The sequence below is a fragment of the Shewanella sp. 10N.286.48.B5 genome, from assembly GCF_002874355.2.
GTDB lineage: Bacteria > Pseudomonadota > Gammaproteobacteria > Enterobacterales > Shewanellaceae > Shewanella.
Window position 1 is genome coordinate 2,883,573 of record NZ_MCVG02000001.1, and the last position, 57,671, is coordinate 2,941,243.

The 57,671-nt window shown below is 39.0% G+C and carries 45 protein-coding genes (2 of these 45 cut by a window edge); 14 read left to right on the forward strand and 31 right to left on the reverse strand.

Annotation, left to right across the window (positions count from 1 at the left end; all coding sequences use genetic code 11):
* Both BCU57_RS12445 and yghU read left to right on the forward strand, forming a co-directional pair.
* Nucleotides 1-1,683, forward strand: the 3' portion of a protein-coding gene (locus BCU57_RS12445) for a M13 family metallopeptidase (RefSeq protein ID WP_102439045.1). The gene continues 390 nt to the left of window position 1, outside the view; the window shows 1,683 of its 2,073 coding nt (coding positions 391-2,073); the start codon falls outside the window, past its left edge; it ends in the stop codon at nt 1,681-1,683.
* A 278-nt stretch (nt 1,684-1,961) separates the two neighbouring features.
* The gene (yghU, locus tag BCU57_RS12450) at nt 1,962-2,819 is read left to right on the forward strand and encodes a glutathione-dependent disulfide-bond oxidoreductase (RefSeq protein ID WP_102439049.1); all 858 of its coding nucleotides are present in this window, start codon (nt 1,962-1,964) and stop codon (nt 2,817-2,819) included.
* Between the two features lie 191 nt (nt 2,820-3,010).
* On the opposite strand, the gene pdxY is transcribed toward yghU, so the two are convergent.
* The 22 genes from pdxY to BCU57_RS12560 all read right to left on the reverse strand — a co-directional run bounded on the left by pdxY (nt 3,011) and on the right by BCU57_RS12560 (nt 30,258).
* Nucleotides 3,011-3,865, reverse strand: a complete 855-nt coding sequence (gene pdxY / locus BCU57_RS12455) for a pyridoxal kinase PdxY (protein WP_102439051.1) — start codon at nt 3,863-3,865, stop codon at nt 3,011-3,013.
* Nucleotides 3,866-3,982: 117 nt separating this feature from the next.
* Nucleotides 3,983-5,128: a BamA/TamA family outer membrane protein gene (locus tag BCU57_RS12460; protein ID WP_102439053.1), complete on the reverse strand. Its 1,146-nt coding sequence runs from the start codon at nt 5,126-5,128 to the stop codon at nt 3,983-3,985.
* A gap of 219 nt (nt 5,129-5,347) precedes the next feature.
* Nucleotides 5,348-6,958, reverse strand: coding sequence for a bifunctional aspartate transaminase/aspartate 4-decarboxylase (locus BCU57_RS12465; RefSeq protein WP_102439055.1), 1,611 nt, complete (start codon nt 6,956-6,958; stop codon nt 5,348-5,350).
* A 90-nt stretch (nt 6,959-7,048) separates the two neighbouring features.
* Nucleotides 7,049-8,752, reverse strand: coding sequence for an aspartate-alanine antiporter (gene aspT, locus BCU57_RS12470; RefSeq protein ID WP_102439057.1), 1,704 nt, complete (start codon nt 8,750-8,752; stop codon nt 7,049-7,051).
* A gap of 735 nt (nt 8,753-9,487) precedes the next feature.
* Complete coding sequence (galU, locus tag BCU57_RS12475) at nt 9,488-10,378, reverse strand: UTP--glucose-1-phosphate uridylyltransferase GalU (protein ID WP_102439059.1); 891 nt, start codon at nt 10,376-10,378, stop codon at nt 9,488-9,490.
* 47 nt (nt 10,379-10,425) lie between these two features.
* Nucleotides 10,426-11,793 carry an O-antigen ligase family protein gene (locus BCU57_RS12480; RefSeq protein ID WP_102439061.1) on the reverse strand — a complete coding sequence of 456 codons (1,368 nt, stop codon included), beginning with the start codon at nt 11,791-11,793 and terminating at the stop codon, nt 10,426-10,428.
* Complete coding sequence (locus BCU57_RS12485; protein ID WP_102439063.1) at nt 11,793-12,512, reverse strand: hypothetical protein; 720 nt, start codon at nt 12,510-12,512, stop codon at nt 11,793-11,795. Before BCU57_RS12485 ends, BCU57_RS12480 begins: the two co-directional genes overlap by 1 nt.
* Nucleotides 12,513-12,532: 20 nt before the next feature.
* Nucleotides 12,533-13,258 (reverse strand): tyrosine-protein phosphatase, encoded by a 726-nt coding sequence (locus BCU57_RS12490; RefSeq protein WP_102439065.1) that lies wholly within the window; start codon nt 13,256-13,258, stop codon nt 12,533-12,535.
* Nucleotides 13,255-15,570 (reverse strand): GumC family protein, encoded by a 2,316-nt coding sequence (locus BCU57_RS12495; RefSeq protein ID WP_102439067.1) that lies wholly within the window; start codon nt 15,568-15,570, stop codon nt 13,255-13,257. The genes BCU57_RS12490 and BCU57_RS12495 overlap by 4 nt, the downstream gene beginning before the upstream one ends.
* Nucleotides 15,571-16,101 carry a polysaccharide biosynthesis/export family protein gene (locus BCU57_RS12500; protein ID WP_102439069.1) on the reverse strand — a complete coding sequence of 177 codons (531 nt, stop codon included), beginning with the start codon at nt 16,099-16,101 and terminating at the stop codon, nt 15,571-15,573. It lies immediately after the preceding gene.
* A 14-nt stretch (nt 16,102-16,115) separates the two neighbouring features.
* Nucleotides 16,116-17,333: an outer membrane beta-barrel protein gene (locus BCU57_RS12505; protein ID WP_102439072.1), complete on the reverse strand. Its 1,218-nt coding sequence runs from the start codon at nt 17,331-17,333 to the stop codon at nt 16,116-16,118.
* A gap of 27 nt (nt 17,334-17,360) precedes the next feature.
* Nucleotides 17,361-18,761, reverse strand: a complete 1,401-nt coding sequence (locus BCU57_RS12510; RefSeq protein WP_102439074.1) for an undecaprenyl-phosphate glucose phosphotransferase — start codon at nt 18,759-18,761, stop codon at nt 17,361-17,363.
* A gap of 9 nt (nt 18,762-18,770) precedes the next feature.
* Nucleotides 18,771-20,225 (reverse strand): phosphomannomutase, encoded by a 1,455-nt coding sequence (locus tag BCU57_RS12515; RefSeq protein ID WP_102439076.1) that lies wholly within the window; start codon nt 20,223-20,225, stop codon nt 18,771-18,773.
* Nucleotides 20,218-21,651 carry a mannose-1-phosphate guanylyltransferase/mannose-6-phosphate isomerase gene (locus BCU57_RS12520; protein ID WP_102439078.1) on the reverse strand — a complete coding sequence of 478 codons (1,434 nt, stop codon included), beginning with the start codon at nt 21,649-21,651 and terminating at the stop codon, nt 20,218-20,220. Before BCU57_RS12520 ends, BCU57_RS12515 begins: the two co-directional genes overlap by 8 nt.
* A 98-nt stretch (nt 21,652-21,749) precedes the next feature.
* A complete protein-coding gene (locus tag BCU57_RS12525; RefSeq protein ID WP_102439080.1) occupies nt 21,750-22,487 on the reverse strand; it encodes a WecB/TagA/CpsF family glycosyltransferase in 738 nt (245 codons plus the stop codon).
* Nucleotides 22,488-22,492: 5 nt separating this feature from the next.
* The gene (locus tag BCU57_RS12530; protein WP_102439082.1) at nt 22,493-23,281 is read right to left on the reverse strand and encodes a glycosyltransferase family A protein; all 789 of its coding nucleotides are present in this window, start codon (nt 23,279-23,281) and stop codon (nt 22,493-22,495) included.
* Entirely contained in the window at nt 23,278-24,498 is a 1,221-nt protein-coding gene (locus BCU57_RS12535) for an EpsG family protein (RefSeq protein WP_102439084.1), read from the reverse strand. The genes BCU57_RS12530 and BCU57_RS12535 overlap by 4 nt, the downstream gene beginning before the upstream one ends.
* Before the next feature lie 12 nt (nt 24,499-24,510).
* A complete protein-coding gene (locus BCU57_RS12540) occupies nt 24,511-25,500 on the reverse strand; it encodes a glycosyltransferase family 2 protein (RefSeq protein ID WP_102439086.1) in 990 nt (329 codons plus the stop codon).
* Nucleotide 25,501: 1 nt separating this feature from the next.
* Nucleotides 25,502-26,443 carry an acyltransferase family protein gene (locus BCU57_RS12545; protein ID WP_102439088.1) on the reverse strand — a complete coding sequence of 314 codons (942 nt, stop codon included), beginning with the start codon at nt 26,441-26,443 and terminating at the stop codon, nt 25,502-25,504.
* 89 nt (nt 26,444-26,532) lie between these two features.
* Nucleotides 26,533-27,540, reverse strand: coding sequence for a glycosyltransferase family 2 protein (locus BCU57_RS12550; RefSeq protein ID WP_102439090.1), 1,008 nt, complete (start codon nt 27,538-27,540; stop codon nt 26,533-26,535).
* Between the two features lie 137 nt (nt 27,541-27,677).
* Nucleotides 27,678-29,012: a lipopolysaccharide biosynthesis protein gene (locus tag BCU57_RS12555; RefSeq protein WP_102439092.1), complete on the reverse strand. Its 1,335-nt coding sequence runs from the start codon at nt 29,010-29,012 to the stop codon at nt 27,678-27,680.
* 76 nt (nt 29,013-29,088) lie between these two features.
* Nucleotides 29,089-30,258 (reverse strand): nucleotide sugar dehydrogenase, encoded by a 1,170-nt coding sequence (locus tag BCU57_RS12560; RefSeq protein ID WP_102439094.1) that lies wholly within the window; start codon nt 30,256-30,258, stop codon nt 29,089-29,091.
* Nucleotides 30,259-31,218: 960 nt separating this feature from the next.
* Between BCU57_RS12560 and BCU57_RS12565 the strand changes: the two genes are divergently transcribed.
* Genes BCU57_RS12565 through BCU57_RS12575 form a run of 3 tightly spaced genes read left to right on the forward strand, consistent with a single transcriptional unit; the run spans nt 31,219 to nt 34,483 of the window.
* Entirely contained in the window at nt 31,219-31,911 is a 693-nt protein-coding gene (locus tag BCU57_RS12565; RefSeq protein ID WP_102439096.1) for a transglutaminase-like cysteine peptidase, read from the forward strand.
* A gap of 28 nt (nt 31,912-31,939) precedes the next feature.
* Nucleotides 31,940-34,033 carry a LapD/MoxY N-terminal periplasmic domain-containing protein gene (locus tag BCU57_RS12570; RefSeq protein ID WP_102439098.1) on the forward strand — a complete coding sequence of 698 codons (2,094 nt, stop codon included), beginning with the start codon at nt 31,940-31,942 and terminating at the stop codon, nt 34,031-34,033.
* A complete protein-coding gene (locus BCU57_RS12575; protein WP_102439100.1) occupies nt 34,034-34,483 on the forward strand; it encodes a hypothetical protein in 450 nt (149 codons plus the stop codon). It abuts the gene before it with no gap.
* Between the two features lie 388 nt (nt 34,484-34,871).
* Here the strand turns inward: BCU57_RS12575 and BCU57_RS12580 are convergent, their stop codons facing one another.
* Together BCU57_RS12580 and BCU57_RS12585 are read right to left on the reverse strand one after the other, a co-directional pair.
* The gene (locus tag BCU57_RS12580; RefSeq protein WP_198589942.1) at nt 34,872-36,341 is read right to left on the reverse strand and encodes a phospholipase D family protein; all 1,470 of its coding nucleotides are present in this window, start codon (nt 36,339-36,341) and stop codon (nt 34,872-34,874) included.
* 86 nt (nt 36,342-36,427) lie between these two features.
* Nucleotides 36,428-38,521 carry a carboxylesterase family protein gene (locus BCU57_RS12585; RefSeq protein WP_102439102.1) on the reverse strand — a complete coding sequence of 698 codons (2,094 nt, stop codon included), beginning with the start codon at nt 38,519-38,521 and terminating at the stop codon, nt 36,428-36,430.
* 482 nt (nt 38,522-39,003) lie between these two features.
* Between BCU57_RS12585 and BCU57_RS12590 the strand changes: the two genes are divergently transcribed.
* On the forward strand, nt 39,004-40,182 hold the full coding sequence (locus BCU57_RS12590; RefSeq protein ID WP_102439104.1) for a patatin-like phospholipase family protein: 1,179 nt from the start codon (nt 39,004-39,006) through the stop codon (nt 40,180-40,182).
* Nucleotides 40,183-40,895: 713 nt separating this feature from the next.
* Here the strand turns inward: BCU57_RS12590 and BCU57_RS12595 are convergent.
* Nucleotides 40,896-41,555: a nitroreductase family protein gene (locus BCU57_RS12595; protein ID WP_102439106.1), complete on the reverse strand. Its 660-nt coding sequence runs from the start codon at nt 41,553-41,555 to the stop codon at nt 40,896-40,898.
* Between the two features lie 401 nt (nt 41,556-41,956).
* On the opposite strand from BCU57_RS12595, the gene BCU57_RS12600 reads away from it, so the two are divergent.
* Both BCU57_RS12600 and BCU57_RS12605 read left to right on the forward strand, forming a co-directional pair.
* Nucleotides 41,957-42,613: a LiaF domain-containing protein gene (locus BCU57_RS12600; RefSeq protein WP_102439108.1), complete on the forward strand. Its 657-nt coding sequence runs from the start codon at nt 41,957-41,959 to the stop codon at nt 42,611-42,613.
* A gap of 411 nt (nt 42,614-43,024) precedes the next feature.
* Nucleotides 43,025-45,616, forward strand: coding sequence for a M1 family metallopeptidase (locus BCU57_RS12605; RefSeq protein ID WP_102439110.1), 2,592 nt, complete (start codon nt 43,025-43,027; stop codon nt 45,614-45,616).
* Between the two features lie 61 nt (nt 45,617-45,677).
* Here the strand turns inward: BCU57_RS12605 and BCU57_RS12610 are convergent, their stop codons facing one another.
* The 3 genes from BCU57_RS12610 to gloA form a co-directional block, all read right to left on the reverse strand.
* A complete protein-coding gene (locus BCU57_RS12610; protein WP_102439112.1) occupies nt 45,678-46,538 on the reverse strand; it encodes a DMT family transporter in 861 nt (286 codons plus the stop codon).
* 260 nt (nt 46,539-46,798) lie between these two features.
* Nucleotides 46,799-47,899: an alkene reductase gene (locus tag BCU57_RS12615; RefSeq protein ID WP_102439114.1), complete on the reverse strand. Its 1,101-nt coding sequence runs from the start codon at nt 47,897-47,899 to the stop codon at nt 46,799-46,801.
* A gap of 87 nt (nt 47,900-47,986) precedes the next feature.
* Nucleotides 47,987-48,370 carry a lactoylglutathione lyase gene (gene gloA, locus BCU57_RS12620; protein ID WP_102439116.1) on the reverse strand — a complete coding sequence of 128 codons (384 nt, stop codon included), beginning with the start codon at nt 48,368-48,370 and terminating at the stop codon, nt 47,987-47,989.
* Between the two features lie 370 nt (nt 48,371-48,740).
* Here gloA and BCU57_RS12625 point away from each other — a divergent pair, with 370 nt between their 5' ends.
* The 4 genes from BCU57_RS12625 to BCU57_RS12640 all read left to right on the forward strand — a co-directional run bounded on the left by BCU57_RS12625 (nt 48,741) and on the right by BCU57_RS12640 (nt 54,094).
* Entirely contained in the window at nt 48,741-50,291 is a 1,551-nt protein-coding gene (locus BCU57_RS12625; RefSeq protein ID WP_102439118.1) for a helicase HerA-like domain-containing protein, read from the forward strand.
* 235 nt (nt 50,292-50,526) lie between these two features.
* Nucleotides 50,527-50,796, forward strand: coding sequence for a hypothetical protein (locus BCU57_RS12630; RefSeq protein WP_102439120.1), 270 nt, complete (start codon nt 50,527-50,529; stop codon nt 50,794-50,796).
* A gap of 2 nt (nt 50,797-50,798) precedes the next feature.
* A complete protein-coding gene (locus BCU57_RS12635; protein WP_102439122.1) occupies nt 50,799-52,895 on the forward strand; it encodes an HD domain-containing phosphohydrolase in 2,097 nt (698 codons plus the stop codon).
* A 206-nt stretch (nt 52,896-53,101) separates the two neighbouring features.
* Nucleotides 53,102-54,094 (forward strand): diguanylate cyclase domain-containing protein, encoded by a 993-nt coding sequence (locus tag BCU57_RS12640; RefSeq protein WP_413211433.1) that lies wholly within the window; start codon nt 53,102-53,104, stop codon nt 54,092-54,094.
* Nucleotides 54,095-54,225: 131 nt separating this feature from the next.
* Here the strand turns inward: BCU57_RS12640 and BCU57_RS12645 are convergent, their stop codons facing one another.
* The 3 genes from BCU57_RS12645 to BCU57_RS12655 form a co-directional block, all read right to left on the reverse strand.
* The gene (locus BCU57_RS12645; protein ID WP_102439126.1) at nt 54,226-54,465 is read right to left on the reverse strand and encodes a hypothetical protein; all 240 of its coding nucleotides are present in this window, start codon (nt 54,463-54,465) and stop codon (nt 54,226-54,228) included.
* A gap of 446 nt (nt 54,466-54,911) precedes the next feature.
* Nucleotides 54,912-55,121, reverse strand: coding sequence for a cold-shock protein (locus BCU57_RS12650; RefSeq protein WP_076539522.1), 210 nt, complete (start codon nt 55,119-55,121; stop codon nt 54,912-54,914).
* Between the two features lie 394 nt (nt 55,122-55,515).
* Entirely contained in the window at nt 55,516-56,256 is a 741-nt protein-coding gene (locus tag BCU57_RS12655) for a siderophore-interacting protein (protein ID WP_102439128.1), read from the reverse strand.
* Nucleotides 56,257-56,357: 101 nt separating this feature from the next.
* On the opposite strand from BCU57_RS12655, the gene BCU57_RS12660 reads away from it, so the two are divergent.
* Entirely contained in the window at nt 56,358-56,792 is a 435-nt protein-coding gene (locus tag BCU57_RS12660; protein ID WP_102439129.1) for a MarR family winged helix-turn-helix transcriptional regulator, read from the forward strand.
* 365 nt (nt 56,793-57,157) lie between these two features.
* Nucleotides 57,158-57,671: the 5' portion of a calcium/sodium antiporter gene (locus tag BCU57_RS12665; RefSeq protein WP_241901121.1), read on the forward strand. It continues 482 nt past the right edge of the window; 514 of the gene's 996 nt are visible here — the first part of the coding sequence; its start codon is at nt 57,158-57,160; its stop codon lies beyond the right edge, outside the window.

A 57,671-nucleotide genomic window follows, 5' to 3' on the forward strand; every position in this document is an offset into this window, starting at 1 on the left:
AATAAGCTGGGTGTCAGCCCAATTCAAGCAACCCTTGATAGCATCAACAACATTAACAACACCGACGACTTAACCAAAGTCTTCGGTCAAACTTGGTTAACCGATGCTGCATCGCCAATTTATGGTGGCATGTGGTTTAATCGCATCAATCCAGATCAATATGAAATGTCTATTGGCGCAGGTGGTCTAGGTTTACCCGACCGTTCTTATTATCTAGAAGACAGTGAACGTTTCGTTAACATCCGCAAAGCCTATGTTGAGCACATTACAGCCATGCTGGCTTTCACTGGTATCAAAGATGGCAGCGCTCGCGCTGAAGCCATACTGGCATTAGAAACAAAAATTGCTGAAGGTCAATGGCCAAGAGAAAAGCGCCGTAACCGCGACCTGACCCTCAACCAAGTTAAACGTGCTGATTTAGCAGCGCAATACCCAGGCTTTAATTGGGATTTATTTATCGAACAAACGGGCTATCAAGTTCCACAATTAAATATCTCACAGCCTGAGCCAGTTAAAGCAATGATTGCCTTAATTAATCAGCAGCCACTTAATGTTTGGCAGGATTACCTTAAGTTCCACACCATCAGTAATAATGCAGAATTATTATCTGAAGACATCTACAACACCAGCTTTGCTTTTTACGGTAAAGAGTTAAGCGGGCAAGAAGAGCCTAAACCACGCTGGAAACGCGCAGTCGCTGAAATGTCGGGCACGCAATCATTAGGTTTTGCGATTGGTAAAGTGTATGTGGCACGTTATTTCCCTGAATCATCAAAACAGCAAATGGCGGAATTAGTTGAGAACTTACGTACTTCTCTCGGTCAACGTATTGATGGCCTAGATTGGATGGGTGCTGAAACTAAAGTCAATGCACACGCTAAACTTGCCGCATTTAAACCAAAGATTGGTTACCCAGATGTATGGCAACAGTTTGATGGTTTATCACTGACAAGCAAAGATTTAGTGGCGAACATCCACAACCTACGTCAATATTTTCATGCTGACAGCGTCGCTAAAGAGCTACAAAAAACCGACCGTAACCGTTGGGGCATGACGCCACAATTTGTCAATGCCTATTACAATAGTTCATTCAACGAGATTGTATTCCCAGCCGCAATTTTACAGCCACCATTCTTTGACCCTAACGCAGATGCCGCAGTGAACTACGGCGGCATTGGCGCCGTTATTGGCCACGAAATGGGCCATGGTTTTGATGACCAGGGCTCAAAATCGGACGCCAACGGTATTCAGCGTAATTGGTGGACCGACTCAGATAGAGCGGCATTTGATGCTAAAGCTGACCAGCTAGCAGCGCAATACAGTTTATATGAGCCAATCCCAGAAAACTTCGTTAATGGCCGTAATAGCCTTGGTGAAAATATCGGTGATGTTGGCGGCTTAGCCATGGCGTATAACGCTTATCAACTGAGTTTAAACGGCAAAGAAGCGCCGATTATTGATGGCCTTACAGGCGATCAACGCTTCTTTTTAGCATGGGCGCAAGTGTGGAAAGAAAAACGTACTGAGCAAAGTATGTTAAGTCAGCTTCGTGCAGGTACTCACGCGCCAGGGCGTTACCGCGCATTAGCGCCACGTAACCATGATGCATGGTACAAAGCCTTTGATGTTAAACCTGGTGACAAGCTGTACCTACCAGAAGATCAACGTGTGCGTATTTGGTAGTTAAGCAATAATCAGAGCTAATCAAACTTGATTAAAAAACCAAAATGCCAGTTCAATTGACTGGCATTTTTTATCTTTAAGTTATGTAATGAACCCACTTTAAAGTAACAGTCAATCCATATGATATTCGCAGCTGAACAATAACCAATGGTTATGAGCTTTATCATTGTTAATTTCGTATTAGTCCCAATATCTGATTTATACCCGTGCATATAACAACGCACGCTTTTAAAACACATGCTTTTAAAACAGAATAGTGACACAGATAAGGAAACATCATGAGCAACGAATATGTACCACCAAAAGTCTGGACCATGAATCAAGAAAACGGTGGTCAATGGGCAAGTATTAACCGACCAGACTCAGGCGCTCGTCACCAAAAAGAATTAGCTATTGGCAGCAACCCAATTCAGCTGCATTCATTAGCCACACCAAATGGCCAGAAAGTCACCATCATTCTAGAAGAGCTACTAGCCAAAGGGGTAAAAGAGGCAGAATACGATGCTTACTTGATTAATATTGGCGAAGGTGAGCAGTTCTCATCAGGCTTTGTTGATATCAATCCAAACTCTAAAATTCCAGCATTATCCGATAACTCAGGTGCTAAAGCGGTGCGAGTATTTGAGTCTGGCGCGATTTTAGTTTATTTAGCAGATAAGTTCGGTCACTTCATACCAAAAGACTTTGCTCTGCGCACAGAAACGCTAAATTGGTTATTTTGGCTTCAAGGAGCAGCGCCTTATCTGGGGGGCGGCTTTGGTCACTTTTATGCATATGCCCCAGAAAAATTTGAATACCCGATTAATCGCTTCGCTATGGAAACCAAACGTCAACTTGATGTGCTTGATAAGCAATTAGCGAAACATGCCTTTATTGCCGGTGATGAATACACCATTGCCGATATGGCAATTTGGCCATGGTACGGCAGTTTGGTGCTGGGCCATCTTTATGATGCTGCAGAGTTTTTAGATGTCGCAAGCTATCCGAACTTAGTTCGTTGGGCCAATATTATTGCCCAGCGCCAAGCAGTAAAGCGTGGTCGTATCGTCAATCGCTCATGGGGCGAAGAATGGGAGCAACTGCCTAATCGCCACAGTGCAGCTGATATTGATGAGGTACTGAATAAACAGCCGTAAATTAAGCGTCTTAAAATTCTTAATTCAGATAATAGCTATGCCATTTAAACAAAAAACCACGCTTAATCTAATTAGCGTGGTTTTTATTTAGCTCTGATTTATTCAGTTAGGTCAAAGGCCTTATAACTAAACATTGCGATACTTATTTATTAAAGCCAAATCATTAAAGCTCAACCTATAAACCTAAACCACTAAACTTTAATCGCTTTAAAGTGCTCTGAAGGTGTGACCAGCTCTTGCTGGGCTGCAATAGTTTGTAGCTCCCACTGGCGCTGATGGGCGGTCTCTTTTAACACGCCATAACAAGCATCTGTTGCATGTTCAAATGCCTCAACAGCAGATAAGCCTTGCACTAAACTTGCGGTAAATAACGCCGAAATTAAATCACCAACACCAACTGGCTGTTTTACGAACTCAAGTTGTGGACGCTGACTGATATAACAACCCTCTTGGGTTGCCAGCATCATGGTGAATGTCTCATCAGCGATGCTGTGTAAATGCTTAACCAACACAATATCAGGCCCTAAAGACAATGCTTTTTGGCAAGCTGCTTTAGCTTGCTCAAGATTGGTAATATCCATTTGAGTGAACTGACTCAGCTCAAATTGATTAGGTACAATCACATCAGCCAGAGGCATAACTTGTTTAATTAATTGCTCAGTAATACCATCAGCCAAAATACAGCCCTTTTCAGGGTCACCCATTACAGGATCACACACATAAATAGCCTGAGGATTGATCTCTTTAACCGTTTGAATGGTTTGGATCACTGCTTGGCACTGCTCAGCACTACCTTGGTAACCTGATAGCACCGCCTGACAATCTGCAAGCTTACCTATGTTACCAATACCCGCCACCAGCTCATTAATATCATCGGCAGAAAAAGCCCGCCCAGTCCAGCCCTGTTGGTACTGAGTATGATTTGAAAACTGCACTGTATGAATAGGCCAAACTTCTAAACCCATACGCTGCATAGGAAATACTGCTGAACTATTTCCTGCATGCCCGTAAACAACATGCGACTGGATCGAAATGACACCTTTCATAACACTCTCTTTTATTTATGTTTTAAGAATAATTAACTATCTACATTTAAAGAATATCAGTTAACGACAACCAATATAAACAACATCTAATGTAAGTCATAGACTAAAATAACGATATTAAAATGCTTCCCCGACAGAAAGATAAAGCGCATCATTATTATTGGATGAGCGAGCATAATCTAAGCGTAAATTGATTCGCTCTGCTGGTTGTAGCATAAAGCGCACGCCAATACCGTATGAAGGAATGATATCATCAGATTTATCCGCATGATTCACATCATCCAATTTACCTGCGCCAATAAAACCCACTAATCCCCAGCGCTTATGAAAACGCCAACGGGCTTCAGCTTCTGTTTCAATGGCACCTAAGGCCATATATTCAGTGGATGAAAAACCACGTAACCCTAAACGACAAGCTGCCCATAGCGGCACGTTACCCTCTTTCAAACAGCCTTTTAATTTATAAGCCACGGTTATCGACTCATGCACAGGAAAATAACCATCAAACTCTAATGAATAAGATTCAAAGTTGGTATCACTGCCAATGGCATCATCAAAAAAAGTGCCGTTGAGCTTAAAGTAATAACCATCATAAGGGTTAGTAGGCACATCACGAGAATCATAAATAATCCCAGCACCAAGTCCTGCGGAGACAATTTCATTTCGTAAATCGAAATCGATGGAGCTAATGTTAACATTAAAGTCTTGTTCAAAATCAATGAATACCCCATTAACTCCGACAAACCAATTACCACTAATGCGTCGCTCCAATTCAAGCAGTGCACCGTAGCCAGAAATATCCCAATCAACGTCGATAGGTAAACCAAGCAACTCGGTTGACACTAACGGCAGCTTTAAATCGGCATAGGCGACCCCACCTTTTAAATGCCAGTTATTATTATCCCAATAACTGGCATGACCAACTGCCGCGCCCCAGCTGTCATTACTGGAATAAAACCCTGCGATACCGGTAACAGAAGGAGGTTGTACCGCTTTTTGCTCTGCGGTTTGTGGATAAAAGTAGCCCACTAATCCGCCTAAACCTGAATCAATGGTCGGATTTGAAAACGGAATGGGCGCTGCCACAAAATTGCCTTTATTCACGGTTAAAGGTGCTTGGTTTTCTTTTAAATTTGGCACTAATGAGCTTGGCTCATTGGCAACGCTATCTTCAGCATTATCATTAGCAACAGCAGCCATAGGCGTCAGCAGCATACACAGCAATGGGCCAATAACAATAGAATTCAACCTGATCGTTCCCATAGATACTCCCTTAATTCATTTGCTCTAGTATCACGCAGCTAATACACCATGTCGCAATCTTGCCCAATTAAGCTTTGTTGCTGTTTTAATACTTTGTATAGCTGTGAAATATAGTACAAAATTTTTCAATCAAGCATAAAAAATGCCAATCAAAAGATTGGCATTTTCATTTCTCAATCATCAGTCAATATTTGACTGATTAACTGCGGTATTGATTAACTAGCTTGCTTGATACTCTGCATAGTAGCCATCAAGTACGACTCTTGTCGCACGACCAATTAACTCATAATCGTAGTGAGTTAGGTTAGCTAGTGATACACGCACTGAAGCATGAACAACATCAAATCCTTTACCTGGTAATAAAATTACCCCTGTTTTGTACGCTAACACAAAGAGGAAGTCTTGACCTTTATTGTTATCTTTAAACCATTGTACAAACTCATCGCCATAAAGTTTACCACCTAAAGCATCTAACTCTAGTAGGGTGTAGTAATCAACACGGTCTTCGTTTTCTTCAATTTCAACACCCATGTTTTTATACAATGTGATGTAACGTTCACGAATAATACGTTTACAAGCTGCTTTGTAATTATCTTCCAAGTCCATTAAACAACTTAATGAAAATAATGCCATTTGCACCTGTTGTGGTAATGCTAAACCAGCTGTGTGGTTTAGGGCTACAGCACGACTGTCGGCAACGATACGGTCAATAAACTTAATGTCTCTTGGTTCAGGTGTCAGTGTTTTATAACGGTTATCTAACTGTAATTGATGCGCTTCTGGTAACGCACGCATTGCATCATCAAATACGTTTTCATAATGAATACCGATAGTACCTAAACGCCAGCCGGTTGCACCAAAGTATTTTGAGAATGAATACACACATAAGGTGTTGTATGGCAGTTTGGCAAATAGCGAAATAAAGTTGTCTGCAAATGTGCCATATACGTCATCAGTGATGATGAACAAATCTTTGCGCTGTGTGTTAACAAAGTCAGTTAAACGGTCTAACGTATCGTTTGAAAACTTAACCGATGCAGGATTGGCAGGGTTAACCACACACAATAGTTTGATACCGGTATCAGCTAATTTTTCAATTTCTGATTGTGGTAACTGCCATGTATTTTCGTCTAAGCGTAATTCAACAATTTCTAACTCATATTCAGCAAGCTCTGGAATCTCTAAATAAGGGGTAAAGATAGGCGTCACTAACGCCACTTTGTCGCCTTTTTTAAGTAAACCATTGTTGAACATTGTCGCAAAAGTATAAGTCATAGACGCAGTGCCACCTTCAGTAGCGAACAGGTCAAAGTCAGTTGTCATTGGCATTGGGCCATACATTTCTTCACCTATGTACTGCTTAACCACTTTTTCAATGTTGGTTAACATACGTGAAGGCACAGGGTAGTTACAGGCTAAAAACGCGTTTACAAATTCGTGTAAAAAAGCTTGCTTATCAATACCTAAACGGTCATTAGCATAGCTAATTGCTTTTTGTAAAAACTTAACGCCATCTCTGTTTAGGTTTTCTTTTGCGAAAGTGTCAAAACGTTCAACAACGCCAACACCATCCGGAATACCACCAAAACCTTCGTTTAAGTATGAGTAGCTGCGCTCTGATTCTTCGATAGCAAAATCGCCTAAACGTAAGAATGCTTTACGAGGTAAGGTGGCCAAGAAGTTGGGGTTACCGCGGCCCGCATCCAATAAAATACGATCTGGAACGGTTTTAGCCACTTCAATCAATTTATCTTTTAATTCAAATGGGCTTAAGTTGGCAAATTTAGTGAAATCGATTGTTGGTACAGTTTGAGTATTTGATGTAGTCATAATATTTTACCTATTTATCAATTTAAAAGGGTGAATTTGGGGTGATAGTCGATAAGAGGAGACGTCACTCTCATCGACTATCTAGGGTAATTATTGGGTTGAAATAATGCCGACAATGATTGGACCCCAAAGGGTGAGTAATACATTGGCAATGGCGTAAGTGACCGTGAAAGCAAATACCGGTGTTGCATTACCTGCTTTTTCAAGTAGAGCTGCAAAGCCTGGATTAGCGCTGCGGCCACCTGCAACACAAGCTAGTGCTTCAATCGGGTTCTTAATCTTCAATACGTAGTAAGAGATAAAGAAAGAGATAATTTGTGGAATAATGGTTACCGCGACACCTAGGAACAATAAGGTTAAACCGTTTTCTTTAACCATATCGATTGCCTGAGGTCCTGCTTGTAAACCGACAACCCCAACAAATACCGCTAAACCAAAGTCACGTAAGAAGTTTGAAGCGCCCAGTGGCAGTGATCCCATATTTGGTTTACGACTACGTAACCAGCCCACAAATAAACCTGAAATCAAACAACCTGCACCTGAACCAATTGTCACTGGAATACCGGCTATTTCGAAGTTAATCAGACCAATTAATAAGCCACCTACCATACCTAAACCAAACAGTACGTAGTCAGTTGAAAATAATGAAACTAAACGCTTACCGATGCCTTTTTCGATACGGTTAATATCTTTTGCAGAGCCAGTGACTTGAATAATGTCATTTTTATGGACGATAAAATCGGCTGAAATATTTTGCGAGTTACCACCACGGATCACGTCGGTAACATACACACCACGTAAGGTATCCACGTTAGTTTCAGCTTTAATCTGTGCAAGTGTTTTACCAATTAATTGCTTGTCATTAGCAACAAGTTGACGATTTTCTTCAATTAATACGGTGCCACGTGGTAATGCCACTTCATGCTTGGCAGACTCTATGTGTCCAGCGATAGCTTGGCGAAGACCGGTTACCACTAAGATGTCACCCGCTTTTATCACCACTGATTTATCAACTTCAATGTTTTGACCATCACGTGAAATCATTTCGATAGCGGTATCAAGCAGATCACCGTTTACAGTTTGAATATCTTGACCAATTAATCGACTGTCTGTAGGAATTTTATAAGCACGTGACACAAGATCTGTCATCGCATTAAATTCACCTGGCGCCAGCTCAGGCTTACCGTCAGACATTTTTTCAGCTAGCTTTAGTGCTTCTTCGCGGATATCCCATTTCATAAAGGTCGGAATTAACCATGACACCATTAAAATTGGGCCTAACGAACCAAAGATGTATGTTACGGCGTAACCCACAGCCACATTGGTTTGCATCAAGCTTTTAGCTTCTTCGGTCATGCCACCTAATTGAGATATCGCATCACCAGCAGTACCAATAATGGCTGATTGCGTTAAGCCACCGGCAGCAAGACCTGCTGCAGTACCACTGTCTAAGCTAAATAACTTAGCTGCCACTAATACCGTAATTAAACCGGTTACCGTCATCACGACAGCGGAAAGTAAAATGTTGATAGTTTTGAAGTTAAGCGCGCCAAAGAATTGAGGCCCACCTTGATAACCTACCGCATAAATAAATAATGCGAAGAAGATGGTTTTGACACCTGGGTCTATTTGCACACCAAATTGGCCAATTAATACTCCCATCAACAAGGTACCTGCAATACCACCAAGAACAAAACGTCCTATGGTAATTTTGCCGATCAGATAACCAAGTGCCAGAGTAATAAACAACGCAATATAGGGCGAAATAGCAAAAAGATTTTGGATGATATTCATAATCATTGCTGCCTTACAGGTTAAGTTTACATATTAAGAATTAGGTGGAGCGAACTGACTGGCATATTTGCTAGAATTAACACTGCTGAATCCAGATTGAACCTTTCAATCCGACCGTTTGACCAGTGATACCTTGTGTCTTTCGCTTCCTTGGAAAACATCATAGGGATATACATACAATCCGATTAATACATTTTGATGGATCTAACCCTTCGTAAAAGACAAAATAAAGTCAAACCATCAAATACCAATAAAAACCCCTTGATAACTATAACCTTAAGCCACACTCACTTAGGGGTAGTTGATTTCTAAGATTGCTAGACTTATTAAAATAAATTAAAAAGCTAAAAAATAGACGAATTAGATAGGAAATGGCGAACTATGCCTTCGCGTTCAGAATTGAGCGCCAAGTAAAGTTAGCTTAACTCACCGACTAAATGATTATGAAGTATCAGCAAGCTTAGCGGTTTAGCGGAGGACTATCCAACAATATAATGGCTTTGATTGGGCTCTTTACCCATACCTCGACCACACAACATAAAACTCTGTTTTATATATTATTAACATAAATTTTAGGTACAAAAAAACCTAACCTCAAACACCATTTTAGCGTTATTGCCGCAACAGTATCGAAGATTAGGTTTTAGTTTGTCAGCCTTTTCAAGCAAAGACGCTAGGGCTGGCTCGGTAGCACCGCATATAACAGTATATAAATCACAATTTCATTAACTTACATTAGTCGTATTCGGTTAATAACAGTTTAATTTCACGACTAAAATCGCCGCCATATTTAGCATCTCGCAAACCGTATTCAACAAACGCTTTCATATAACCAAGCTTATCGCCACAGTCATGGGATTTACCCGTCATATTAAAAGCTTCCACCGCATCTGATTTAATCAGCATATCAATAGCATCAGTTAATTGAATTTCATCCCCTGCGCCCGGCGGCGTTTGGGCTAGTAAATCCCAAATTTTTTCGGACAACACGTAACGACCAACCACGGCTAAGTTTGACGGCGCTTGACCCACTGCAGGCTTTTCAACCATTTTATACACTTTGACTGACTCTCCAGCCATCACGGTTTCACCAGCGCAATCTGCAATGCCGTACTTATTCACTTGCTCATCAGGTACAGGGGCCACCATAATTTGACTGGCTTGGGACTCCTGATAACGCACCAGCATAGAAGCTAAGTTTTCAGTTCGCTGATCCGCTGAGTAGGCATCTAAAATGACATCGGGCAACACCACTGCAAATGGATTATTTCCAATACAGGGTTTTGCACATAATATCGCATGGCCTAAGCCCTTAGCCTCACCCTGACGCACATGCATAATGGTGACATTTTTAGGGCAAATAGACTGCACTTCATGTAATAACTGACGTTTAACCCGTTTTTCTAAGGTTGACTCTAACTCGTAAGATTTATCAAAGTGGTTTTCAATTGCATTTTTACTGGCATGAGTCACCAATACAATTTCTTTAATTCCCGCACTGACACATTCATCAACAATATATTGAATTAAGGGTTTATCAACAATGGGTAACATTTCTTTAGGTATGGCTTTGGTAGCTGGCAACATACGCGTGCCTAAACCTGCAACGGGAATGACAACTTTCATAAAATATCCTTATTTAACTAGCGCTAAATTGTATAGTAAAAGTAAAACTAAAATGATTTTCGAGCCTTTCGCTGAGGCTCAGAAGGTAAATAACGAACCGACCAACACAGGGTTATTATGGTTAAAAACAGTAACGTATTGGCTGGTGCTTGTAGATGGAAATCAACCGAGATATGCAAGAGCATATATACGATAGCCATAGCACAACCAAATGCGATACCCTTATAAAGCTTGTTATTGCGTAGATACATTGTTCGACAAGCAAGCCAAAACGAATACAACACCCAAGCGCCTAATATCACCGTCATAACAACACCATACTCAATTACAAATTGCACATATTCATTATGGGCATGATCATAAAAACCAGAGTAAAACTGGGGTTGGTATTGCGGAAAAACCGTATAAAAGCTGCCTCCTCCTGTACCTGTAAAAAGATTATCTTGAATGATAGGTAAGCTATCAATAACCACATTATCGCGGGTTTCTGAAGCAAAGCTGGTCTCAGCTAAGCGCTGCTTAACTTTTTCAATCCCAAAAATCGAACCAACAATAATCAAATCTAAAATAAAAATACTGATAACTAAGGGTTTAAACAATGTCGGCGGGCGGCGGTAAATAAATAATGCAATAACCGACATCAGGCCTAAAGCAGCAAAAAAGCCCGCATTGCCCATCCGCGAACGGCTCATTATTAGTCCTATAACCATCAACACGATTGCTAAACGTAAAATTAATTTTCGACTTAATAGTGTTGATATCATCCCGATAAGCATGGCGCGCTTATCTTGATCGTGCTTAGTGGTTTTAAGCTCTGATAACAGCCAACCAAACGCAATGCTTAAACATAAGGCTAAATAATTAGCAAAATGATTTTGATACACAAAGGATCCACGGGCCTTTTCGCCATCACTAAAACCTAAAATGGGCGAGGCATCTAACTGCAGTAGATTCAGAATCACCCCATAAAAAGCCTGCAAACACCCTGATAAGATAATTGCTATAAACAGCCACCTTAAGGTTTTAGAATGCTGACAATATTGGCTTAATAAGAAAATAAAAATTGAATAACACAGAGTCTTAAGGAGTTGTTGTTGAGTCTGGTAAGGGTCGACACTATCAATACCTGGAAGCCAATTAAGATACTGTAAAAATAAATATATCAATAACAGCCCTGGGGGGAGCAATAATTGCTTTTGCCACTGGTAGCGAAAAAATGCACTATCATGCTTCAGGCAATAGCCAAGATGTACTATCCCCAGTGATATTGTTGTAAATTCAAGGATCGCCAACGCCCAAATACGATTACTGCCTAAAGGGATTGGCATCCAAATAATCACCACACACAGAGCCAATATCATAAAATGATCAAAGCGTCCGCTGAAAACCTTCGTTGGTTTGGCAAGAGTATCCATTAACGACACAGTTCCTTTTCAACCCAGTTTTTATCTTTGGGAGTAAACTCTGGGGTGATAAATTTAAAGTAGGTACATACTATTGGCGTCATGTCATATTGCGTGGCTAAGCGCTTCAAATCAGTGCGCACGTCCCAGCTAGCCATAGCTGAAATCCGCGCCGTTTCAAAAACGTTTTTCTTTTGTACTAGGGTTAACTGAGGCCAATATGCAAAACCGATGGCTAGAATTTGGTGCAATACTTCAGGGGTATAAGGACCGTACAGTACAGCCTTATCTAATAAAGGCCATACTTGTGACACATCATGCTGAATGAAGGCTAAATTATATGCGTAATCACTATAAGCATTAGGCCATGTCGGCCTTTGGGAAATGGCATTGGTATATAACTGGTTAAATAGTGCGTTATTGGCAGCGGCAAAATTTGCATATACGCCCCACTCCATGACTTTTGCCAAGGTCAATAAATAGTGAGGGTTTTTACTATCAAGGTTATAAGCATTATCAGCGGCCAATAATGCCGCTGAGTATTGAAGCTGGGTAGGAGGGTTATTTTTCTGCCAATGATCAATATAGAATCGGGATTTAAAATGATACGCACTGGCCATGCCTTTTTGCACAATAACCGGCAATATCGCCGCTAGCAAAAGGAGTAAAAATACATATATCAGCCTTTGCCTTGACCAAGTGAAGTTTTTTATCATTTTAAACTTCAACATTTTATGTCATCACCTTATGATTATTGAAATAGCGAATTAGAAATAGTTCTGGGCATCTCTGTCGTTAATGCAAAAGCGTACTCTTCATCAACTAAGCTACTAACCAATTGCTTTGCTTGGGCAATTTTAGGTGGGCGACGTTTTAAGGAATGGCAATCTGAAGCGATGATGGAATAAAAACGCTCTTTTAAAAATTGCTCACTCAATTGCTGCGGCGCCGAGCCAAAATCGCCAATTAGCGACGCTGCTGTTAACTGAAATAAACAGCCAGCTTGGACAAAGGGCTTAATTCTATGGGGGTGGTTTTGCAGCTCTCTATTACGTTCAGGGTGAGCAATCATCGGTAATACATTTTTACTCAATAACCAGCTAATTAACCTATCTGTTCCCGCTGGGATATGGCTACTGGGTAACTCTAATAGTAGGACATCTTTTTGCTGATAATGACCAATAAAAGGCAATTTATGTTGCTCAACAAACAAGACGATTTCTGGTGAAATCCGCACTTCCGCTGCCGCGCGCAATTCAATAGCAATGTTAGAGCTAACTAGGGCTTGTGAAAGCGCCTTATAAGCTGCAGATATTGAGTTGATATCATTGTCATATATGCCTAGATGGATATGCGGGGTTGCCACCATGCGGGTTACCCCTTGCTCCTGTGCTAAAGCCATTAAACTCAGTGCTTCATCAACGGATTTAGCTCCATCGTCGATATTGGCTAATACATGGCAATGTAAATCAATCATACTTTTATATTGTCCAAGTCAGAAAACGGCTTAGGCTTATCTTTGGCGGCATAATCTGCAAACTGCACAGGTTTATCTTTAGGAGTCTGATCTGCGCCGTAAGCTTTATAGTAGCCATAGTCACCTTGGTAATGCTGTGCATCTTTCGTATTAAACTGGTTTAGAACGACACCAAAGACTTTACTTCTCGCTTGATTTAATTTTGCTAAGCTTAATTTAATCACTTCATTACGGGTATGATCGGCTTTTACCACTAATACCGTTGCATCACATAACGAAGTAATAATCAATGCGTCACTGACGGCATGTATTGGCGGGGTATCGATAATGATTTTACTATACTGAGTTTTCAGCAAGGTTAATAACTTCGGAAACTGGCTCGAAGAAAGTAACTCTTGAGGGTTAAGCGGCACCGCTCCTGCAGGCATAAAGTCGACATTAGGTTTAACATCAGCAACGATACAATGAGGCAAGCTTTCTGTACCTGATAATATATTAGCAAGCCCTGGCTGATAAGAGGGTAAACCAAAACGCTCGCCCATACTGGATTTACGTAAGTCCGCATCAATTATCAATACTTTTTCCATCGTAGAAAAAGCAAAGCCTAAGTTCATTGAAGTGCTGGTTTTCCCTTCGTTAGGCGTCGATGATGTCACTTCAATGGTAGAGAAGTCACTGCCCATGGCCATTAATGACATCGATGTTCTTATGGTGCGAACAGCTTCAGCATGTAAAGGCTGGTTACTGTCATAAAAGGCGAAATTAATCTCTTTATAGCTGGCTCTTTTCTTGGCTTTAGGTATATAACCAAGTGCCCGTTGCGATAATATTTTTTCTACATCATCGCTATTTTTGATGGTGTCATTTAATCCATCAAGCACTAACACCATGACCACCCCAAAGCCTAAGCTGGCAAAAAAGGTCAATATTACAATCAGCTTTTTATTGGGTTTAGTAGGATAGATTGGCACAATCGCTCTGTCAGTAAAGCGGGCGATAGGCGAGTCAAAACTGCCGGTCACTTCGGTTTCTTTTTGACGAGCAAGAAAGCTATCAAACAATTGTTGATTAGTATCAACTTCACGCAGCATGCGACGGAAATCAGTATCTATAGTGCTCAGGTTTTGAAAAGAGCCTTTTGATTTATTAAACTGCGCTTCTAACCCCTTCAGCTTACGTCCTGCTGTTTGCGCTTCTTCTTCAATACCTCTCACTAATCTTGCTATTTGGCTATGTAAATTACTCTGTACTGATTTAAGCTCAGCTTTTGCCGCGATCATTTTTGGATGCTTTGGCCCATAAATTTGCTCAAGCTCAGAAACTTTTCTTTCAACAATCACCACTTCACGCTTAACATTTTGAATCGAGGGATGGGAGGTTACTTCAGGTAAGCTTTCTAAACGGCTGATATCAGTCGCACCGTAGCGCCTAACCACGGTAATAAAACTCTCTGCCTGCGCTTTGCGTGAGCGTGCCATCGCGATTTCATCACTTAAGCGTTCTAATTCTTTAGCATCTAATGCGGTGACCCCTTCAACATCGACCAGACCATTTACCCGCTTAAAAGATTCTAAGCGTGTTTCAGATTCATCTAGCTTTAATCTTAGCTCTTCTAGCCTTCCACCTAACCAAGTATTGGCCTTTTGTGTCATGCCAACCTTTGCTTCCAATTGACTTAAAATATAGGTATCTCCCACCACATTAGCCACTAATGCGGCCAAGGCGGGATCTGAGCTTTCATAACGAATATGGACCAATTGCGTTTTTCTAACCGGTGAAATACTGATATCTTCGGCAAAGGTATCGATTAATTGTTGCTTAACAATTTCTTGGTCAACATTTTCTGTAGCACTCCCTTCAGGCAATAAGTCATCAGGTAGGTACTCTTCGGGAATATATTCTTTTGGAATAAAATCGAGTAAATAGGCTAGTTGACTAAGCAAACTTGGTTCTGAGACAAATGCAGGGTGATTTATTAAATCTAATTCGTTAAATACTCGCTCTGCAATTGAGCGAGATTTTATAATTTCAAATTGAGTTAAGTAATATTCTTGCTGCCCTGAATTAATACCATAAACTTCATCAATTTTAATTGCGTTGGCTTGTTCAGATTCGATTAGCAAAGTCGATGTAGCACTGTAAATAGGTGTCATTTTCAACACAACAAAAATAACCAGAGAAGTGACCAACAATGCAAAAGTTAAAATACGCCATTTATAACGCATGATGGGTTTTATTAGTTTTTTAAAATCAATTAACTGATCCATTTGAATTTGAGGCAATGGGTTGGCTCGCCTTTCCTGCTGAGTCATTTAAAAGAACCTCTGTTCAATGGTAATAGTATCACCAGCAAAAATCTTACTGTTGATGCTGCCGCGCTTAGAGTCGACTTTAGACCCTTCTCGAGAGATATTAATTTTATCTTCCGATGCCCTTTCTGTAAGACCACCAGCGAGTGCGATAGCTTGGTTTACAGTCATACCTGGCTGATAAGGGTAGCCGCCAGGTTTTTTGACTTCGCCATGAATATAAAAAGGTCGATATTCCACCATTCCAACGTACACACTTGGCTCAACAAAATAATCCCCTTTTAAACCTTTATAAACAATTTGCTCTACTTGCTTTATCGTCAAACCATTGAGCTTTATTGCGCCTAAAAAAGGAAAATTAATGGTGCCACTATTTGTGAGTTGGGTTTCCAGAGTTAATGCTTCTTCGCCATAAACTTGGATAATAATGGTATCGCCGGCACCTAACAGGTAACTATCATCAGTAGCCGCAACAGCAGAAACTGACGATAAACAACTCAGGAGTAATACTAACGTTAAAAATAAAAATCTCATGATTGCACCTATAATTACAAGGTCATTTCCGCAGTAATAAAGTAGATATTACGATTGTAATCAAAGCGCTCTTGTATTGACGTTTTGTCTGAAATATCAACACCTGCTTTTAGGGTCATCCAGCGCAACACTTCAAAATTGAACGAAACGCGATAAACATTGGTGGTATCTTCACGCTCAAAGCCTGTGTAATCGTCTTGTATTCGATCGTACCCGAGAGTGGTACCAAACAAGTCGCTCCAATCATGGTTCCATTTAACCCCGTAAGTTGTTTCGCGCACATAATCACCAAAGGTATCAGGGTCTTTACTGCCACTACCAGTAGAGAAATCAAACTGGCTGTAAGTCAGTGGTTTCCAGGTTAATTTGGCATCCCAAGCCACACCACTAAAATCTTCTCGTTCTTGATTATCAAAGGTTTTTTTCTGATAACCGACTTTAATGCTGCCTTCTGTTGTACTGGTCGCTTCCCATTCAACACCTAACTTTAAATTTTGAGTATCACTATCTCGATCCCCAGAAGGGTCGATAACATCATAAGCGGTTTGAATATTTTGATAATCCAGAAAAATACTCGTTGTGGCACGGGTATCATAATAAACAGTGGCACCTAACTTTATATTATCTTTATTACGATATTTGGCGATATCAGTGAAATAATTTATATCATCAAAGTTAGTATATTCCTTTGCTTCATATAAACCATTAACTCTGACTCTTGCAGGGGTTGATTTGGCACCATACTCATAATAACCACCACCTTGGTATAAATTATAAGTAGCAGGTTCTTGTTGTAAGCCTAAATCAAAGCCGAAATCTAAAATACCAGTACCACGAGCTTCATGATTATAAGAATATAACGCCATAAGATTAAAACGATTCGCTTGGTTTAATTCAACTTCTGCACGGGCTCTTAATAAGGCATCAAGATAGTTATCATCATTACTCTCGAAATAATCACCATATTCAATACCTGCATCAAAAGAGTAAATATTATTTCCATCTAACATCTGTGCCTTAACCGCGGGGGCGACAGTTAATATCCAACTGTCTTCTTCATCCGTTCTACTACTCGCTATATTGTCATCATATTTTATCCCTGCATTAAGAGCAGGAATAAAATCAACACCTGATTCTGTTGTTATCATACCGGCTTTTTCTTCTGCTAAGACATTTGACATTCCTGCAGCAGAGACGAGTAATACAGTAAATATACTAAGCTTTGTTTTCATTGTTATCACCTATTCCTTTGTGTGATTTTAATAAACATGTTTACCAAAAAAACCTTTGATGCATGTCATAAAGACTATTTTTACATCTAACCAAATAGACCAATTTCTTATATAAGCCAAATCAAATTCGATTCTTTTTTCCATTTTATCAAGTGTATCGGTTTCACCACGCCAGCCATTTATCTGGGCCCACCCCGTAATACCAGGTAATACCTTGTGCCGAAGCATGTAATAGGAAACTAAATGTCTATATTCTTCATTATGGGCAATCGCATGTGGTCTTGGGCCAACCACCGACATATCCCCCATGAGTACATTAAAAAATTGTGGTAATTCATCTAGCGAGGTTTTACGTAAAAATGCGCCAACATTGGTTATTCGTGCATCTCCTTTCTTCGCTTGAATAACCACATTACTGTTTTCAGTCACTGTCATTGAGCGAAATTTCCACACTTTAATTTTTCGCCCATCAAGTCCATATCTATCTTGCTTAAAAATAATAGGACCTTGGGAGTTTAATTTAACCGCGAAAGCAATAACCAATAAGACAGGACTTAAAACAATTAATGCCATAACGCTAAAAGCAAGGTCAAAACTACGTTTATAAAAGCGCATCATCCCGTTAACGGGTGACTCAAATACACTTAAGGTATCAACCTCGCCAACACTGCCTATGCGTGCATGCATTAAGTTTTTCAATAAAAAATCAGGGGTAATGAGCACATCAACTGTGCTGTCGCCTAGCGCTAAAATAATATCGGCAGTTCGCTGCTCCGCAATCATAGGTAAGCAAACATATAACTTTTGAATATCCCCTCGGCGAGCAACATCAACCGCATCATTCACCGTGCCTTTTAAACATGACAAATCTAAATTTTCGATACGATTTGGGTCTCTATCATCATAAAAACCCACACACTCGAAACCTAACTCATCATGTTTCTGTATTTGAGTATATAAGCGTTGCCCCGCCTCAGTTAAACCTACAATGGCTACTTTTTGGACGCTATAACCTTTTTTACGACGAAAACGTTTAAACTCACGCACACACAGTCGCCAACTCACTAAAGATATAAGTGTTAAGACATACCATCCTCCCACTGTTACCCGAGAATAAACTTCACTGTATTTAAATAAGAATAATAATAATGTCATGAGTAAAAAGGCGAGAGTTACATTTAAACACATAATTCTGCACATGGTAGAAAACCGCCCCAAGCGCCAAGAACGGTATAACCCTAAAGATTCCCCTATATAGCTATAAAAAAACAGCACCCCAATCAGCACTAATAAGTAGTCCTTATTGAAAGTAATATTATAGCTATGCATCATGATCATTAATGCGGCGGCAATAATGGCAATATCAAAGATACGCAATAAGAAACTAGAACGGGTACCGACAAATTGAAGTGTTGATGGACTTTCCATTTAGCTCACCTAATTAACTAACGATGCATTTAAATTGATGTTCAATAACTGATACAAAGTATGTTCAACTAATTGTTTAGCTTTGGATATAGAATCACTTTCGGCGTAACATCTAAATTCCGGAGCATTACCCGATGGTCGTAAATGAACAATATTGCCATTAGTAAAACTTAAGCGTAGTCCATCTGTAGAATTAACTTCTAATAATTTATTTTTAGATAGGTTTAATTGCTCAAGTAAATACTCTGGCTGCTGTAAACCTAATTTAACAATTTGTTTACTGCGTTCAGTATTAAAATCTGTCAAACGGTCGCTATGGGTAAAGCGTTGGGGTAATTGTGCTACTAATCCTGCAATAGAGTTAGAATCAGTCTTACTCAAAGCACTATGAAGTACCATCAAAACAGGCAATACAGCATCGCGAGTAGGTAGTGCAGTCAAACTATGTCCATTAACCTCGATAGTAGACTCCAGCAAGAAGCCCCCATTAGCTTCAAATCCAGCAATACGACTACTTTGCCTTTCTACCTCAGAAAACGCGGCTATCACATGGGGGGAGCCAATTTTAGTTCTTACGACTAGATCAAAATAGTGGCTTAGTTCTATGGCGGTATTACAGCTAACGGGTACAACTAATCCATCGATATCTAACGCCTTGGCGGAAAGTAACCCCAGAATGTCACCACGCAGCCAGTTACCTTGCTCATCAGCGAGCAATGGTCTGTCACCATCACCATCAGTGGAAAATAACGCATCAAGCTGATACTCGTGCGTCCACTCGATCGCTTTTTGACAATCTGCTTCACTAACTGCTTCAGTATCAATAGGCACAAAGGTATCACTGCGACCAATGGATATAACCTCGGCACCCAGCTTTTCAAAAATGAGTGGATATAAATCGCGCCCAGCACTTGAATGTTGATAAATGCCAATGCGCTTACCAGTTAACCATGGCGAATCAAATAAACTCACATAACGATCTATGTAATGATTTTCAGCAGCATTATCCACGGTAAGCAAGGGTAGTTGCTCTACGCAAGGATAATAATATTCACTATTTAAAATCGCTATTTCATCGGCTTTAGTAATCTCACCATCAGGCCGATAAAACTTTAATCCATTTCGGTCAAAGGGAATGTGGCTTCCTGTCACCATGATACAAGGAACCTCTTGGCTCATCGAAATACAGGCTAATGCTGGCGTTGGGATAACACCATAATAAACAACCTTTACATCACACAGCTCTAGAGCTGCAGCACAGGCTTGTGCCATCGTAAAACTGCTTGGACGATTATCTATCGCTATTGCGATTGTGTGAACATTAAAAGAGTCTTGCATGGTGTTTAAAAAAGACACTGTGAAAGCTGCGCAGACATCAACAGTGAAATCACATACCAAACCTCTGGCACCGCTGGTTCCAAAACCGATATGACTTGAAGCTATCACTTGTTTTGAATTAAGCATTTGATACGCCTTTTGTTGCTACACGGCCATATCTGTCTTCAAAGCGTACAATATCGTCCTCGCTGAGATAGGATCCCGATTGCACTTCAATTAATTCTAGAGGCACTTTACCTGGGTTTTCTAAGGCATGGATAACACCAACAGGGATATAAGTAGATTGATTCTCAGTTAATAAAATGTCTTGATCGCCATTGGTTACTTTCGCAGTTCCCGATACCACAATCCAATGCTCTGCTCGGTGATAGTGCATTTGCACTGATAACTTTGCCCCAGGCTTGACAGTAATTCGCTTGACTTGAAAACGATCACCATTATCGATGGAGTCATATTTCCCCCAAGGGCGATAAACTTCGCGGTGGTGTTGCCACTCGCTGCGTTCATGAGTTTTCAGTTGTTCTACAATATGTTTAACTTGTTGAACATCAGCTTGTTTTGAAACTAAAATCGCATCCTTAGTTTCAACAATAACCACATCATCTAAGCCGATAGTTGCCACCAGTTTTTCAGTGGCATTAACATAACTATTGTTGGTATCTATACCAATAACATCGCCTTTAAAGACGTTTCCATGGGGATCTTTATCTTCAACCTCCCATAATGCAGACCAGCTGCCGACATCGCTCCAACCGCAATCCATAGGCACAACCACTGCATGCTTGGTCTTTTCCATAACAGCATAATCAATTGAGTCTTCGGGACTTGTAATAAAAGCCGCTTCATCGACACGAATAAAGTCTACATCATGAGTAGTGTTGACCATTGCGGCTTCACAAGCGGCAAAAATATCAGGGCTATATAATTTAAGTTCTTGTAAATAAACACTGGCTTTAAACAAAAACATGCCGCTATTCCAATAATAATGCCCAGTGGCAATATAATCTTTCGCAGTTGCTAAATTCGGCTTCTCAACAAACTGAGAAACCTCAAACCCAAGCTCATCAGCGAGTAACTCACCCCGTTGAATATAGCCGTAACCTGTTTCTGGCGCTGTCGGCACAATGCCAAACGTCACTAATTGGTTATGTTCTGCTAGGGTTACCGCTTTGGTGACAGCCTCACAAAATGCGGTCTCATTCTTAATGACATGATCTGCGGCTAGCACTAATAATAAAGGGTCTTGCCCATTGCGAACCGCATACATAGCAGCAAGTGCAATTGCGGGGGCGGTATTTCGCCCTTCGGGTTCTAATATAATTCCGCTGTTATCTATATTGCCTAAACGAAACTGCTCAGCAACAGAAAAACGATGTTCTTCATTACAAATAACTAAGGGCGCTGAATGAATAATTCCATCTAGTCGGTTCGCTGTTGTTTGCAACATTGAATGATTATCTAACAAAGTAAGAAACTGCTTAGGAAATTGCTGGCGAGACAATGGCCACAAACGAGAGCCTGAACCACCTGCCATAATTACGGGTAAAATCATATTCAACCTCGATAAAAATTATTTTTACAGTGACCAATAGGGAATTTAACGTTAAAAAAGGAGCGATGAGCGTTACCAATCACTTTAATAAGGATTAATTAATGCTTTTGATGAATGTACTTTATGAATATCGGAAAAATTTTAACGCCATTAATAACATACCGACCAAATAACCTTCTTGGTGATTGCATTAATCTAAAAAACCATTCTAGTGATAGTTTTTGAAATATCACAGGCGCTCTTTTTTCCTCACCACTTAAAAATAAAAAGGAAGCACCAACACACAAAGCCAGACCTGAAGCACCTGCCTGTTTAAGTTTTTGGCATAGAATTTCCTGTCTTGGTGAGCCCACGCAAAGAAATATTAATTTAGCAGGATTGGCTAATACAAAATCAACACACTTACCTACTTCAATATCATCATCAATAAACCCCATCGGAGGATTATAATGATTAACTGAGCGTAACTTATATTTAGCTTTTACAAAGGATATAGTTTCATCTGAGCAACCAATAACTGTTATATCAAAATCTTTTTCTGGCAAAGTCTCTATGATTCGTTTGGTTAAATCACTACCTGGAATAACATCTCCGATATCAACCCTAGCCAGCTTAGATAAGAGATTTAAAATTCGGCTATCATTGACAGTAATATCAGCTTTATCATATATAGTTTTAAAGCTTGAATCAGAGTTGTACCTGATGACATGGTCTACATTAGGCGTAACTAGCATTGAATATTCACCATTATAATTAACAATATGATGAACCAGATTATCGGCTGTAAAGTCATTAAAATTCACACCCAAAAAATTATTCTTTTTTGTAAAATCCATTTTATTCACCTTATGAAAAAGTCAGTAACTTTAATTTTGTTAGAAAAAAGAAAGACTAACCCTACACAGGTTTTTCTTGCTGTAATCAGCATCAATGCAAGTGAGCTAAAGCAATGATTCTTTAACACGCCGAAAGAGCCTTTGAAGTATCGATATCTGAACTCAGCAATGGGATCGCGATGGCCAATTAGGTTTGAGTTGCTAAACCATATATATTTAGATAACAACATTGCTCTAATGGCAAAATCAGTATCTTCACCACCATTATTTTCACTGCCAACACCGAAACTCTCATTAAAACATCTCAATTCAGCGACAATCTGACTTTTATAAATAGTGGTGTTTGAAGACGCGTTTTGAACCAATTTATAAGCAGAATGCTTTTCAATACCACCAACAGCATCTATCGGGCTGGAACAAAACTTGGTATAAAAAAGGTCGCAATCATTGGTACTTACTAACCCTTCAAAATTGAGCCAAAAACTCGTAGGATACCAGCAATCATCATCGGGAAAGGAAATGTAATCATAATCACTAAGAAGATCGAAAACTCTCTCGATAATAAAATTTCTTGCTTTAGATAGTGAAATGATATCTTTAATGTAAAAGTGTTCGGCACAATAATTATCATTATTAGCGGGTTGAATCATTTCAGTCTGAGTGTAGTTTTGAAATAAAACAGCATGAAAGAAGACGGCCTCACTACTTTGCGAGTGCAAGCTATTAACTAGGCGTTTAAAGTCTGAGTAGTTAGTTTCATTATAAACGCAAGTAGTTATAAGTAACACTTTCATAAATCAATACCTAAATAATAAATGGGTGAATCAATAACAAAATCTAGAAAACTACCATTATATATATATGCTGTATAAGTAAGCTTCAGGTTGAAATAGGTAAAGCCTAAGATCAAACAAGAAGTAAAAATACTTAAATTAGCATTTTTGTAATATGAGAGCTTAGTGCTGAAATAATTAAAGATGATAAAATAGTTAAGCCACTTAAAAGAATCATAAAAGGTTAAAAATCTTAGAGGTAAAAAAGAACTAATATGACAAAACATCAGAGCAATGAATAACACCACTAAAAAACGGTAAACATTCCTATATTTTGAGTCATAAAAAAATACAATTATCCCACTAAAAATAAAAATACTAAAATCAATCAGTTTAACAACTAGACCTCTTGATTTATCTTCGAGATCTTCATAGTGACCACTAAGGTTAAAGTATACAGCAACATAAAAAATAGATAACAACACCGTTGCCGTTAGTAATAGCTTGTATGATATGTAGTTAATATTGTACAAACAAAACAATAATATTAGTGCGGCCATCAAAACCGTTGAATTATGAGTAAACACTGAAACAATAGAGAAAAACAAACAAAACCATGGCTTTTTTATATACATAAAATAAAAAGTCAGCACCAGAAACGAACTGGCCACCTGTTGTCTGATTAAATTATATGCATTACCAAAATCATAAAACACTAACATTTGAAACAAAACCAAAGAGCAACATATCAAGACATTTACTTTTTCGCGCTTACAGATCTCGATAATCACAAAGGTTGGAATCAGATAAATCACACAGTGTACCCAGAGAATATAAGCTGGATAATATCCATTGGTCGCTTTACTCGAGATATAAACAAAGAAATGATACAGGGGCTCACTTGCTTTCAATGACACGCTAGCCAGATCATCTTCAAAAGCATTAAAAAAACCTAATTCATAATCTGAAAAATTAGTAAAGTAAGTATAATACCATTCTAGGTCGTTACCCTTTACGAAAAACTCCCGATTAAAATTGATTAAAATAAAGAAAAACACAAGCGATATAGGTAGTAGCTTTACCAATTTATAGTTGTGAGTATAAACAATCAAAAAAGCACAACAAAGAAATGATAAAAAAGGAGTAAATATAGAAAACAATATTAAAACAGCAAAAACAAATGAAAACTTAACATTTAGAATACTATCATCATCGCTATATGATAAGTGACTATCCACAAGTACTCCTTGTTAATTACTATGTTTTATTTTATAAGCCATTCTTTTTATCAAGAAAGGTAAGCCTGTTACGGTTTTCAGTGCATAAAAAAATGATTTACCATTAATAAAAATAGCATTACCATCTTGCTCTATCGAATACAAAAATCTTTTGGTACCAATAAACCTTTTTTTAAAGGAGTTGAGTCTTGGCATCACTATATAATAAAAACAAAGATATTTTTTCCTATATAATATAATCGCTTTCAATCTCTGATACTCAGCATCGTCTAAATTAAGACTGTTGAGTAACTTTTCTTCATATTCAAATCTAAGCTTAACCGTCTGATAAGAACACGGTGTATTTGAAATTCGATACTCATCATGATCCACATGGATAAATGTTGGCTGCTTAAAAAACAGCACACTTAGCTTGCTTAAATGTATTTTAAGGATTAGCACATGGTCTTGGTATTTTTTACAATTATCAAAGCCACCAATTTGCATCAATGCTTTTTTTCTGCCCATAACCATAGGAGTATAACAGTTACCATCTTCGAGTAATTCAATCGGAGTGGTTCCCTTGAAGTGGCAGAAATCTAACTGATATTTTTTCCCATTAAACTTAGAGTACATATCACTGCAACAAATATCGTACTCGCTGTGCTCATTAAAAAATTGAAGTTTAGCTAAGGTTGCTTCAACAAGCAGCATATCGTCATCATCTAAAAAAGTGACGATTGAGGTTTTGGTTAATTCAATCCCTTTATTACGTGCTATACAAGCGCCTGAATTATCATTTAAAGCATAATATAATAAGCGGCCATTAAACTCAGGGGCTACGTTATCTATTAGCGCTTTAGTTGAAACCTGGTTAGGTGTATCTAGTCCATTATCATCTATCACCACAATTGATATATCTGGATGCTGACAAGAATGTATTGATTTTATAATCTTTTCAGCTCTGCCATAAGTAGGGATCACCACGGTCAACTTGTTAACATCATTGTCTTTATCCAACATACTACCTACCTAACACGTAATGAGTCATCCAACTATTACTACTTAATAGTTTATCAATAACAATAGAGCCTGCGATGCCTGCTGTAAGCCCAACCATAAAAACTAAACTCGTATTTAATACATCAAAATAATTTAAAAAAATCCGGCTTGATGCCGTAAAGAACACATGGAACAAATAAATAGAAAAAGAATAAACTCCAATGTACGAAAGCCATTTCATCTTTATTTTCAATAAAAACAGAGTAAAACAAAAGCTAAATCCAATGCCAATTCTTAATGCTCTGTCATCGAAGTCAAAGTATAACGATAACCCGTAAGACACCAGTATCGCTAAACTAACAGTTGACATTTTTTGCATAGCAGAGGGGAACCTTGAGTTCATCATGCCAAATAAAAAGAATGGTAATAAGTAAAAAAAACCATCTAAAGATAAATAGTTAACATCAACGCCTAAAAGGTAAATAACGATAGAAAGAACCAAAATAAAAACAGACGTTAGATAACTATTGAGCAGATTAAAAAACTCAAACAAAGTAACTAAACAAAAAACTAAAAAAATCGCCTCTAAAAACCAATAATGGCCGACAGGAATAATATGCACAAGCCAAAAGTTTATCGTTTCTCGATTAGTCCCTGGCACATAAAACTGTAACAAAGCAAACAAAGTTCCAACCGTTAGCATAGGGTATAGCAATCTTGCCGTTTTCTTTTTTAAAAAAGGAATAAAATTGCTTTTTAAGGGTCTCATACCATATATGAGTCCTGATAAAAATGAGAAAAGCGGCATACGAATATAAATAAACACATCATTAATATCACGTAATACGCCTGAGTCTATTCTCATTCCTTGCGTAGATGAAGATCCAATTACGTGATAACTAACTAACAATATACATGCCAACCCCCGTAACGTGTCAATTTCAAGCTTTCGACTAGCCAACATAATTAAATCCTTATGTTAAAGCATCTTACGAAAACAAATTTCCTATAAATCCATTTAAAAGATAAATATTGTTCATTAAAATAATGCTATCAACTAAAAATTATCATTTCACATTCATATAAAAACAAAATAGACAATGAGCAATAAAATGAATATTTTTTATACTTGCTACTCTTTGAAGAATCTACAACGGGTTTAGATAAAATCCTGTTTAAAATCAATCTTGGATTCTTAATATAATTCTTATATGACTGGGGAAAAAAAGGTAAATGACCTTTCGAAAACGCAAACAAGGTCGACAAAGCCAAAGGGGGATCTATTTTATCTCCTGCCAAATTAAATACTGAGATAACTGAATGATTTTCGGTATTTATTTTTTCATTTATTATGTAGGATGACTCTCTCAAAGCCACCTCAACTCTAGAAAAAACAACCTCTTTTGAACGGTTAACAGTTAAGGTACCAACACCTCTGGTCACACAATAAAAAACTTCATCCAACACACTAATTTTATTCGCTTTACTCCCTGACACTAAAGAGAACATCACATCATTAGATGCTAAAACCTCATCAAAGCGAACATTATTCTCAACTAAGAATTTACGTCTAAACACCTTGCTCCAGGGGACATAAAATTTATAGCGGATATCTTCACATTCAGACTGTAAATAGTTATCAATCAATTTAGCATATCGAACATGCCTGTCTGACTTTTCTTTTTCAACCAAACAAAAACTGGTTGGTTTAAAGTAGCAAATGTCACAATCTTTTTTAAGACCAGAACAGATAGTATCAAAAGCATTATCTACAAAATAATCATCGGAATCAGCAAATATGATAAATTCTCCTTTAGCATGCTTTATCCCAATATTTCTTGCCGCGCCAGCACCTTTATAACCTGATTCATTAGTCAGCACAGTCAAGTTTTCATAATGCTTAACCATAAACTCATCTATATAGTCAGTCACTTTCGAATGACTATTATCATCTACAATTATAACTTCCACATAGTTTTTGGAAGGTATTGTTGATAACAATTTATTCAAACCATTGATATTGTTATAGTGAGGGATAATGACTGTATATTTATAACTCATTTGCTAAGCCCTTTACCTATCTTTAATAGTGCTAAATAAACCATTAAGAACCCATTCAAATAAAATGCATATTGAACATGTAAAGTAAAACGGAGAAAAATTAAAATAAATCACTGACTGACACCAAATATTAATAATCAAAAATTAGTCGCTAATACAAAATTTGCAGCTAAAATAATTACACTGCTGATAACCCCGTAGGATATCGTACCAAATACACTTGACAGGCCTGAAGGAAAAATATGTTTACTCATTAGTAGGTAGCATTGAATAAAATTAATTGTAAAACTGATAACTATTAACCAACAAAGCGTTTCTAAACCACCTAAATATACCCCGATAACAATGGCACTTACGCTGGTGATGGCATGGTAAAAGCCGCATTTCAATAATAAATCTGCTCTACCCGCAGCTTGGTAAAAACCACCACTTGAACTAATAACTACTTGAGTTGGAATTGAAATAGAAAGAATTCTAAGCAATATAGATACATCCCCCCATTTATCACCAAGTAAAATGAACACGATTTCATCGGCAAAGATACATATTAATATTCCGACTAAAGCACCAAGCAATGACATATATTTAGTAAACTTTATATGTAACCGTTCAAATTCAGGAGGGCTTTCTCTAAGCTCCTTCATAACAGGTTGTATTGCCGGCGCCATTGCAAATGTTAATATTAACAGTGGGTATCTCATCAATCGATAGGCTTTATCGTATATCCCTAGGCTTGTTGCACCTAAGTACTTACCCACTAAGATATTATCTAAATTTTTTGAAAAGTAGTTTAAAAAATTAAAGCCGGCTTGATCCTTTGAAAAAGCCAATATTTTTTTAACATGGCCTAATTCTCGGCCAAAGTGCGGAATACCTTCTTCTGTATTCTTAGCGGCAAACAGTATCAAAATATATCGAAAAATTGAGACGACCAAAGGCTTTATCGCTAGCGCCCATATAGGTTCAAAATAGTCTAAAGTGAGCAGTAAAAAGACAACGGAAATGATCTCTGCTATTGCTTCACATCGCGCTATGGTAATAAATTTTTTCTCTCGGTTTAGTGCAGACATCGGCACTATAACCGAGGTGTTAAACACAATACTAATGCCAACCGGAATAACTAAATATTGATATATGTCATCACCATAAAACCAAGCAATAAGTGGAGATATGATAAAGAAAATTACAGAAACCGCAGCACCCAAAACCCAAGTAAAACTGTAAATACCATCGCGCATCTGCGTTGATATTTTGGATTCATTAATTAAAGCAGGCCCAAAACCCATCTCGCTTAATAGGGCAAAAAATACAGCAAATACTTGAATAACAGCAAATATACCAAAAGTTTCAGGTGTAAATATTCGCGCTAGTATCATCATTGATAGTAACTGCACTAAATACACTAAGTATCGACCTGTTACGCTATAGAGCATTGAACTAGCTAATTTTTTCCCATTTGAAATTTCAGGCATGAATCACTTTTAGTCCTTTAACAGTACCGAGGTTAGTTGCTCTTTCGTTTCAAATATTCACAAAGTTCCAAAGCGACTAATAGTCATTGCCAAACAAATCTCGGGTATAGACTTTTTCTAATACATCATTTAAATCGGCTGTAATTCGATTAGATACAATCACATCCGCACTAGCTTTAAATGCTGCTAAATCTCGGTACACTGGTGAGTTAAAAAACGTATCTTGCTCCATAACAGGTTCATAAATAATCACTTCTATGCCTTTACTTTTAAGGCGCTTCATCACGCCTTGAATACTTGAGGCCCTGAAGTTATCTGATCCTGACTTCATGATTAATCGATAAATACCTACAGTGTTAGGGTTTCGCTTTAGAATAGAATTAGCAATAAAGTCTTTTCGAGTGGTATTAGAGTCAACAATTGCTGTTATCAGATTATTTGGCACATCAGCATAGTTAGCTCGCAGTTGTTTAGTATCTTTTGGTAAACAGTAGCCGCCATAACCAAAAGAGGGGTTATTATAATGATTGCCAATACGAGGGTCTAAACCTACTCCATCGATTATCTGCTTGGTATCTAGGTCAAGGGATTCTGCATAGGTGTCTAGCTCATTAAAATAAGCCACTCTTAAGGCTAAATACGTATTTGAGAATAGTTTGACCGCCTCAGCCTCTGTCGACTCGGTAAACAAGACTTTGATATCTTGCTTTAATGCCCCTTGAACCATTAACTCAGCAAATATTTCAGCGCGTTTACTCTTCTCTCCCACAATTATTCTTGAAGGATATAGATTGTCGTACAGTGCTTTTCCCTCACGTAAAAATTCCGGTGAGAAAATAATGTTATCGCAATTTAACTTTGCCTTTATCCGTTCGGTATATCCAACTGGCACAGTAGATTTTAAGATCATCACAGCGCTAGGGTTAATCGAAGTCACTTGTTCAATAACCATTTCTACAGAAGAAGTATTAAAATAATTTGTTTGAGGATCATAATCCGTAGGAGTGGCTATAATCACAAAATCAGCACCTTGGTAGGCGCTGACTTTATCTAAGGTCGCTGTAAAGTTTAACGATTTATTTGCAAGAAAATCTTCAATTTCAGTATCGGTAATTGGCGACACCTTGTCATTGAGGAGGTTAATTTTGGACTCAATAATATCTACAGCAACAACCTCATTGTGTTGAGCAAGTAACATAGCGTTCGATAAGCCAACATAACCTGTACCAGCAATTGCTATTTTCATTTAAAACAACACCCTTTTTAACATATAAGTTAATGTTTTTTTTGTAAATCTTATCGGTAGATTCAATAGCAAAAAATTATAATTCCACATATCTCTAGATGGCTTTATCCACGCTACCGCACTGAATTTTAGCTTCCAGATTGCTATAAAAGTTATGAATAATTTAGCTAATAATTTACAAATTTGATTGGTTGTTAGGACGCTTCAACTTTCAAATCCAACCAGAAAACTTAGCAACAAATGAAAGTATAGACACTCACATGAATCTCGGTACAAAGTATGAAAATCAAAATTGATCTTCATTAAAGTCTACGCCATCTAAGTTAATCGGCTTCATCAAGCCCACTTAACAATGATGTTACATTGAAGCATACATGAAACCCCTGTCAGTTTTTTGAAACCCTATAACCTCAATTCAAAAATCAACCTAAAGTAGCCTAATTACTCACCTCGGTATCAAACTAAGTACTATTACTGCGAACCAAGAATAGTACTTTAGTATAGGTCACCCTTGCACTTGGTGGATCCTCAGAGCTTAGAACGCATCCATCTATGCCTGAGGCTGCTGTATTTGGGTGCAATATTAACTTTAATAAACACCAACCACTTAGGGGAACTAAAGCTAGCAACAACAAAAAACGGTTAAATACAATAACTAAAAATCAAAATTAAGCGTGTTAAGTAATAATTATAAAATAAGGCCATTAAATCGCCCTAAATAGCTGTACATAATTCAATCAAGATCCGTGCCAAAAACAAAGCAAGTTAGTAAGTACCAACAAACAATGTAACAATTTTGCAATAGTTTAGTCCCTAGAAATCTCGGAGCTTAAACTTAGAACACTGCATGAGGCACCTAATTAAATACGTCATTATATTGACGATCATTAAGGCCAACTTCGCTATGATGAAATTTACAGATCCCTTATTGCACATTTTTGCTACAGTTTTAGCATCTCTATGGATAGGTTGGGTGAGAAAATTAATTCATTGCGTGTTGATTTGAATTGGCAACGCTATTGGCTGTTAATACCAATAGTGTTTTCTGCTGTTTGCTTTTCAACAATGAACCACAATATTTTTTCTGGCGCGTTTTTTACTCAAATTGAACTAAAATATGGACTTAACAGAATCGATGACTTTCATAAGTGGCAATCAATTATTGAAAAGGGAGCTGAGTTTTCTGACAGTGAACGCTTGCACTTGGTTAATCAATTTGCCAATCGACATATTAATTTTGTCAGCGATATCGAACATTGGAATAAAAATGATTACTGGGGGACACCGATAGAGTCATTGGGCACTAAAGGTGGCGATTGCGAAGACTTTGCAATTTTTAAGTACTTTACTTTAAAAGCAATGGGAGTCAGCGAAGAAAAAATGCGCTTAATGTATGTTAGAGCGTTATTAATTGACCAACCACACATGGTACTTATTTATTTTGATAACCCTAAGGCCATGCCCTTAGTATTAGATAATTTGACAACAAGCATTAAAAAATCAAATCAACGGACTGATTTAAAACCAATTTACTCATTTAACAGTCAAGGCTTATGGTTAACTAAAGCACGGGGATTAGGTTCAAATCGCCCTGTTAGTACTGGCTCTAAAAGTTGGACAGATCTCGTTAATAGAATAGAGAATGGTGAATAACATGCGAAAATGGAATTGGAGTCGCTGAATGGTAAACAAAGGAATGTCGCTAAAATTACAAGTATTTTTACTTATTAGCTGCTTAACAGTTTTTAGTTTCAGTTTTGGTTTATATAACAATATCTCGACCATGAGAGACTATTTAAATGAACAACTTGCTTCTCATGCTCAAGGCGCGGCACATAGCTTAGGGCTTTCAATTTCGCCTTATATGAACGAGCAAAACCTTGTTGTTGCAGAAACAATGACTAATGTCATTTTTGACTCGGGTTATTATCAACTAATTCAATTTACTGACATCGATGAAGTTGTTCAATTTAAGCGAACGATTGATTTTCCCACTTTATCTGTGCCCAATTGGTTTATGGCCAGTTTTCCATTACAACCTCCCATAATGACCAGTGAGGTAAGTGATGGTTGGCGTTTAGCCGGGCAGTTATCAGTGCAGTCCCATGTTGGTATTTCCTATAATAACTTATGGCATCATGCAGTAACGAGTCTCACTACCACTTTTATTCTATTAATTATTACCTTATTAATCGCTTACTTCATTTTAAAAGCAGTACTAAGACCGCTAAAAACCATTGAGCAACAAGCCAATTCAGCGTCAAAAAAACGCTTTATTACCAACCCAATTATTCCTTTTACTACAGAGCTTAAAGCGGTCGTCGATGCTATGAATCAGATGATTGCTAATATTCAGCGGGCCTTTAAAGAACAAACCCAACTTGCTGAAAATCTAGCAAAACATGCCTACATAGACTCTTTAACAGAATTACCAAACAGACGCGCTCTATTAAAAAATTTCGAATCGATTCAATCAACAAATACACCACAAAAAAATCAGTTCTATTTAGGCTTGATAGCCCTGCCATCGCTAAAAAGTATCAACGATAAACAAGGATATGCCGCCGGTGATGCCTATATTAAGTTAGGGGCCAATATTATTAGCAAGCAACTTAATCAAATCACCGAAATACAGCTTTATCGAGTTTCTGGGTCAGAATTTGCTTTTCTATCGCCATTAACAGAGGATGCTGTCAAATTAGTCCATAAGCAATTAATCGATATTTTAGTGGCTAACAAAACAGAACACGACGTTGAAGATGGTTTTGCAAAATATACAGTGACTTGTATTGGTGCCAATGAAAGCTTTAGCGACACACTCAAACGATTAGACTCTCAATTAACCACTAACCCATATTGCGACAAACACGCTGAGTTAATACTGTCACAAGCTGACAATAGCCACCATACACGGGAAGAATGGGCTCACATTTTAACTCACTTTACTGAATACTTTATCAACGAGCTTAAACACTGCAACCAAGATAATTTTGAGCTTAAATGTATTCCTTTAGATGACTTTTTTGATTTACTGCTACAACCGGTAGTCGATAACCAACAATCAATTATGTATGTTGAATCCTTTGTGGGCTTTAAATTTAATGGAGAGTCTTTACCCACACTAGATGTATTTTCCATGGCCGATAAATTGGGCGTATTACTTGAGCTTGAGCAAGCAATAACTTGTTTCATCTTTTACAAATTAACACACATAAAAAAAACACCCATAGCTATTAATATTAGCAACCAAGCGATACAAAGCTCTGCTTTTACTCATTGGCTATTTAATTTATATCAACTACAACAAAAAAAACTTCCACCACTTTTGTATGAAATTAAAGAATCTGGCGTGATACTTTCGTCAGCTGTTACAACCTCATTTATTAATAAAGCTAAAGAATTAAAAATTGATATTGTCATTGAAAACTTTGGCTCAAACTTAAACTCATTTCACTATATTCGTAACTTAAACGTTGATTTTACTAAATTAGATCCTTGCTTTGTACATGATATAGATCAAGCTGACACACGCTTTTTTGTCCAGACAGTTACCCAAATATGCCATGGTATTGGATTAAAAGTCATCGCTGCGCAATTGGAAACACCAGCCATGATAGGCATTTTTTCCAATATCCATGTGGATGGTCTTCAAGGCAACGGTTTGTATGCTGTTCAAAATTTGACTACTCTTATACCAGTGACATTAGATAGTTCATGGAGCTGTACTTTACAACTCAGTGACTTTTGTCCCCCATCAAACCATGAGGCAGAATAAATGTACCCTAACAAATTAACGCTCATTTTAATTGCTGCAATATCTTCAACGGCGTTGTCAGCAGGAGCATATGCTGTATCTAAAACAGATTTTACCAATGGCGTTCAGACAGCTGCTAATTCAGGGACAAGTTTAGCTGATTACACGCTCACTCAAATGCAATCATCACCTGCAGAACAAACCAATATCCTCGCTTTTGCTTTACAGGCGACTTTTGGCAAAACCGCAACTATATTAGAAGTGCTTAGTGCTGCACAAACTGCAGGAATGAACGCTGATGATGCATTGGCTATCGCTATTGCAAATGGTATAGACCCTTCAATTGTTGCAGAGGTCTTTGAGGAGACACTCACTGCCAGTGGTGGCACATTTGGAGCAGCTCCAGCGCCTGGTGCTCAGGGTTTCGGTGGTGGCTCTGGTGGTGGTGGAGTAACGGCTTCCAGCAACTAATTAGTGTTTATCAAGCACCCTTGCCTTTTATAAAGAACTTGGGTGCTTTTTTATAGCTATTATTAGTTAAAAATAACCGCGATTAAATTTAGCTCATTAACGAGTATTTGTTGCTTAAACTGCAATGAAACCCTACAAACTCATTATCATGCAAGGGGTTGGACGTATATAAAAACAATGGATTATTGTTTATTTCTAGTAATCCTTTCAGCTAACAAACTCTCAACTAATCCTCTCAGCTAATAACCTGTTAGCAAATAATCTGTTAGCAAATAATCTCTTAGTCAGTAATCTATTACCTAACAAACTCTTAGCTAACATGCTCTTATATTGTGGCGTTAAATGACTTACGTAAAGAAAGCGTACTAGCCCCTAAATATGGCTTTAATTAAAGCTCTGACTCGCCATTCATTTTCCTTATCAGCCAATCCGGTAAAGCATGCCAACCACCATAATGAGGCGAAGCGTCATAGCTTTCATCACCTGATTGCCAGTTAATACTGCCGTCTTCTTGTTGAGTTACATGCCAATAAAGCAATTCTTTATTGGCCAGTAAGTAATGCTCTAACGTCAAGGCGAATTCTGGGCTCTTGATTAACACCCCAAACTCAATATTTAAAAAATCTGAACGTGGATCAAAGTTCGATGATCCAATGTAGGAATATAAGTCATCAAAGATAAAGGTCTTATTATGGTAATAAGTATCACTATGGTAAAAATGATCACTATTTTTAGCATGATCTTTATATTCATATAAATCCGCCCCCATATCTAATAACAGTGGGCGATGCTTTTCAAAGTATGCCGGCACAAACCCCGAATCATTTGATGCCGATGAATTTGTGATTAAAGTGATCTGTGCATTATTGGCACTAAGCTTTTCAATAATGGTAAATTTATTATCGGTTGGAATTAAGTAAGGCGTTGAAATTACGGCTTTCTTGGCATCATTCACCGGATCAGTCATTAGATTTTCAACTCGACTTCTAAAATATGGCTTACTGTCTTTCATCTTTTCAAGCGAATCAAAGACAGGTTTCACAACAGCTGCGGTATAACCCACTTCTGTTAAGCTCTGCACTTGCTGATTAATCGCATTCACCACTTGTTGGCGGTTTTCAGTTTGTTGCCGATAAGTTTTTTCAAACTCGGTAAATACTCCCACCTGCTTCACTTCTACAAGCATTTCGATTGGGATCAAATAATCAGTGCCCCACAGCCCATCAAAATTCGCTTCAAAAGCCTTAATGACATCACCTTTAAAAATGACATCTAAATCAAAAAAGTTTGCCTCAGTGCTATAGCCAAAGTAGTCATCGCCAATGTTTCTGCCACCTAAAATCATATTGTGACCATCAACGTTAAAGTACTTTTCGTGCAGGCGATTATCCAGCTGTTGCTGATGAATTTGAAAGTCCATCGCACGGCCAATCCAACCCATTTTTCGAGAGTCGAAAGGGTTAAAAATACGAATATCGATATTTTGATGGTGGGCGAGCTCTGCAAGCCACTTTTCATTAAACACCAACAAGTCATCAAGGGTTACTCTGACTTTTACACCGCGATCGGCAGCTTGCTTAATTTCGGCAAAAAGCATTAATCCCGACGTATCTTTGTTCCATGAGAAGTAAGTTATATCAATAAAGCTTTTGGCTTGACGCACTAGCTCAATACGCCTCGCTAAGGCTTCTGGTGCGGTAGGGATTAAGTACAAATCAGCATGGTATTTTTTCGAGTCCCAATCCGCTTGAAAACCGTCCTCAACCTCAGGGTAAGACGTTGCGCAGCCAGTCACCACTATGGTAACAATAATAAAGCTAAGTACAGTTAGGCACTTAGAAATAGAATGCATGTTCATTGATATACCGTCATTATGGTTAAAAAATTACGGCTAGCAAATGCTAGCCGCCAATCAAAGCGATAAAGATAAAGCTTATTTAGTCATTAATTAAAGTAGCCTAAAATTAAGCCTAAATCCTCAAGACCCGTTAAGCGACCTTCGCGTAACTCTGGGTCTATACCAGCTTGCTTTCTTTTATCCCAATCAGACTCAAATTGTATATTGGTGTCACCATCAATCACTAACACATTGTCATCGCTGGTATTGAATTGATAGTTATCAAACAGCTCATCACTAAACCAAAGACGTGACAATTTATCCATTAACATCATATCACTATCACTTGGAGTAACCTTGTTACCTGTCACGGTATAAGGTTTATTGAACACAAATGGTAATTCCGCACCATTACAAATGTTACCAATGCAGCTAATTGATTTAATTAGCGCTGCAAGGTCAATGGATGTTGCTTCATTACTTGTGGTCCACACATTAAAGCTTGGTTTGTAATCAAAGTTATAAAAAGTCACTGGCACCACACCATTATCACTGGTTTGCTTGGCCATAACCCGTGCTGGACCACTGAAAAGCATATCGTTAACGAGTAAATTAAATTGCGCCATATTACCTGTGGCACCGCTTAACTCACTTTCATCGTTTGGATAAAAGTCCGTTAATTTAAACAGTTCATCTATGATAGCGCCATTGCCTAAGCCAAAGAAAAAGCGGGTAATGGCGTCATAGGCTGTGCTAGGTAAAATGTCACCTAACTCAACTTGGGCTTCAACATCTGAGTTTGTTATGGCCATTAACTCTTGCTCTAACAATGCCAAGTTATCTTGGGATTCTAACCAAGCCTGAATATCTAAAGCGGCTAAATCAGGATCTTCAGGCGCATCATTAAGCTGTTGGATTAAATTGATAATCGTCGGTATTAATGAAGTTAAACTCGGCAGAAATGCCGTTGTTCTTGAATCATTACTGTTAAAGCCTAATACAGTCGGTACATTTAATTCAGTTAATGCTGGCTGCGCTTTTAAATGATAACCACTGATTTCAGGGACAAAAATACCGCCTCTAGCGCGAAAATCAACATAAGGCGAAAAAGGCTTTAAATTGGCTAACGGCGTAGTTTCAGCGCTAAGTTTAGAGGTTAAACATAAACCACTGCCTACTAAGTTATCCACATCAATACAGTCTAATCCTGACCAAGCGCCAACTTTCGCTAATGGATTTAGTGCCTTTTCCTGCACTTGCATGATTTGTTCAAGGGTTAACTCATCAAGTACCACAGAGCCTTCTTCAGCAAATAACTCATCGCCATAATCTTGTAACTTACCTTGAAAGGTTTTGGCTTGATCATAAGACTTATAATCAAAGCCATAAGGGTTGCTTTGCATAATAGCGCGCTGGAAATAGTCACCAGCAAAACTTTCACTGTTTTCGGTTTGCTGTAAAATCCCTACTGACATGGCGCCAGCGCCTTGGCCAACAAGGGTAACCTTATCTGGGTTACCACCAAATAATTCAATATTGTTATTGACCCATTCAAGCGCGCGTTTTTGGTCACCTAAAGCAAAATTACCGCCTTTGTCGTTCTTACTACCATCAAGCCAGTAGCTACCTAAAATACCTAAACGATAATTTAGAGTGACCGCAATAAATGGTTTATCATCTAATGCCCCCTGAGCGACAACATTATCGCCTTGTACTAGCGGGTCTGAGCCTGAACCAAATTCAAAATCACCACCATGAATGAACACATAAACAGGTAAATCAGCGGACTCGACCGTATCTTCTGGGCGCCAAATATTAAGGTTTAAACAATCTTCTGATTGCTCCTGCACCGTTAAATCAAGTTGCGGGCAAGCATCACCAAAAACCGTTGCATCGACCACATCTGTTAATTCTGTGACCACACTGTGCTCAAAGCGCGCAGAAGTCGCATAAGTAATGCCTTTAAACGCCTCTAACTCAACTCGCGTTGCCGTACCCTCTAAATCATTAATCACCACTGACTCTTTAAGCCCCATTACGGTGCTATCACCAATAATCAGATCAATCTGCTGTGGTGGCAGTGGCTCGACAACGGGTACTTCAGGTTCTGGATCTGTAACACTATGGCTGTCATCACTGCCACAGGCCACTAATGTTAATGAAATAAGCACTGCAAGGGTAGAACGGTAAAACACGGTCATAATTAACTCCATGTATCTCTGATTGCTAGGGTTTGGCTAGTGAATCATCAAAGTAGCTCAAGCCTAATATTAGGTTAAAGTTTGCATCTTTGCTGTATGAGCCTGAATAATTAAATTTATAGTAATTAATTTAACCCTTACCTTGTAATCGCTTATGAAGGATCGAACCATCATCATTAACATTGAAGTAATAAAATTAACCGCTATAGAGTAGTAAAAGCGTGAGATTTACACGGTTTAAAATCGATAAATCGCCCATCTACCCCCAATTGACGATAGCAATTCACGATAGCAATTCACGATAGCCGTTTTGTGAGGGTTAAATCCTTCAAACGCGATTTAACAGATTACACAATGTCCATTAACCTTCTAATATTAATTATCAGCAGATCATAGAAACCGCTTTCGCTTCTATAATATTGCTAATTTGATTTAAAATATCTTTAGATTTTTAGCCGCTAAACGGCTAAATGGAGACACTAATGAACACCCCGAAGAACCTTATTAAGTTAATATTTTTTGCCTTGTTCATAACGGCCTGTAGCTCAAATCATCAACTTGAACAACGGGTTGATGCTAACAATTACAAAGATGCTCTCGTGGCGGCGGATCAAACCGAAATAGCTGAACCTTATCGATTTTGGGCTGATGAACAACCTGCGTTTTTATATGATGCAACCACCAACACCACACCATTAGCAAGTGCGTCAGAAAAGCTAAATATATTAGTGTTATCGGGTGGTGGTGCTAAGGGTGCTTATGGCACCGGAGTAATAAACGGCCTTTATGATAGTAATCAACTACCGCAATACACCATTGTCACAGGGATCAGTGCAGGCTCTTTGATTGCACCATTTGCATTTATTGGTGGTGATGAAATTCATCGATTAAAGCAAGTCATGCTAGGCCTTAACGATAAGGCTATATTAGGTAAACGCAATTTTTTAAATGCTCTTTTTAAAGATGCCTTTACTGATGGCAGTAGTCTATATGAGCTAGTGGAGCAGTTTTACCCTGCTACAATGATTGATAAAATAGCGACTGAACACCAAAAAGGGCGTCGACTATTTATTGGCACTACGCAGTTTGATTCTGGCGAGCTGATGATCTGGAATATTGGCCAAATTGCTGCCAGTAACTTACCAAATAAATATGACTTAGTTCATCAAATTTTAGCCGCAAGCTCGTCAATTCCAGGGGTGTTTCCACCACAATTCATCAATGTTGAGATAGATGGAAAGCCTCTAGAAGAACTACATGTTGATGGCGGCATGAACTCACAAATGTTTGTCGACCCAGGTAATTTCGATTATGGGTTAGTCAATCAGGCTTTAGGTTATCAGCAACCAACTAATATTCACGTTATCCGTAACGGGGTATTAAAATCACCTTATATTTCCCTACATGATAAAGGCCTTGAACTACTGAATCGCAGTTTGAAAAGTATGACGATTCAACAAGCTAGAGGTGATTTATATCGAATGCTGTATTACAGCGAAGTAAATAACTACGATTTGTCATTCACTTATATTGACGACAAGTTTGATGCAGAACCTGCCACCAAGAAAATGTTTGATCAGCAGTACATGGAAGCCTTATACCAAAACGGCTATGACAAGGCGGTAAACAACAATTTATGGCAAAACCAAGTTCCTTATTAAAGAAGTTATAGTTTACTTTCACGACTCTCCCAAGCCATTACTGGGAGAGTAAAATCAAGCTAATACGTCATTATTAATCCCACCTTTTTACCATTTTATCAGCATTTTTAGTCGCTTTAGTTATGACTCTACACTTTTTGGAATAACTTACCATGTTGAGAACGACTTGAAACACTGAACATAATGGCGGCTTTATCAATAAGCTGCAGCTAAGTAATTCCTCTTCTTAATACTGTCTGTTGTTAGCGATTGCGCAATGCCTTAATGATATTACTATCAACCAAAGCAGCTGCATTCATCCATCAATATTCATGCCTCCCATCAAATACATTCCATTCTTCATAATATCGTTTCAGCGCCAGCGGTTCATGGCATGACACGTATGAATAGCACCTTGCAGAGGCTACTCAATTTCATCAGTATTCCAGTTAAAGTCAGTCCCTATAAAGGTTTAACTCATGCTCAACGTTAATGTGACGGGTTACATTGCAGCATTATCAGTCATTTAGGGCTTATTAAAGCCGAACCTAAAATTTTCCACCTTCCTGTGAAATAGTGACTGTTTAAAATGGAGACTAAGCTGCTGATTTAATCTTTTAAAAATACTCAACACAAAAAAGCCCATCATGAGTACATGATGGGCTTTAATAACAGGGACAGAATAATCAATTAGAAAGGTGTTACAAGCTATAATTTAAACGACCAAATATAGTTTATAAAACAGTGATGACATCTTGTTCAGGTAAACGCGATTTAGGTAAACCAAAGTTATAATCTTCACCCTCTTTGTGATAACCCATTGCTAGCGCAAACTCACAAACGTAACCATCTAACTCTTCTTTAAAAATTTCACCAATTAAGCTTGGATCAACACCTTCCATCGATGTAGAAGCAATCCCTAAACGAGCTAGCGTATGCAAGGTATTACCAATAGCAATATAGGTTTGCGCTTTAGTCCAATGGCCATTAAAACCACTGTCATCAGTATTTTGCTCTGCAAAACCAAAAGCACCATTTAGCATGTTGTCATACATGTCTGCCGGTAAATGACCTGACGACACTTCAACATCAACAACTTTTCTGTAGTCATCTTTAGTGAACTTAGGGTTATGGGCAAATAAAATCACATGGGAGGCTTCAGTAGCATGAGGCTGATTAAACTGGTGCATATTGGCAAACGTTTCATGAAAACGTTGTTTTGCCACATCAGTTTCTAATACGATAAATTTCCACGGCTGTGAGTTAATAGAAGAAGCAGTTAAACGAATCGCTTGTTTCACTACGTCCATATCCGCTGCTGAAATACGCTTACTTGAATCATACTTTTTCACAGTATAACGTTTATTCAAATCTGCAATAATTGGGTGTGACATAATGATTTTCCTCATAGGTGATGCCGATGCGGTGCATTTTAGGCTTTTCCATTGAGAAAAAAAGAGTGCTAGACACCAATCTTTATGGAGCTTTTAAACCATAAAAAATCCGTAATAGCGGGTGCAGATGGCTCTATAGCGTAACTATACGTAGAAAAAATGACAAACCCATGGCTGTTCACTGGTTATTTTGACTAATTCAGCTGGCTACTTTCACTATATCATTTGCATTTATAAAGGTTAAAAACGATAACGCAATGCTGCAAGAATGATAAAGCACTGTTTTTATACAGCATCTTTAAACTGGCCTGCATATTGCTTTAATTTAACTTAAATACAACATCTACCCTAGTGACTAAAATCTGAGTCACTATGTACTATAAAGTCCAAGGAGTGACATTATGGCCGTGATTTTAGAAGATCGCCCTATTGAGCAAGTCAGAGAACAAGTTATCGATCAGTTAATTGTCAATTATAGCCACGGCATTATCTCTGCTGAAGCCTTTGAAAGACGCCTTGATGAGGCAATGAACTCAAGTGTTCATCAAGAGATCGTCGCACTGGTCGCAGACCTAACCTTAACCGCTGATACTGACTATAGTCAGCAAAAAGACCACCAGTTTGCGCCAAACTATGGCAGCAAAACTGCCACTGAAGATATGCGCTTAACCAGCATATTAGGTAACAGTGAACGTAGCGGCCAATGGGTGGTGCCAAAGGTTATTAAGGTTAATAATATTATTGGCGAAACCACTCTGGACTTTAGTGATGCCATTTTTCAGCATCAACATGTCACCATTGAGATTAATTGCTTTTTGGGCAGTAGCAGTATCTATGTTCCTGAAGGCATTAATGTGGTGTGTAAAACTTACGGGCTCGTCAGTAGCATTGAAAACAAAGCGCCTTCTATCGCAACCCGCCAAGCTCCTGTCATCACCATTGAGGGTAAGGTTATTTTGGGCTCGCTGGAGGTGTCTATCAAGCGCACCATTAAAGAGAAATTTATCGAGTTTGCTAATAATTTAAAATCGGCATTTGATACTAAAAACTACTTTTGATACTAAGAACACAAGATCCGAATATAAGGCAAACCTCAACGATAATATTTGCCTTATTTCGGCCATTAAATCAGCTCTAAGCCATAAGTAACTCAATACCTAGCAATCGCCAAGCTGGGATTAGATGATGCTTCAATCAAGCGCTACTCTAAGTAATCACACTAAATACTCTAAGCAAGTCATCAATTGTTACAACAACCCCAACTTAAATGATGCTCGTAAGTTACCGCTTAGCTGTTAACTTGTTATAATCAGCATCAGCTTTAAATGACCCTATAGAATCATCAATGCAATGGTTCCAATACAAGCGTTATGAATACAATCATTATCAATAAAAACGCTAATAGTCACTCAATCCTAATCAATGCCATTAAACATCATGGAATGATAATTAAAACAACAGGAAATAACATGTATCGAATCGTCACTGCAGGGCTAGTTACGCTCTCATTTGTGGGAAGTACCGACGCCTTAGCCAATGAATACGTGCTAAGTAAAGTCGCCAAGCCACTATCACAAAGTATTAAGCTCAACTTAGATCCAGTAAAAGATAACTTCTCAGGCAGCACAGCCATTCAAATTGAAGTGCTTGAAGCCACTAAGCAATTACAACTTAACGGCTTAGAATACACTGCTAGCAATATCCAGTTAGATGCCAAATCAGCTAACAACAAAGACTGCCAACTAGATGTAATCATGCAAGATACTGGGGTGGTTTTGTTTAACTGCCCACATACTATCGAACCTGGTGCATATTCTTTCTCAATGGATTTCACAGCTCCTTATAACCGTCAATCTGTCGGCCTGTATAAAACCATTGATGGCGGCCTGCCCTACTTATTTACCCAGTTTGAAATGAGTGATGCGCGCCGCAGTTTTCCAAGCTTTGATGAACCAGAATATAAAATCCCTTTTCAAGTCACCATCACAGCCCCAAGTACTGAAAAGGTTTACAGCAATACCCCAGAGCTTTCAGTTGCAACCAAAGATGGCCTGACAACTCACGTATTTGCTCAAACCAAGCCAATATCCTCTTACCTTGTTGCTTATGCTGTGGGTCAATTTGAAGAAATTGAAGTCACAGGCATGAAAGTCCCAGGGCGCGTAATAACCACTAAGGGGAAAATCGAGCTAGCCAAATATGCAGCCGAGCAAATGCCGTTAGTGCTTAGTGCATTAGAAGATTATTTTGGGGTCGATTACCCTTATCAAAAGCTTGATAGCGTTGCCGTACCTGAGTTTCCTTTTGGGGCGATGGAAAACGCAGGCTTAGTCACTTATCGTGAAGATATTTTGTTAGTTGATGAGCAAACCGCCAGCCAAAATAGCAAAAAAACTGCCGTTTCAATTATTGCCCACGAGCTAGCACACCAATGGTACGGTAACCTAGTGACCATGCAATGGTGGAATGACCTATGGTTAAACGAAGCTTTTGCCAGCTGGATGGCTGCGAAAGTGACCGAGCAAATTCACCCAGAATTTGAATCTAACTTAGCATTATCCAAAAACTACGTGATGTCATTAGATGCGCGGGTATCGACCAAGCCTATCCGCAAGCCCATTAAAACCGAAGCCGACATTATGGACGGTTTAGGCCTTGCCTATAGTAAAGGCGAAGCTGTGCTAGATATGGTAGAAAACTATATCGGCGAGGCTGAATTTAATAAGGGTATTCGTCAATACATTAAAGATCATGCCTTTCAAAATACTGAAGCTGATGATCTTTGGAATGCCTTATCAAAAGCCTCTGGTAAAGATGTTGGCAGTATCTTAAGCACCTTTATTGAACAATCGTCTTACCCTTTAATCGATGTGTCATTAGCAGGTGATAAGCTAACCCTTAAACAAAGCCGCTTTGTAAATGCTGGCACTGTAGCTGCAAAGCAGTCTTGGACTGTGCCAGTATCGGTTAAATACGGTAAAGGCGACAAAGTTGCAACCGAAACCATTTTACTCACCAGTCAATCGCAAACCATCAAATTAGCATTCAGTCCTGATTGGATTTATCCAGATTCAGACGCCATGGGTTACTACCGCTGGTTGTTAGATGAAACACAAATGAGCAACTTATTAGCCAATGCTAAAACCCAGCTTACAGCTCGTGAGCGTAAAGCCTTGATCTCAGCAGCTGATGCCTTATTAGATGCCGGCTTTATCTCAGGTGGTGAGTTACTGAATATTTTAGGCGCATTTATTGATGACCAACATCCGCAAATCGTCTCTGCCGCATTAGGTTACTTACAATCTCAAAAACGCACCTTTATTGATGACACCAACCAAGAGCTATGGGCTAAGTTCATTGCCTCAAGAGCACAAAGCGCAATCGAGAAGTACGGTGTTACTGCAAAAGTTGATGAAAAGTCATCTATTAGTAAGTTACGCCCAACATTGATTAACTTATTAGCTTTTGAAGCCAAAGATAAAGCCACAATTGCAACCGCTAAAAAACAAGCTGACTTGTACCTTAATGGTAATAACGATGTTGACCAGTACCTTATCGGCACTTACCTCAATATTGCAGTGTATTTTGGTGACAGTAAGGTATTAGCGAAAGTAAAAGCTGAATTTGAGGTAACGAAAGACCCGCAAAAACGCACTCGTTTAATGTATGCCTTAGGCTATGCGCCTACTGAAAAACTACAAAACAGCGTGCTAGCTTATAGTTTGACCGATAAAGTCAATGCGCCAGATTTACGCTATATCTTTGCAGGGCAAGCTTATACCGATGAGCGTAAACAACGCTTTAGAGATTGGATCTATGCTAACTTCAGCGCCATAAAAGCGAAACTACCTCCCTTTGCGGTGGCGATGATCCCATCGTTTACCGGTAGCGGTTGTGATTTAGCGGCACTGGATACAACCAACACATTCTTTAAGCCAAAAGTCGCGCAAACACCTGAGTTTGGCCGTACCTTAGCCAAGCTCGATGAAAGTGTTAAAAACTGCGTCAGCTTAAAGCAGCGTGAACTTGCCAGCGTTGAGAAATACTTAAACCAGCTCTAATCGGTCTGTAGAGCCTTAACTAAAAAGCCAGTCTCACGACTGGCTTTTTGTTGTCAGTGCATCAGTTAGCGTTTTTAGGTGGCTTAGACAGCTTAATATAAACACTTAGGGATATAAAAATCAGCGCACCGCCAATAACTTTTTGCAGCGAAATTTGCTCATCTAACAGACTAAAGCTTAAGATCATGGTCCAAATAGGCTCTAAAATCATAATCAATGCCGCGGTTTCCATCTTAACTTGATACTGGCCTAGAGTCTGAAATACATAACGCACTGACGTAGCGATAACAGTAGAAACCACAAACCAAAATATCAAACTATCATTGACCTCAAAGCTTAATTGCTGGGTAAAGGCTACATACACAGCAGCAACTAAGCCAACCATAAATAACTGTAAACATATCGAATCAAGTGGCTTAATACTGCGACTAATTTTTTTGTTCAACACAAAATGAACAGACAGCAATGAAGAGGCAAGTAAGAAATACCATTGACTGGTCTCCACTTGCCAGCCATTACTTAAACTCAGTAACATCATCCCTACCACACTGATGGGTAAAGCTAACCAAAATGCGCGGTGAGGCTTAACTTTAAACAAAACCCAGGCGGTCATAGGCGCAATGATCATCGCTAAACTCATGATAAATGCCCCTTCAGACAGGCTATTACTGATCGATACCGCAAACACCCAAATCTGTAACGACATCCCCAAGAAAATGCCTACTCCGCAGGCTAATAGCAACTGCTTGGCTCTTAATCGCCAAATACTTTTATAGCAAAAAGGTAATAAAATCAGACTAGCTAACATAAAGCGGCTAGCAATAAACACTTCGCCGGGCATTTCATCAACCACAAGCTTTGACGAAATCCAGCCAACAGCAGCCAACAAGGTGGCAATAAATAAATATAACGCTCCGCGCATTGATAATTCTCTAGAGTAATATTGAAACAGACACAGCTCATCAGCGCCTAAAACAAGCAGGCCGCAGTGAAAATAAGATTAACTAAAGTGCTGTATCAATATGCATGGATCGTCATGCATTGATAAAAAGAAAGGTATTAGCGGTTAGCTTAACCACCCCCTCATATAGTAAAATAGCCACTTTACAGTGAAGTAAAGTGGCTATTATATTTTAACCTGTTTAGCGACTGCTTAACTAGCAAGCGTGCGCTTTATAGGCATTAGTTGCTAGCATACTCACAATAATCAGTTAAGCCTTTCTCATCACCACCAAATAAGGTGGCTGGATCATGCGCAGCCAATGGGTAACCATGCTTAATACGGTTAGGTAAATCTGGGTTTGCCACAAATGGGCGGCCAAAACCAACCATATCCACTAAGCCATCTTGTATCGCTTGCTCTGCGGTATCGGCGTTATACTTACCGGCATAAATGAGTACCCCTTGATATGCTTCACGTACCGCTTTTTTAAAGCCTGCTGGGGTTTCAGGAGCATCATCCCAATCCACTTCTGCAATATGTAAATACACAATCTTATGGGTATTTAATAACGCTGCTGCAGCAGTGTAAGTTTCAACAGGGTTAGCATCAACGGTGCCATTTAATGAAGTAAATGGAGCTAAACGCACCCCAACTCTGTCAGCGCCAATCGCCTCAATCATAGCGCTAACCACTTCACTTAAAAAACGTAAACGGTTTTCTACTGAGCCGCCGTATTCATCGGTGCGGTTATTCGCCTCTGAATCAATAAACTGGTTAATTAAATAACCGTTAGCAGCATGTAATTCAATGCCATCAAAACCCGCTTCAATCGCATTAAGCGCCGCTTGACGATATTCTTCAATCACAGCTTTAATATCTGCTTTGGTCATTGCCCGTGGCTCAACCACATCAACAAAACCAGGCTCTTGGGTGCCGTTGTCGATAAAGACTTTTACATTTTCAGCTTTAAGGGCAGAAGATGAAATAGGTTGCTCGCCACCAATATTATCAGGGTGAGTAACGCGGCCAACGTGCCAAAGCTGAGCAAAAATAACCCCGCCTTGTTGATGAACTAAATCAGTGGTTTTTTTCCAACCCGCAATTTGTTCAGGGCTGTAAATACCCGGTGTCCAAGCATAACCTTGACCCATTGCAGAAATCTGCGTGCCTTCAGCCACAATTAAACCCGCTTGTGCGCGCTGAGCATAATATTTTGCCATCATGTCATTAGCCAAGTTTCCTGGCTGTGAAGCACGTGAACGGGTCATTGGTGGCATTACAATGCGGTTGGTTAGTGTATGACGGCCTAGTTGCAGCGTTTGAAATAATGCTTGTTTCATGTTGTCATTCCTCGAAAAATGGGTCATTGAGCAGCCGATGTAATAGGGCTTTGAGATAACGAGCTCAGTTCAGTTAGCTCGGTTCAGTTAGCTCAGTTGAATCAGCTCAATTTGATAGTTATCAGGGTCAGTGATGAATGCGATGTGCGTCGCGCCGCCTTTTACAGGGCCGGGCTCACGAGTGACTTTTCCGCCTAAATCTTTAATCTTGTCGCAAGCAGCGTAAATATCATCCACACCTAAGGCTAAATGACCAAAGGCATTACCCATATCATACTGGTCTGTATCCCAGTTGTAAGTCAGCTCAATGCTAGTGCCATCTGGCTGATCGGCATAACCAACAAACACTAAGGTATAACGATATTCAGTGTTTTCAGCTCTATCGAGCACACTCATACCCAGCACATCAGTATAAAATTCAATCGATTTCTCAAGATCTGCAACTCTGATCATAGTGTGTAAAAATTTCATAATTTGCCCTTAGCTTCACTGGGATGAAAGCGATGTTATTAAAGGTGACAAAATAACTATCGAATAAGCTCGCTTTGATTTAATAGGGCTAGTTTACGGCAATGGAGAGGATTAAAATAATTATTAAAAATTCTTAAAATGATAATATTTTATTATTCATTTGAGCTATAGATTCTATAGCGCTACAAAAATGAATCACTCACTAGCGACATGCTACTTACCGGTTGCAGCATTTGTGCGCCAGCCAATCAATTCGACATTCTTATTTTACATTCTTGTTCTACACTGTTATTGCCATAAACGTATTACATAAGCGTTAACCATCACCCCTTTGTGCTTTTACCTAAAGCAATATCTGCAAGGAGCGACAATGAAACAAAGTTCAACAAACACGATATTGATAGGTAAAGGCGATAATCCCGTTGAGCTACAACTGCGTTATGGTAATCGTCATGGCTTAATTGCAGGAGCGACAGGTACGGGTAAAACGGTCTCGCTGATGATGTTAGCTGAAAACTTTTCCCGTCAAGGTGTGCCGGTTTTTGTTACTGATATTAAAGGGGATATTTCAGGTCTAGCCGCTGCAGGCAAGGTGTCAGATAAACTATTAGCCCGCGCTGATAAAATTGGTATTAGCAATTTCAGCCCCCAAGCTAATCCATGCGTTTTTTGGGACTTACTCGGCCAGCAAGGTCACCCTATTCGCACCACCGTCAGTGAAATGGGGCCAACATTATTAGCCAGAATGCTGGGGCTAAATGACATCCAAAGCAGCATTTTAGACATCGTTTTTGCCTTAGCCGATAGCCGAGGCTTATTACTGCTGGATTTAGACGACCTTAAAGCGCTTCTGACCTTGGTCTCAAAAGAGCGTAAAACCATCAGTGCTGAATACGGTTTAGTCAGTGCGCAATCATTAGCGGCGATTCAGCGATCGCTGATGAGTTTAAAGCGTGACGGTGGTGAGGTTTTCTTTGGCGAGCCCGCCCTTGAGCTAAGTGACATCATGGGCGTTGATGAGCAAAACCATGGCTTAATCAATATTCTGGCGGCAGATAAATTAGTATTAACCCCAAATTTATATGCCAGTTTTATACTATGGTTGTTATCAGAGCTATACGAAAACCTGCCTGAGGTGGGCGATGCCGACAAACCTAAGTTGGCCTTTTTTATCGATGAAGCCCATTTACTGTTTGAGGATAGCCCAGATCATCTACTTAAGCGTATCGAGCAAATTATGCGCCTAATCCGCTCTAAAGGGGTTGGGGTGTATTTTTGCTCACAATTTCCTGACGATATACCCGATGCGATATTGGGACAATTGGGTAATCGTATTCAACATGCTTTGCGGGCTTATACACCAAGGGACCAAAAATCGGTGCGCGCCGCCGCTGAAACCTTTGTGACAAACCCGAAACTGGATATTACCGCGGTAATTTCCAGTTTAGCCGTAGGTGAGGCCTTAGTATCAACCTTACAAGATAATGGTGTACCCAGTATGGTGGAGCAAACCCTTGTCTCTCCGCCCCGTTGCCGCATGGGGCCATTAACACTGACTGAGCGTAATGCTTGTCGCGCCCAAAGCCCAATTGGTAGCCACTATGATATCGCCATTAACCGCGAGTCAGCCTATGAGCGACTCAATCAACTCGAACAACTTGAGAAAGCCCCTGCTGCCAAGCCTCCTATAGAAAAAGCTGACACTAAAAAATCTCCGCAGAAAAAACCAAACTCAACAATCAAAAACGATAGCGAGGATGAGCAAAGCAATTGGTTTAGCGAATTGCTATTTGGTACCAAACGCCGTCAAGGCCTAGTGCAGAGCTTTTCAAAACAAGCTGCACGCGCTGTCGGGAGTAAGTTTGGCAAACAGATTTTGCGGGGAATATTGGGCAGTATTAGCGGTAAAAGCGGTAAATAATTGTTCGCGGTTATATTGCTCTAGCCAGTCATTTTAACTCATCCTTGACCTGTAAATAGGAATTTTTAGCCATAACTGCCTAGAAAGATCACCTTGTGACAAGCTATATTTTTTGAATTAAATCAATAATATCTAACTTTGAAAAATTTCAGCAATCCCTTTGGTTAACTTAGTTGTAACTTCACTAATAAATGCGCTATTGTTTAGTTAATGGAGTTTTTAGAGGTGATTAAGGATGAGCCAATTTTTCACTTTACTCAATCTTAGTTTACTAGACGTCACGTTAGAATATGTCACGTTAGCTGATGCCTCTGTAATAGATAGCATTACTCAGGCCAATGCCTTTCAAACCACTTATGTTGTTATTCTTCGCTATTTTACAAGACCTTCTGACGTTATACGCGCAGCTAGCATCAAACACCTCAAGCACTTAGCGGCATATTACGCCCCTGTGCTTCCATCAGCCCTTATTAGTCACAATAACTTAATAAGGGGCGACTTATAGATATGATTAACCTGCATTTAAGAAAGTCATTATTATTTGGACTGATTGTATTTTCATTCTGTATATCAATTCTGTATCTAGATAATCGCTCAGAAGATTTTGTCATCGATAAGCAAAAACAGCTTATCAGCGAAAACTTATTTAAATTAAAAAAAGAGCATATTACTGATCTTGTTTCATCGGTGCATATCGCAGCTGAAGCAACCCTTAAGCGCGAATACCAAAAACAACAAACTAATCTACAAACGCATTCGCAACAATTCAAATTAGTACTTAATAACACCCCTGAACATCAACGCTGCCAAGTGCTACAAACTTTAGCCGCTGACGATGATGAGTTTCAATACCAATTAACACAATCAGGACAAGCTCTTTGTCAGTCATCCCATAAGCCAAGTTTACACTCCTCTAAGCCAGACAATACCTTGGCTGAAATAAGTATTAACACAGCGATTGCTGATGATATGCAAATGACACTGTCATTATTACCACCTCAAGTTATCAATGAAGCGAAAAAAAGGATCGCTGCCTTTATTAGGCTAATTAAACTGCAGAACCCAGAAACCTACGTTTGGGTAAATGAAGTGATTAATTACGCCGGTGGTGATGACTTTGCCATTAGAAAAGTTCACCCTAGCCAGCCTGAAACCGAAGGGCTGCTATTATCAACCCTCAGTCAAGACATCAAAGGTAACTACCCCTTCCAGATGGAGCTTGATGGCATTAATGCTCAAGGTGAAGTTTACTTCGAGTATTATTTCAAACGTAATACCAATGATGAAATCGTTAAAAAACTGGCCTATGCCAAATTATATAAGCCTTTTGATTGGATTATCGCCACAGGGGTATATGTGGATGATTTAGAATATGCAGTAGATCAAGAGATCAACAAGCTGATGGTTGAGCTCAATTTTTACAATAATCTGGTCGCCATTATCGCCATCTTTTTATCCGTGTTACTGGTTATATGTTTATACGTGATAGAAAGAAATGCCCTTAATAGCAAAGAGCGAGAGCTGGCACTAAAACACAAGCAACAAGATGTAAAAAACTACCGTCAAGTACTATCATCTATGCTTGATTTAGTGGAGCGGCGCGATAGCTACACCGCTGGTCATACGCGGCGGGTTGCACAATACTCAGTGATGATAGCTAAAGAGATGGGCTTTAGTAATGCTGAAGTGGAAATCCTCTATGAATCAGCAATCATGCATGACATAGGTAAGATATCTACACCCGATAGTATTCTACTAAAACCAGGTAAACTCACCTCGCAAGAATACAAAATTATTCAGCAGCATTTAGACAGCGGCTACAAGCTACTGGTATCGATTAAAGCCTTTAAAAAACATGCTGAAATCATCAGGTGCCATCATGAACACTATGATGGGACGGGTTACCCTCGGGGACTTAAAGGCAAACAGATCTGCCCACTTTCTCATATTCTCATTTTAGTTGACGCCTTTGATGCAATGACCTCAAAACGTATCTATAAAATGAGTAAATCGAAACAAGAAGCTATCGCAGAAATAAAGGCGCTGGCAGGTAAACAATTTTGCCCTGAAACGGTAAAAGCAGCTGTGCCAGTGCTAGAGAGTGCTAATCTAATTCCTGTTGATCATAATTATTTAAAGGATGAGTTTGAAGAAGCAAGGCTTGCCTATTATTACAAAGATTCGCTTACCGGTTTATATAACTATCGATATCTAGAGCACGTTATCACGTTAAACGAAGAGCTATTTAGCAAACATTATCATTGCTGTTACGTCATCAGTTTGTTCAATTTTGGTCAATACAATAAAACCCACGGCTGGCTCGAAGGTGATAAAAAACTTACCTTTATAGCCAACAAGTTAACTGCATTTTTGCCAGAGTCGTTAATTTTTAGAGTGTTTGGCAATGACTTTCTTATCTTAACCCTAGAGCATATAGAGCTAGATGCAAAGTCGCTAATCGCGCAACTAGAACTTGATAACCTTAATATTGAACTTGCGTTAGAGCATATCAATATTGACCAGCAGCAAATCCACAATGTAACTCAATTTACTGAGATTATTAACAAGATAGTTAATAAGAAGGCTTGCCCCAATATGCCCTAAAGTTCTGTATCAGGCTTGTAAAGCAACAGCATGAATAGAGGGTATTCATGCAATACTGTCTAACTAATAGTCACGAGATTAATCATAAAATAATCGATCAAGTAGCCAAAATGCGAAATAAAAATTAACTAAAAAATTAACTAATACTATAATGTTAACTGAGGGTTTGAGTCGTATCTCGTAGTATTAATCTAAGGAAGTCAATAATGAAATGGTTACCTGCTAAGTGGGTGTTAGATAAAGAGGCAGAACTATCATTTCAACAATCTTTAAATCAACGCTCACGCACAAATGCAGTAATGATGAGTTACATCTTAATTACGGTGTTGCTATTTTTTACCCTATCTTCATTTGCAGCCACTAATTATACTTTCGCCGACATCTTAACCCGTATTGTCAGCCTCCTAATTGCAATGGTAATGATTTTCAGTATTAAAAAATCAGCCACCTGTTACCTTGATTCGATACTGTTATTTTTTGCGGTGCTGTTTACCCTCATCAATGGTTTATTCTTTTATAGCTATGCTATTAACCATCAAGAGCTCCATGAAGGCGGCCCTATGCTGTCAGCCATTTTTATTACAGCCATTCCCATACTTCACTTAGGTCAAAAGTTCATTATTTGGCTGTTACTGGGTGTTGCTCTGCTTATAATCCAATTCAACACCGAGGTGGATATCATTTGGAGTATAAACTTCTATGTGATAACAGTTACTATCATGACCGCGATGCAATATCAAACGGATGTACTGCTGAGAAAACAATATAAATACGAGTTAATTCAAACACAAAAAGCGCAAACTGATAAGTTAACAGGGATTCATAATCGCTATAATTTCGATAAGCAATTCTCGACTCTGTTACACAATTTAAAACAGGGGCAGTGCCTTTCATTGGCGATGATCGATATTGACCACTTTAAAAAATATAATGACCGCTACGGGCATTTAATGGGCGATAAAGCCTTGGTCAGCTTTGCCCAGTTACTTTCAAACCAAGGTGCCGATATGGTGGTGCGCTTTGGTGGCGAAGAATTTATTTTGGTTTCTGTCAGTTCAAATCAAAATAAGCACTGGCTTGAAGATCTCCCCATGCAGCTTAAACGGCTCGAGATTGAGCATAGTGATTCAGCAACCGGGTTTCTGTCAGCATCCGCTGGGGTGGTAAGTGTTAGTGCCAATCAGCGTCACCCTAGTTAATAAAACCAAGCTTTTAACCTTAGCCGATCGCTGTTTATACCAAGCTAAAAAAGCCGGTAGAAACCAAGTTTGCCGTCAAAAAGTATCCAACTAAAAACCATGACTCGCCTTACCTCAAAGCCAAAAACGCTTCATTCAGGCTGGTCTTTTTTAGTCGTCTCTGCGACAACTAAAATAAAAGTTAAATACATTTTAGTTGGCAGTGACAGTGCCATACCAAAAGCGACACACATCGAACTGATGATAATTCCCTTAACGCCCATTGCAGCAACAGTGTCATTAAAGTTGTGCAAATAAATCCCAAGTAAAATTAAGCAAATACCAATGGTTATGCAGGTTCTAAGCAGTAGTATTAATTGTCTATTGATCACTTAATTCTCCTCAGCTTAATGGTACACACCTTGGCATAGCACACCGACATTGTAGTCAATATATAGCTAAATTATGCCACCATTGTCAGTGAGTGTCGCGGCACAGGTTACGTTAAATATTACCAAGCAGTTAAAGAGCTTATTCTGACAAAAGATGGGTTAACCAGCTAAGCTTTTAGCTTTTATTAAAATAGCTCTCTTAAAGCCAAAAAAGGCTACCAGGCTTAGAAGATTAAATGCGTTCCAGCTAGCGCTTTAGTTGCAGCATTTTTAGTTACTAAGCTTAAGCGCCTTGATGTGATACACAGATCGTTATACCTTGAATTTCAGACACAAAAAAGCGAACCCAAAGGTTCGCTTTTTTAATAATTACGATAAATAGGTAAACCTAAAAGCGTAATTATTTGAAGTAACGTACTGGCTAGCCAGTGACGTCGACTTTCAAATTAGATAGCAACTACGTTAGCTGCTTGTGGGCCTTTTTGACCTTGCTCTAAATCGAAAGAAACTTTTTGGCCTTCAGCTAAAGTTTTGAAACCTTCAGAAGCGATAGCACGGAAATGTACGAATACATCTGCGCCGCCATTGTCTTGAGTGATGAAGCCGAAACCTTTGTCTTCGTTAAACCATTTTACGATACCAGTAGTGTTAGACATAATGTGTCCCTTATATAATTAAGAATTAAAAAATTTATCGCGAAAATGCGATGCGCTGAGAGCTGAATTATTTAATGTGACGATGAAGCTAAGGGAAACACAGAGGAACAACGATAACGTAGAATTCTGAGGCTTTACTTTTACTTGATGTTTCATTAATAACTCTGAATGTCAGAGCGAGGTGAATCTTACATTAGTTTAAAAAATTGTAAAGGTATTATTTTATTTAAATATCAAAACAGCCAGATATCTGACCACTGACTAACAGGTATATAGCACAATTAATCGCTAATATACTTATGCTTAGCAGTAATTATAGCTCTGGCTGCTATGGTTTAGCTGTGATTGATAATAATATAGCTTGTCACTTGGCTATGACGGTTATCATGGATATTTACAGTGGATTAACTTTTTTCAACGCCCCGAAACGATCAGCATCAATCCCTTGCTTCCAATAGCCAACAGCAAAGATGTTAAGCCTTTCAAAACCAAGCTCTTGTTGTAATACGGGCTTCAAAGCGCGTATTTGACCAGCTTCTAGCCCCATAAAGACATGACTATCCTTGGGTAAGTCTTTAGCGATTAGTTGTACTTGTTGCTCAAGGGATATTGTTGACTCATCTTCAATAAACCAATGAGTATTTTTTGAATCGTCATAATCCATCTCAATGATATCAGCACGGGTAGGCACGCTAATAATGGCCTTTATTTGGGCATCAGGATTAAATCTAGGCACGTAACCATTTATGGCATTTACAGAGGTGATATCCCCCACCAGCAAGTAACTATGGTGATTAAAGTCAGTTAATTTCATCAAACCTGGGCCCGCTATACTAATACGGTCGCCCACTTTTGCCTTTTTTGCCCAACTGGTGGCAGGACCTTGGTGACGGTTAATCACAAAATCTAACCCTAGCTGGTTAGTGTGTGGGTTAAAAAAACGAATCGTGTACGAACGCATTTTTTGCGCTTCATCGCCCGTCGATGGCAAAAACACTTTAACGTGCGCGCCTTCAAGCCCCTGCGGAAAACCTTGTAAACTGGTTCCGCTAAAGATAATTCGACGTAAATGAGACGACAGCTCAATAATTTCTGCAACCTGTACAGAGCGCAAATTGGGCTTTCTAGGCTTCATAGAGACATCCTCTTCGACTTGAAAAAAAGCTAGTAAGTTGATAAGGTCAACTATAGTTATCATTGTTGACTAAGTCAACTAATTATCAGAGCCAACCAAAAATGAGTCACTTATCCATTTCTGATGCGATTTTTAACATCGCACATTCATACCGTTTAGCCATGCGATCTTCTCTTAAGGCTAATGAAATTGGCTTAAATGCCATGCATGTTAAATGCCTTAGCTTGATTAACAACAGTCACACTTGCACCGCAAACGATATCGTTAACCTTTTAGCCAGAGATAAAGCACAAATTGCTCGGTTAATAAAAGAAATGATGGATAACCAATGGCTAACGAAAACGGCAAACCCAGAAGATAAAAGAAGTCAGATATTATCACTGACTGCAGACGGTAAAAAACTCGCTGTACTGATTGCAAAAACCCAAAACGATGTGAATCAAAAAATGCTGCGAAACCTGCCAGTTGAAGACTTGGCCACATTTACACGCATTGCTGATGCGCTCTTTAATAACCTTAATGACAATGAAGAATAAGCGGCCTTTTAGTTAGTTGCCTTTATCTTAGCCGGTTTTTAGCATGACAAGTCTCTCCTAGCACTAAGGCTTGTAAGCCGAGCGATATCAGTGCTAAATACTTGGCAGTAGCTTTGACGCGAATAGCCACAAATTTGCTATTGAAACGAATCGAATAACAGATTAAAATGCGCCCAAATTTGAGGGAGTAGCCGTTCTGTCACCACGACAGGAGGTTGTGTCAACATAATTGGTCGAAGACCATGGTGCAATCAACGCTTAGCATTAAGCGTCTGGCGAGACTCGAATGACCACACGCATATAGCTAGGGCTGGGCGTGGGTTTTTCGTGTCTTAACACAACCAGCCCTTGCAGTGCGTTATATTATGTTGTCATTATTTTTACCTTTACTTGCACTCGTTGCAGGTCTTATCGCTTTATCTGTCAGTGCCGACCGGTTGATCGCAAGTTCTGCGACTCTGGCTAAGCATTGCAAAGTCTCTATGTCCTTTATCGGTATGACTGTGGTGGCTTTTGGCACCTCAGCTCCAGAACTTCTCGTGTCCTCTATCGCAGCCCTAAATGGTGCTGGCGAACTCGCTATTGGTAATGGTATTGGCTCTAATATCGTTAATATAGGATTAGTGCTTGGCATTTGTGCTTTACTCGTGCCGTTATCCATTAAAGTCCATTTCATTCGTCGAGATTTACCTATCTTAATCGCGGCAATCTTATTTTGCGCCCTGTTAATGTCAGACGGCAATTTAGACTTCCAAGATGGCTTATTACTACTAGTAGCGTTAGCGGCATATTGTGGTTACCTAGCCTTTTTAGTGGGTAAAGGCGAAGCTGACGCAGAAGAAGTTGAGTTTTTAGAAATATCTAAAAGCCGCTCTGCTG

What these genes read in the sequence shown, in the direction of transcription:
- yghU (WP_102439049.1), top strand. Translation starts at nt 1,962, where the DNA reads ATGAGCAACGAATATGTACCACCAAAAGTCTGGACCATGAATCAAGAA.
- pdxY (WP_102439051.1), bottom strand. Translation starts at nt 3,865, where the DNA reads ATGAAAGGTGTCATTTCGATCCAGTCGCATGTTGTTTACGGGCATGCA.
- BCU57_RS12460 (WP_102439053.1), bottom strand. Translation starts at nt 5,128, where the DNA reads ATGGGAACGATCAGGTTGAATTCTATTGTTATTGGCCCATTGCTGTGT.
- BCU57_RS12465 (WP_102439055.1), bottom strand. Translation starts at nt 6,958, where the DNA reads ATGACTACATCAAATACTCAAACTGTACCAACAATCGATTTCACTAAA.
- aspT (WP_102439057.1), bottom strand. Translation starts at nt 8,752, where the DNA reads ATGAATATCATCCAAAATCTTTTTGCTATTTCGCCCTATATTGCGTTG.
- galU (WP_102439059.1), bottom strand. Translation starts at nt 10,378, where the DNA reads ATGAAAGTTGTCATTCCCGTTGCAGGTTTAGGCACGCGTATGTTGCCA.
- BCU57_RS12480 (WP_102439061.1), bottom strand. Translation starts at nt 11,793, where the DNA reads ATGGATACTCTTGCCAAACCAACGAAGGTTTTCAGCGGACGCTTTGAT.
- BCU57_RS12485 (WP_102439063.1), bottom strand. Translation starts at nt 12,512, where the DNA reads ATGTTGAAGTTTAAAATGATAAAAAACTTCACTTGGTCAAGGCAAAGG.
- BCU57_RS12490 (WP_102439065.1), bottom strand. Translation starts at nt 13,258, where the DNA reads ATGATTGATTTACATTGCCATGTATTAGCCAATATCGACGATGGAGCT.
- BCU57_RS12495 (WP_102439067.1), bottom strand. Translation starts at nt 15,570, where the DNA reads ATGACTCAGCAGGAAAGGCGAGCCAACCCATTGCCTCAAATTCAAATG.
- BCU57_RS12500 (WP_102439069.1), bottom strand. Translation starts at nt 16,101, where the DNA reads ATGAGATTTTTATTTTTAACGTTAGTATTACTCCTGAGTTGTTTATCG.
- BCU57_RS12505 (WP_102439072.1), bottom strand. Translation starts at nt 17,333, where the DNA reads ATGAAAACAAAGCTTAGTATATTTACTGTATTACTCGTCTCTGCTGCA.
- BCU57_RS12510 (WP_102439074.1), bottom strand. Translation starts at nt 18,761, where the DNA reads ATGGAAAGTCCATCAACACTTCAATTTGTCGGTACCCGTTCTAGTTTC.
- BCU57_RS12515 (WP_102439076.1), bottom strand. Translation starts at nt 20,225, where the DNA reads ATGCTTAATTCAAAACAAGTGATAGCTTCAAGTCATATCGGTTTTGGA.
- BCU57_RS12520 (WP_102439078.1), bottom strand. Translation starts at nt 21,651, where the DNA reads ATGATTTTACCCGTAATTATGGCAGGTGGTTCAGGCTCTCGTTTGTGG.
- BCU57_RS12525 (WP_102439080.1), bottom strand. Translation starts at nt 22,487, where the DNA reads ATGGATTTTACAAAAAAGAATAATTTTTTGGGTGTGAATTTTAATGAC.
- BCU57_RS12530 (WP_102439082.1), bottom strand. Translation starts at nt 23,281, where the DNA reads ATGAAAGTGTTACTTATAACTACTTGCGTTTATAATGAAACTAACTAC.
- BCU57_RS12540 (WP_102439086.1), bottom strand. Translation starts at nt 25,500, where the DNA reads ATGTTGGATAAAGACAATGATGTTAACAAGTTGACCGTGGTGATCCCT.
- BCU57_RS12545 (WP_102439088.1), bottom strand. Translation starts at nt 26,443, where the DNA reads ATGTTGGCTAGTCGAAAGCTTGAAATTGACACGTTACGGGGGTTGGCA.
- BCU57_RS12550 (WP_102439090.1), bottom strand. Translation starts at nt 27,540, where the DNA reads ATGAGTTATAAATATACAGTCATTATCCCTCACTATAACAATATCAAT.
- BCU57_RS12555 (WP_102439092.1), bottom strand. Translation starts at nt 29,012, where the DNA reads ATGCCTGAAATTTCAAATGGGAAAAAATTAGCTAGTTCAATGCTCTAT.
- BCU57_RS12560 (WP_102439094.1), bottom strand. Translation starts at nt 30,258, where the DNA reads ATGAAAATAGCAATTGCTGGTACAGGTTATGTTGGCTTATCGAACGCT.
- BCU57_RS12565 (WP_102439096.1), top strand. Translation starts at nt 31,219, where the DNA reads ATGGATAGGTTGGGTGAGAAAATTAATTCATTGCGTGTTGATTTGAAT.
- BCU57_RS12570 (WP_102439098.1), top strand. Translation starts at nt 31,940, where the DNA reads ATGGTAAACAAAGGAATGTCGCTAAAATTACAAGTATTTTTACTTATT.
- BCU57_RS12575 (WP_102439100.1), top strand. Translation starts at nt 34,034, where the DNA reads ATGTACCCTAACAAATTAACGCTCATTTTAATTGCTGCAATATCTTCA.
- BCU57_RS12580 (WP_198589942.1), bottom strand. Translation starts at nt 36,341, where the DNA reads ATGAACATGCATTCTATTTCTAAGTGCCTAACTGTACTTAGCTTTATT.
- BCU57_RS12585 (WP_102439102.1), bottom strand. Translation starts at nt 38,521, where the DNA reads ATGACCGTGTTTTACCGTTCTACCCTTGCAGTGCTTATTTCATTAACA.
- BCU57_RS12590 (WP_102439104.1), top strand. Translation starts at nt 39,004, where the DNA reads ATGAACACCCCGAAGAACCTTATTAAGTTAATATTTTTTGCCTTGTTC.
- BCU57_RS12595 (WP_102439106.1), bottom strand. Translation starts at nt 41,555, where the DNA reads ATGTCACACCCAATTATTGCAGATTTGAATAAACGTTATACTGTGAAA.
- BCU57_RS12600 (WP_102439108.1), top strand. Translation starts at nt 41,957, where the DNA reads ATGGCCGTGATTTTAGAAGATCGCCCTATTGAGCAAGTCAGAGAACAA.
- BCU57_RS12605 (WP_102439110.1), top strand. Translation starts at nt 43,025, where the DNA reads ATGTATCGAATCGTCACTGCAGGGCTAGTTACGCTCTCATTTGTGGGA.
- BCU57_RS12610 (WP_102439112.1), bottom strand. Translation starts at nt 46,538, where the DNA reads ATGCGCGGAGCGTTATATTTATTTATTGCCACCTTGTTGGCTGCTGTT.
- BCU57_RS12615 (WP_102439114.1), bottom strand. Translation starts at nt 47,899, where the DNA reads ATGAAACAAGCATTATTTCAAACGCTGCAACTAGGCCGTCATACACTA.
- gloA (WP_102439116.1), bottom strand. Translation starts at nt 48,370, where the DNA reads ATGAAATTTTTACACACTATGATCAGAGTTGCAGATCTTGAGAAATCG.
- BCU57_RS12625 (WP_102439118.1), top strand. Translation starts at nt 48,741, where the DNA reads ATGAAACAAAGTTCAACAAACACGATATTGATAGGTAAAGGCGATAAT.
- BCU57_RS12630 (WP_102439120.1), top strand. Translation starts at nt 50,527, where the DNA reads ATGAGCCAATTTTTCACTTTACTCAATCTTAGTTTACTAGACGTCACG.
- BCU57_RS12635 (WP_102439122.1), top strand. Translation starts at nt 50,799, where the DNA reads ATGATTAACCTGCATTTAAGAAAGTCATTATTATTTGGACTGATTGTA.
- BCU57_RS12640 (WP_413211433.1), top strand. Translation starts at nt 53,102, where the DNA reads ATGAAATGGTTACCTGCTAAGTGGGTGTTAGATAAAGAGGCAGAACTA.
- BCU57_RS12650 (WP_076539522.1), bottom strand. Translation starts at nt 55,121, where the DNA reads ATGTCTAACACTACTGGTATCGTAAAATGGTTTAACGAAGACAAAGGT.
- BCU57_RS12655 (WP_102439128.1), bottom strand. Translation starts at nt 56,256, where the DNA reads ATGAAGCCTAGAAAGCCCAATTTGCGCTCTGTACAGGTTGCAGAAATT.
- BCU57_RS12660 (WP_102439129.1), top strand. Translation starts at nt 56,358, where the DNA reads ATGAGTCACTTATCCATTTCTGATGCGATTTTTAACATCGCACATTCA.